The sequence below is a fragment of the Aeromonas crassostreae genome (assembly GCF_054052445.1).
Window position 1 is genome coordinate 1 of the sequence record NZ_JBSTYM010000009.1, and the last position, 54,137, is coordinate 54,137.

At 64.7% G+C, this 54,137-nt stretch carries 57 protein-coding genes and 5 tRNA genes (1 of these 62 running past the window's edge); 34 read left to right on the forward strand and 28 right to left on the reverse strand.

From position 1 onward, the window contains the following. Positions 1 to 129: 129 nt before the first annotated feature. The 4 genes from ACW5W4_RS08780 to ACW5W4_RS08795 all read right to left on the reverse strand — a co-directional run bounded on the left by ACW5W4_RS08780 (position 130) and on the right by ACW5W4_RS08795 (position 3,715). Positions 130 to 855 (reverse strand): hypothetical protein, encoded by a 726-nt coding sequence (locus ACW5W4_RS08780; RefSeq protein WP_456689121.1) that lies wholly within the window; start codon positions 853 to 855, stop codon positions 130 to 132. A 76-nt stretch (positions 856 to 931) separates the two neighbouring features. Continuing rightward, the gene (locus ACW5W4_RS08785; RefSeq protein ID WP_456689122.1) at positions 932 to 2,569 is read right to left on the reverse strand and encodes an ATP-dependent endonuclease; all 1,638 of its coding nucleotides are present in this window, start codon (positions 2,567 to 2,569) and stop codon (positions 932 to 934) included. Between the two features lie 79 nt (positions 2,570 to 2,648). After that, complete coding sequence (locus tag ACW5W4_RS08790) at positions 2,649 to 2,771, reverse strand: hypothetical protein (RefSeq protein WP_456689123.1); 123 nt, start codon at positions 2,769 to 2,771, stop codon at positions 2,649 to 2,651. A gap of 62 nt (positions 2,772 to 2,833) precedes the next feature. Beyond that, positions 2,834 to 3,715 (reverse strand): helix-turn-helix domain-containing protein, encoded by an 882-nt coding sequence (locus ACW5W4_RS08795; RefSeq protein ID WP_456689124.1) that lies wholly within the window; start codon positions 3,713 to 3,715, stop codon positions 2,834 to 2,836. 233 nt (positions 3,716 to 3,948) lie between these two features. Between ACW5W4_RS08795 and ACW5W4_RS08800 the strand changes: the two genes are divergently transcribed. Together ACW5W4_RS08800 and ACW5W4_RS08805 are read left to right on the forward strand one after the other, a co-directional pair. After that, positions 3,949 to 4,839 (forward strand): DMT family transporter, encoded by an 891-nt coding sequence (locus ACW5W4_RS08800; protein ID WP_456689216.1) that lies wholly within the window; start codon positions 3,949 to 3,951, stop codon positions 4,837 to 4,839. 66 nt (positions 4,840 to 4,905) lie between these two features. Next, on the forward strand, positions 4,906 to 5,754 hold the full coding sequence (locus tag ACW5W4_RS08805) for a LysR family transcriptional regulator (RefSeq protein ID WP_456689125.1): 849 nt from the start codon (positions 4,906 to 4,908) through the stop codon (positions 5,752 to 5,754). A 157-nt stretch (positions 5,755 to 5,911) separates the two neighbouring features. On the opposite strand, the gene ACW5W4_RS08810 is transcribed toward ACW5W4_RS08805, so the two are convergent. Beyond that, a complete protein-coding gene (locus ACW5W4_RS08810) occupies positions 5,912 to 6,691 on the reverse strand; it encodes a TSUP family transporter (RefSeq protein WP_408795649.1) in 780 nt (259 codons plus the stop codon). A 189-nt stretch (positions 6,692 to 6,880) separates the two neighbouring features. Next, a complete protein-coding gene (locus ACW5W4_RS08815; RefSeq protein ID WP_456689126.1) occupies positions 6,881 to 7,675 on the reverse strand; it encodes a tRNA-uridine aminocarboxypropyltransferase in 795 nt (264 codons plus the stop codon). Between the two features lie 141 nt (positions 7,676 to 7,816). Here ACW5W4_RS08815 and ACW5W4_RS08820 point away from each other — a divergent pair, with 141 nt between their 5' ends. Continuing rightward, positions 7,817 to 8,251 (forward strand): VOC family protein, encoded by a 435-nt coding sequence (locus tag ACW5W4_RS08820; RefSeq protein WP_456689127.1) that lies wholly within the window; start codon positions 7,817 to 7,819, stop codon positions 8,249 to 8,251. A gap of 175 nt (positions 8,252 to 8,426) precedes the next feature. Here ACW5W4_RS08820 and ACW5W4_RS08825 read toward each other — a convergent pair whose 3' ends face one another. Then, complete coding sequence (locus ACW5W4_RS08825; RefSeq protein ID WP_427263433.1) at positions 8,427 to 9,413, reverse strand: D-alanine--D-alanine ligase; 987 nt, start codon at positions 9,411 to 9,413, stop codon at positions 8,427 to 8,429. A 187-nt stretch (positions 9,414 to 9,600) separates the two neighbouring features. After that, on the reverse strand, positions 9,601 to 10,209 hold the full coding sequence (locus ACW5W4_RS08830) for a 2OG-Fe(II) oxygenase (RefSeq protein ID WP_427263434.1): 609 nt from the start codon (positions 10,207 to 10,209) through the stop codon (positions 9,601 to 9,603). 213 nt (positions 10,210 to 10,422) lie between these two features. Between ACW5W4_RS08830 and ACW5W4_RS08835 the strand changes: the two genes are divergently transcribed. Further along, positions 10,423 to 10,899, forward strand: coding sequence for a glutathione peroxidase (locus ACW5W4_RS08835; RefSeq protein WP_456689128.1), 477 nt, complete (start codon positions 10,423 to 10,425; stop codon positions 10,897 to 10,899). Positions 10,900 to 11,153: 254 nt separating this feature from the next. Then, positions 11,154 to 12,548: a DEAD/DEAH box helicase gene (locus ACW5W4_RS08840; RefSeq protein ID WP_456689129.1), complete on the forward strand. Its 1,395-nt coding sequence runs from the start codon at positions 11,154 to 11,156 to the stop codon at positions 12,546 to 12,548. Positions 12,549 to 12,624: 76 nt separating this feature from the next. Here ACW5W4_RS08840 and ACW5W4_RS08845 read toward each other — a convergent pair whose 3' ends face one another. From ACW5W4_RS08845 to ACW5W4_RS08860, 4 genes are all read right to left on the reverse strand, one after another. Next, positions 12,625 to 13,062, reverse strand: coding sequence for an acetyltransferase (locus ACW5W4_RS08845; RefSeq protein ID WP_456689130.1), 438 nt, complete (start codon positions 13,060 to 13,062; stop codon positions 12,625 to 12,627). 58 nt (positions 13,063 to 13,120) lie between these two features. Continuing rightward, on the reverse strand, positions 13,121 to 13,582 hold the full coding sequence (locus ACW5W4_RS08850; protein ID WP_456689131.1) for an N-acetyltransferase family protein: 462 nt from the start codon (positions 13,580 to 13,582) through the stop codon (positions 13,121 to 13,123). A gap of 34 nt (positions 13,583 to 13,616) precedes the next feature. Beyond that, a complete protein-coding gene (locus ACW5W4_RS08855) occupies positions 13,617 to 13,949 on the reverse strand; it encodes a YnfA family protein (protein ID WP_408795630.1) in 333 nt (110 codons plus the stop codon). A 146-nt stretch (positions 13,950 to 14,095) separates the two neighbouring features. Beyond that, positions 14,096 to 14,941: a DUF5718 family protein gene (locus ACW5W4_RS08860; RefSeq protein WP_456689132.1), complete on the reverse strand. Its 846-nt coding sequence runs from the start codon at positions 14,939 to 14,941 to the stop codon at positions 14,096 to 14,098. Between the two features lie 320 nt (positions 14,942 to 15,261). Here ACW5W4_RS08860 and ACW5W4_RS08865 point away from each other — a divergent pair, with 320 nt between their 5' ends. From ACW5W4_RS08865 to ACW5W4_RS08875, 3 genes are all read left to right on the forward strand, one after another. Beyond that, positions 15,262 to 15,660, forward strand: coding sequence for an NUDIX hydrolase (locus ACW5W4_RS08865; RefSeq protein ID WP_427263358.1), 399 nt, complete (start codon positions 15,262 to 15,264; stop codon positions 15,658 to 15,660). 160 nt (positions 15,661 to 15,820) lie between these two features. Then, positions 15,821 to 16,363: an N-acetyltransferase family protein gene (locus ACW5W4_RS08870; RefSeq protein ID WP_456689217.1), complete on the forward strand. Its 543-nt coding sequence runs from the start codon at positions 15,821 to 15,823 to the stop codon at positions 16,361 to 16,363. A gap of 89 nt (positions 16,364 to 16,452) precedes the next feature. Beyond that, positions 16,453 to 16,791: an antibiotic biosynthesis monooxygenase family protein gene (locus tag ACW5W4_RS08875; RefSeq protein WP_456689133.1), complete on the forward strand. Its 339-nt coding sequence runs from the start codon at positions 16,453 to 16,455 to the stop codon at positions 16,789 to 16,791. Positions 16,792 to 16,854: 63 nt separating this feature from the next. Here the strand turns inward: ACW5W4_RS08875 and pdxY are convergent, their stop codons facing one another. Then, positions 16,855 to 17,718 (reverse strand): pyridoxal kinase PdxY, encoded by an 864-nt coding sequence (gene pdxY / locus ACW5W4_RS08880; protein WP_456689134.1) that lies wholly within the window; start codon positions 17,716 to 17,718, stop codon positions 16,855 to 16,857. Between the two features lie 185 nt (positions 17,719 to 17,903). Between pdxY and ACW5W4_RS08885 the strand changes: the two genes are divergently transcribed. From ACW5W4_RS08885 to ACW5W4_RS08895, 3 genes are all read left to right on the forward strand, one after another. Beyond that, positions 17,904 to 18,224: an HI1450 family dsDNA-mimic protein gene (locus tag ACW5W4_RS08885; protein WP_456689135.1), complete on the forward strand. Its 321-nt coding sequence runs from the start codon at positions 17,904 to 17,906 to the stop codon at positions 18,222 to 18,224. Between the two features lie 42 nt (positions 18,225 to 18,266). Beyond that, entirely contained in the window at positions 18,267 to 18,950 is a 684-nt protein-coding gene (mtgA, locus tag ACW5W4_RS08890; RefSeq protein ID WP_427263361.1) for a monofunctional biosynthetic peptidoglycan transglycosylase, read from the forward strand. Between the two features lie 337 nt (positions 18,951 to 19,287). Further along, positions 19,288 to 19,611, forward strand: coding sequence for an HI1450 family dsDNA-mimic protein (locus tag ACW5W4_RS08895; protein WP_456689136.1), 324 nt, complete (start codon positions 19,288 to 19,290; stop codon positions 19,609 to 19,611). Positions 19,612 to 19,711: 100 nt separating this feature from the next. Here ACW5W4_RS08895 and ACW5W4_RS08900 read toward each other — a convergent pair whose 3' ends face one another. Together ACW5W4_RS08900 and ACW5W4_RS08905 are read right to left on the reverse strand one after the other, a co-directional pair. After that, a complete protein-coding gene (locus ACW5W4_RS08900; RefSeq protein ID WP_456689137.1) occupies positions 19,712 to 20,119 on the reverse strand; it encodes a DUF1289 domain-containing protein in 408 nt (135 codons plus the stop codon). A gap of 1 nt (position 20,120) precedes the next feature. Continuing rightward, entirely contained in the window at positions 20,121 to 20,999 is an 879-nt protein-coding gene (locus ACW5W4_RS08905; RefSeq protein WP_456689138.1) for a CvfB family protein, read from the reverse strand. 319 nt (positions 21,000 to 21,318) lie between these two features. On the opposite strand from ACW5W4_RS08905, the gene ACW5W4_RS08910 reads away from it, so the two are divergent. The 4 genes from ACW5W4_RS08910 to ACW5W4_RS08925 all read left to right on the forward strand — a co-directional run bounded on the left by ACW5W4_RS08910 (position 21,319) and on the right by ACW5W4_RS08925 (position 23,833). Then, entirely contained in the window at positions 21,319 to 22,536 is a 1,218-nt protein-coding gene (locus tag ACW5W4_RS08910; protein WP_456689139.1) for a UPF0149 family protein, read from the forward strand. A gap of 235 nt (positions 22,537 to 22,771) precedes the next feature. Then, positions 22,772 to 23,242, forward strand: a complete 471-nt coding sequence (locus ACW5W4_RS08915) for a MarR family winged helix-turn-helix transcriptional regulator (protein ID WP_041998563.1) — start codon at positions 22,772 to 22,774, stop codon at positions 23,240 to 23,242. Next, the gene (locus ACW5W4_RS08920; RefSeq protein WP_456689140.1) at positions 23,239 to 23,427 is read left to right on the forward strand and encodes a DUF4250 domain-containing protein; all 189 of its coding nucleotides are present in this window, start codon (positions 23,239 to 23,241) and stop codon (positions 23,425 to 23,427) included. The genes ACW5W4_RS08915 and ACW5W4_RS08920 overlap by 4 nt, the downstream gene beginning before the upstream one ends. A gap of 229 nt (positions 23,428 to 23,656) precedes the next feature. Further along, entirely contained in the window at positions 23,657 to 23,833 is a 177-nt protein-coding gene (locus tag ACW5W4_RS08925) for a hypothetical protein (RefSeq protein WP_084205461.1), read from the forward strand. A gap of 99 nt (positions 23,834 to 23,932) precedes the next feature. Here the strand turns inward: ACW5W4_RS08925 and ACW5W4_RS08930 are convergent, their stop codons facing one another. Next, positions 23,933 to 24,520 (reverse strand): FMN-dependent NADH-azoreductase, encoded by a 588-nt coding sequence (locus tag ACW5W4_RS08930; RefSeq protein WP_456689141.1) that lies wholly within the window; start codon positions 24,518 to 24,520, stop codon positions 23,933 to 23,935. A gap of 226 nt (positions 24,521 to 24,746) precedes the next feature. On the opposite strand from ACW5W4_RS08930, the gene ACW5W4_RS08935 reads away from it, so the two are divergent. From ACW5W4_RS08935 to ACW5W4_RS08950, 4 genes are all read left to right on the forward strand, one after another. Continuing rightward, complete coding sequence (locus ACW5W4_RS08935; RefSeq protein WP_456689142.1) at positions 24,747 to 25,637, forward strand: DMT family transporter; 891 nt, start codon at positions 24,747 to 24,749, stop codon at positions 25,635 to 25,637. Positions 25,638 to 25,710: 73 nt separating this feature from the next. Further along, a complete protein-coding gene (gene purT, locus ACW5W4_RS08940) occupies positions 25,711 to 26,889 on the forward strand; it encodes a formate-dependent phosphoribosylglycinamide formyltransferase (protein WP_456689143.1) in 1,179 nt (392 codons plus the stop codon). A 128-nt stretch (positions 26,890 to 27,017) separates the two neighbouring features. Then, entirely contained in the window at positions 27,018 to 27,677 is a 660-nt protein-coding gene (gene hxpB / locus ACW5W4_RS08945; RefSeq protein ID WP_456689144.1) for a hexitol phosphatase HxpB, read from the forward strand. A gap of 238 nt (positions 27,678 to 27,915) precedes the next feature. Further along, positions 27,916 to 28,119, forward strand: coding sequence for a CPXCG motif-containing cysteine-rich protein (locus tag ACW5W4_RS08950; protein WP_041998580.1), 204 nt, complete (start codon positions 27,916 to 27,918; stop codon positions 28,117 to 28,119). 79 nt (positions 28,120 to 28,198) lie between these two features. On the opposite strand, the gene ACW5W4_RS08955 is transcribed toward ACW5W4_RS08950, so the two are convergent. Next, positions 28,199 to 28,489 (reverse strand): YciI family protein, encoded by a 291-nt coding sequence (locus tag ACW5W4_RS08955; RefSeq protein WP_456689145.1) that lies wholly within the window; start codon positions 28,487 to 28,489, stop codon positions 28,199 to 28,201. 100 nt (positions 28,490 to 28,589) lie between these two features. After that, on the reverse strand, positions 28,590 to 29,201 hold the full coding sequence (ribE2, locus tag ACW5W4_RS08960) for a riboflavin synthase E2 (protein ID WP_456689146.1): 612 nt from the start codon (positions 29,199 to 29,201) through the stop codon (positions 28,590 to 28,592). Between the two features lie 136 nt (positions 29,202 to 29,337). On the opposite strand from ribE2, the gene ACW5W4_RS08965 reads away from it, so the two are divergent. The 8 genes from ACW5W4_RS08965 (at position 29,338) to ACW5W4_RS09000 (ending at position 32,851) form a co-directional block, all read left to right on the forward strand. Continuing rightward, the gene (locus tag ACW5W4_RS08965; protein ID WP_408795596.1) at positions 29,338 to 29,556 is read left to right on the forward strand and encodes a YaeP family protein; all 219 of its coding nucleotides are present in this window, start codon (positions 29,338 to 29,340) and stop codon (positions 29,554 to 29,556) included. A 153-nt stretch (positions 29,557 to 29,709) separates the two neighbouring features. Further along, a complete protein-coding gene (locus ACW5W4_RS08970; RefSeq protein WP_456689147.1) occupies positions 29,710 to 31,059 on the forward strand; it encodes an MATE family efflux transporter in 1,350 nt (449 codons plus the stop codon). A 55-nt stretch (positions 31,060 to 31,114) separates the two neighbouring features. Next, positions 31,115 to 32,158, forward strand: a complete 1,044-nt coding sequence (locus ACW5W4_RS08975; RefSeq protein WP_456689148.1) for a DUF3080 family protein — start codon at positions 31,115 to 31,117, stop codon at positions 32,156 to 32,158. 241 nt (positions 32,159 to 32,399) lie between these two features. After that, positions 32,400 to 32,476: transfer RNA gene (locus ACW5W4_RS08980), tRNA-Val, on the forward strand. 16 nt (positions 32,477 to 32,492) lie between these two features. Continuing rightward, positions 32,493 to 32,569 (forward strand) — tRNA-Val (locus ACW5W4_RS08985). A 16-nt stretch (positions 32,570 to 32,585) separates the two neighbouring features. Further along, positions 32,586 to 32,662 (forward strand) — tRNA-Val (locus ACW5W4_RS08990). Positions 32,663 to 32,683: 21 nt separating this feature from the next. Continuing rightward, positions 32,684 to 32,760, forward strand: a tRNA-Val gene (locus ACW5W4_RS08995). A gap of 14 nt (positions 32,761 to 32,774) precedes the next feature. Next, positions 32,775 to 32,851: transfer RNA gene (locus ACW5W4_RS09000), tRNA-Val, on the forward strand. A 410-nt stretch (positions 32,852 to 33,261) separates the two neighbouring features. Here ACW5W4_RS09000 and ACW5W4_RS09005 read toward each other — a convergent pair. The 3 genes from ACW5W4_RS09005 to ACW5W4_RS09015 form a co-directional block, all read right to left on the reverse strand. Next, complete coding sequence (locus ACW5W4_RS09005) at positions 33,262 to 34,164, reverse strand: nuclease-related domain-containing protein (protein WP_456689149.1); 903 nt, start codon at positions 34,162 to 34,164, stop codon at positions 33,262 to 33,264. Between the two features lie 83 nt (positions 34,165 to 34,247). Continuing rightward, positions 34,248 to 35,024, reverse strand: a complete 777-nt coding sequence (locus ACW5W4_RS09010; RefSeq protein ID WP_456689150.1) for a DUF429 domain-containing protein — start codon at positions 35,022 to 35,024, stop codon at positions 34,248 to 34,250. Between the two features lie 108 nt (positions 35,025 to 35,132). Then, positions 35,133 to 35,696, reverse strand: a complete 564-nt coding sequence (locus tag ACW5W4_RS09015) for a VC2662 family protein (protein WP_456689151.1) — start codon at positions 35,694 to 35,696, stop codon at positions 35,133 to 35,135. A 299-nt stretch (positions 35,697 to 35,995) separates the two neighbouring features. On the opposite strand from ACW5W4_RS09015, the gene ACW5W4_RS09020 reads away from it, so the two are divergent. The 4 genes from ACW5W4_RS09020 (at position 35,996) to ybcJ (ending at position 39,030) form a co-directional block, all read left to right on the forward strand. Then, complete coding sequence (locus tag ACW5W4_RS09020) at positions 35,996 to 36,346, forward strand: phasin family protein (RefSeq protein WP_456689152.1); 351 nt, start codon at positions 35,996 to 35,998, stop codon at positions 36,344 to 36,346. Between the two features lie 92 nt (positions 36,347 to 36,438). Continuing rightward, positions 36,439 to 38,223: a class I poly(R)-hydroxyalkanoic acid synthase gene (locus ACW5W4_RS09025; protein ID WP_456689153.1), complete on the forward strand. Its 1,785-nt coding sequence runs from the start codon at positions 36,439 to 36,441 to the stop codon at positions 38,221 to 38,223. After that, a complete protein-coding gene (locus ACW5W4_RS09030; protein ID WP_456689154.1) occupies positions 38,220 to 38,624 on the forward strand; it encodes a MaoC family dehydratase in 405 nt (134 codons plus the stop codon). Before ACW5W4_RS09025 ends, ACW5W4_RS09030 begins: the two co-directional genes overlap by 4 nt. A 172-nt stretch (positions 38,625 to 38,796) precedes the next feature. Beyond that, the gene (gene ybcJ / locus ACW5W4_RS09035; protein ID WP_010674882.1) at positions 38,797 to 39,030 is read left to right on the forward strand and encodes a ribosome-associated protein YbcJ; all 234 of its coding nucleotides are present in this window, start codon (positions 38,797 to 38,799) and stop codon (positions 39,028 to 39,030) included. A 129-nt stretch (positions 39,031 to 39,159) separates the two neighbouring features. On the opposite strand, the gene ACW5W4_RS09040 is transcribed toward ybcJ, so the two are convergent. From ACW5W4_RS09040 to ACW5W4_RS09055, 4 genes are all read right to left on the reverse strand, one after another. Continuing rightward, positions 39,160 to 39,633 carry a DUF4442 domain-containing protein gene (locus ACW5W4_RS09040; protein WP_456689155.1) on the reverse strand — a complete coding sequence of 158 codons (474 nt, stop codon included), beginning with the start codon at positions 39,631 to 39,633 and terminating at the stop codon, positions 39,160 to 39,162. Between the two features lie 284 nt (positions 39,634 to 39,917). Continuing rightward, on the reverse strand, positions 39,918 to 41,669 hold the full coding sequence (locus tag ACW5W4_RS09045; RefSeq protein WP_456689156.1) for an ABC transporter transmembrane domain-containing protein: 1,752 nt from the start codon (positions 41,667 to 41,669) through the stop codon (positions 39,918 to 39,920). Positions 41,670 to 41,831: 162 nt separating this feature from the next. Continuing rightward, positions 41,832 to 43,568 carry an ABC transporter transmembrane domain-containing protein gene (locus tag ACW5W4_RS09050; RefSeq protein ID WP_456689157.1) on the reverse strand — a complete coding sequence of 579 codons (1,737 nt, stop codon included), beginning with the start codon at positions 43,566 to 43,568 and terminating at the stop codon, positions 41,832 to 41,834. A 207-nt stretch (positions 43,569 to 43,775) separates the two neighbouring features. Further along, complete coding sequence (locus ACW5W4_RS09055; RefSeq protein WP_456689158.1) at positions 43,776 to 46,565, reverse strand: response regulator; 2,790 nt, start codon at positions 46,563 to 46,565, stop codon at positions 43,776 to 43,778. 133 nt (positions 46,566 to 46,698) lie between these two features. On the opposite strand from ACW5W4_RS09055, the gene trxC reads away from it, so the two are divergent. Both trxC and ACW5W4_RS09065 read left to right on the forward strand, forming a co-directional pair. Beyond that, positions 46,699 to 47,136 carry a thioredoxin TrxC gene (gene trxC, locus ACW5W4_RS09060; protein WP_456689159.1) on the forward strand — a complete coding sequence of 146 codons (438 nt, stop codon included), beginning with the start codon at positions 46,699 to 46,701 and terminating at the stop codon, positions 47,134 to 47,136. A 153-nt stretch (positions 47,137 to 47,289) separates the two neighbouring features. Then, complete coding sequence (locus ACW5W4_RS09065; RefSeq protein WP_456689160.1) at positions 47,290 to 48,690, forward strand: SLC13 family permease; 1,401 nt, start codon at positions 47,290 to 47,292, stop codon at positions 48,688 to 48,690. A 443-nt stretch (positions 48,691 to 49,133) separates the two neighbouring features. Here ACW5W4_RS09065 and ACW5W4_RS09070 read toward each other — a convergent pair whose 3' ends face one another. Together ACW5W4_RS09070 and ACW5W4_RS09075 are read right to left on the reverse strand one after the other, a co-directional pair. Continuing rightward, complete coding sequence (locus ACW5W4_RS09070) at positions 49,134 to 51,608, reverse strand: glycogen/starch/alpha-glucan phosphorylase (protein WP_456689161.1); 2,475 nt, start codon at positions 51,606 to 51,608, stop codon at positions 49,134 to 49,136. Between the two features lie 408 nt (positions 51,609 to 52,016). Then, on the reverse strand, positions 52,017 to 52,217 hold the full coding sequence (locus ACW5W4_RS09075) for a DUF4250 domain-containing protein (protein ID WP_427262689.1): 201 nt from the start codon (positions 52,215 to 52,217) through the stop codon (positions 52,017 to 52,019). A gap of 232 nt (positions 52,218 to 52,449) precedes the next feature. On the opposite strand from ACW5W4_RS09075, the gene ACW5W4_RS09080 reads away from it, so the two are divergent. Next, entirely contained in the window at positions 52,450 to 52,926 is a 477-nt protein-coding gene (locus ACW5W4_RS09080) for a cell division inhibitor (RefSeq protein ID WP_456689162.1), read from the forward strand. Between the two features lie 371 nt (positions 52,927 to 53,297). Here ACW5W4_RS09080 and ACW5W4_RS09085 read toward each other — a convergent pair whose 3' ends face one another. Continuing rightward, a protein-coding gene (locus ACW5W4_RS09085; protein WP_427262687.1) for a fumarate hydratase crosses the window boundary here: on the reverse strand, positions 53,298 to 54,137 show its 3' portion. Its footprint extends 687 nt past the window's final position; 840 of the gene's 1,527 nt are visible here — the last part of the coding sequence; its start codon lies beyond the right edge, outside the window; the stop codon is at positions 53,298 to 53,300.

A 54,137-nucleotide genomic window follows, 5' to 3' on the forward strand; every position in this document is an offset into this window, starting at 1 on the left:
ACGCATAAAAAATCCGAAACCAAATCAACAGGTTTCGGATTTTTACACATCAGGAGGATCGGTCAATGGATCCTTAACTGATCGGCATTACCCACAGGGCCCTTCTTTGTACGCGATGAGGCTGCCGACTCACAGCACCAGTCGTTGCAGCGCCCCCGTGGCCGCGATCTCGGCGATCAGCAGGCCGCACAGGGTGACCGAGAGCACCACGGGCGCCGTCTCCTGTTGACGATAGAGGGGGCTGAACCAGAGCAGCAGGGCAGCGATCAGCAAACCGGCCTGGGTCAGGATCCAGGGCAGGAGATCTGCCAGCACGGCCTCGCTTGGCGAGTGCACCAGCATCAAGGCGGCAAACCAGAGCAGGCTGGCCATGGCCGCCCCCAGTCCCGCCATGGGCAACAGGGTATTGAACGCCTGCAACCGATGGCGGGCGCGCAGCAGCATCAGGTGGGCGAAGGCGGCGCCCAGCAGCACCATTTGCAGCAGGCCGCTCACCCAACCGGTGCGCGTCAGCAAACTCACCCCATAGAGAGCCAGGGGCAAGGCCGGCAGCCAGAGCCAGTGACCCGGGATGGCGCGTTTGCCCTCCAGCCGCGATTGCAGCAGGGAGACACCGATGCCGAGCACCAGGGCGGCGGCGCCGAGCCAGATCTGCCACTGGGGCGCCTTGGCCTCCACCGCCAGCATGACGGAGAGCCCGGTGATGACCCAGACCGAGAAGCTCTGCTGGGTGATGCGCGAGCGCTGACCCGGGCAGAGATCGCCACGCCAGAGCACCAGGGCCAGCCAGGCCAGGGCGCCGAGGCCCATCAGGCCGCTCAGGGGATAGAGCCATAGGGGTAGTTGGGAAAACATGCACGCCTCCTGTGATAAAGGCGCCGAGTATACCCGTCCCGGGATCCAAACGCCTAGCCCTGCCCCGGTGGCCGGCTCAGCCCTGCCCGCGCGCCTGGGCGACCACCCGCTTGAACATCTGGCGGATCACCAGGGGAATGTGCTCGCGCCCCAGCCGCTCCGCCTCCTCCACCACGGCCAGCGCCATGCCGGGCTTGCTGCGGTGATGGATAGCCTTGTTGATGATGCGACTGGCGCTCAGGGACGAGCGCCCCCCCACCCCGGCCTCGCGCCGGTACACGGCCTCGAAACCGTTGCGATAGAGGTAATGCTCGATGTCGGCGGCGGGCAGCTGGGTCAGCCGCTCCTGCTCGCGCTCCCCCTTGAGCAGGGAGCGGGCTGAGCTCGCGTACTTGGCGCCGGCCTCGTCGCCATCGGTGAGCAGATGCCACTCTATGCCAAAGTCCCGCGCCACCTTGATGAGGGGGGCATGACCGCACTGGGCGAACTCTATGATGCGCACCCCCTCGGCCCGCAGGCTGTAGCCGCAGATCTGGGCCAGCTCCGAGAGCAGCCAGATCTCCGTCTCCCCCTCCACCAGCAGCCAGCAGCGGGCGAACAGCGACATGGGGCGGTTGATGCGCACATGAAAGGCTATCTTGCGCAGATCCTCGCTGCTGTAACGCTCCCCGCCGAGCTGATGGCAGAGGATGTCCTGCTGGCGGCGCACCAGGCGACGCACCTGATTGAGGGGCAGGGAGGAAAGCAGATCCCCCGAGTTGGTGGTGAGCAGCTTCTGGCCCGGCAACTGCTCGAGCAGGCCCCAGGCCAGGGAGAGCATGGTGGGATGGAGCCGGCTCTCCGGATCCTCCAGTATCATGATGGGCCTGGCCCCCTGCTCCAGCTCCCGGTTGCCGCGGGCGTTGAGCAGGGCCCCGGCCATGCCGGCCATGGCCAGTTGCAGCGCCCGGTTGTCGGCGCCGCGCAGCAGGCTCTGCAGGTTGCCGGGATTGCGCAGCGTCATGGGCCGGTTGATGATCTCCCGCTGGCTGCGCGGCTTGTACTTGATGGGGGCCAGGGCCTTGAAGTAGTGATCCGTGAGCTGGCGCACGGCGCTGAGGGCTTCCTTGAGCTCCTCCTCGCCGATGCGCTGGGGCTCGTCCCCCAGCTTGGTCATCAGCTCGTCGAGGCGATGCTCGCTCAGCTCCTGCCAGGGCACCGCCTCCTGGCCGGTGCGGGCGCTGCGGGCATCCCGCAGCCGAAACACCGGGTTCATGGTGATGAGCAGGCTCACCAGGGGCTCGCTCGCCACCCCCTCCAGCACCTTGCCGATGCCGTCGAGAAAATCGTGACGGCTCTGCACAGTGCCATCCTCTTGCAGCTCGGCGCTGGCGCGGTAGTGGATGCGGTGAAACTTGTCCTTGTGGCCGATCCAGACCGGGGCCAGCCGGGCCAGGCGCTGGGAGCGCAGGCACATCTCCGGCCTGTGCTCGCTGAAGGTGAGCACCAGTTGCAGGCTGCTGGCGGGGGCCAGCTCGGGATCTTCCGGTCGGTGAAAATCATCGACGCCAAACTGATAGGGCTCCGCCTCCTGGCCCAGCAGGCACCAGAGCGCCCGCAGCAGGCTCGACTTGCCCCAGGCGTTCTCGCCGATGAGCACAGTGGTGTTGTCCAGGCTGAGGGAGAGGCGATTGATACCGCGAAAGCCTTTTATCTCAATACGTTCCAGAAACATAGTGCCCCATGACAGCAGTAAACGACTGAGGTCATAGTGGCAAAATTGACGCCAACTTCCTATGGCGGGCGGGCAGATTTCAGCGGGAACTGTGAGGCACTGCGGGTTCGGGGGCACTGGGGACGGGGACAAACCAGCGGGGGGCGTTCCAGTGACTGAACCAGAGGTGGCGGCTGCGGGCCTGACGTTTGTTTTGTTTCAAGGGAGCTCCTTGGCTTGGGGTGACGAGGTGAAATGCGCCCGTCGCGAGCGGGCGCATCCTCACTATCCCTGCCCCTCATGACAGCCCGATGACAGCCGGCTGCGCCACTGTCCCGGGCTCAGCCCGAACTGGCCGCGAAAGCGGTTGCCAAGGTGCGCCGCCGACGAGAAGCCGCACTGGCTCGCCGCCTCTCCCAGGGTGGCCCCGGCCGCCAGCAGCGCCTTGGCCCGGCGCAGCCTCAGCCCCAGCAGGTAGCGGTGGGGGGAGGTGCCCAGGGTCTGGCTGAACATGCGGCTGAAGTGAAACTCGCTCAGGCTGGCCTCGGCCGCCAGCTCCCCCAGCAGCACAGGCTCGGCGAGGCGGGCGACCATATAGTCATGGACTCGGCGGGCTACCGCCGGCGCCAGTCCCCCCTTGGGCAGCACCAGGGTGGGGGCCTCCCGGGTGTGGCGGGCGAAGGTGTGCAGCAGCAGGGCGTTGCACAGCTCCCCCAAGGCCAGCCGGTTGGCCTCCTCCTGCCAGTCGAGGCGGGCCAGCCGGTTGGCCAGGGTCATCAGCACGGCGTCGTCGATGAAGGTCTTGTCGTCGAGGGCGAGGTGGCGCCCCTCCCTGTCGCACCCCTCCTCGGCGATGCGCGTCAGGTGAGCCGGGCTGAAGTAGAGGTGGAAGAAGCGAAACTCCTCGCGCACCAGCCACTCCGAACCGTGATGATCCGGCATCAGGCAGATCTTGCCCGCCCCGCCGTGGCCGCCGGGGCCGTCGAGGCGCTCGGTCTGCTCGCCCCCCTCCAGGTAGACACTCAGGGTGTGGTGGCCTGGCCTGTGATAGCGAGTCTGATCGAAACAGTTGCGCCAGCTCGCCAGCCCGAGCCCGGGTTCGAGCCAGCGGCTCGCCTCCAGCCGCGCCCCCGTGCTCACCAGTGCCTCGAATACCCCTGCCGTCATCTCGCCTCCTCCATCTTGCTTCTCCCTTGCCGGGCGGCGATCCGCGCCGCCCTTGTCCGGCAGACCCAGTCTACCCCCGGCCTGGGCCAGATGGCAGCAACCGCGCCGCCCCCAGGCAAAAAAACCGCAAGATCCTGTAACCCCGGGGGCGAGGGAGGCGGTCATGCTAGGACCATCGGGTGGCGAGTCGCTCCCGAGCACCCGCTTCTCTTTGTCGCTTCGAGGAACACATGATGAATCTGACGCTCTACCTCGCCACCGTGCTCATCTGGGGCAGCACCTGGATCGCCATCGCCTGGCAGCTCGGCCCCGTCCCCATCGAGGTCTCGGTGCTCTACCGCTTCGCCCTGGCGGCGCTGGCGCTGTTCGCCCTGCTCACGGTGAGCGGCAAGTTTCCCCGCCTGCCAAAGCAGGGCCAGGGCTATGCCGCCCTGCTGGGGGCCCTGCTCTTTTCCACCAACTTCCTCTGTTTCTATCATGCCACCCAATATATCCCGAGCGGCCTCTCGGCCGTGGTGTTCGCCTGCGCCAGCATCTTCAACGGCCTCAATCTCTGGCTGTTCGAGGGGCAAAAGCCGAGCCGCCAATGGTTGCACGGCTCCCTGATGGGGCTGGTCGGCACCCTACTGCTGTTCTGGCCCTCCCTGGCCTCGAGCGAGCTGGGGGCCCAGGCCTGGAAGGGGCTCGCCTTGGCCTGCGCCGGTACCCTCTGCTTCTCCCTCGGCAACCTGGTCTCGGCCCGGGGCCAGCGCCGCGGCTTCACCGTGTTGCAGATGGTGCCCTGGGGCATGGTGTACGGGGTCGTGCTGCTGCTGGGCTGGGTGCAGCTGCTGGGGCAGGATCTGGTGTGGCCCCGAGACGGTCGCTACTGGGGCGCCCTCCTCTATCTGGCGCTGTTTGGTTCCGTCATCGCCTTCACCGCCTATCTGACCCTGGTGGGACGCATAGGGGCCAGCAAGGCGGCCTATGCCACCGTGCTCTTCCCCCTGGTGGCCCTGGGGCTCTCCACCCTGTTCGAGGGATTTGTCTGGCAGCCCGTCTCCATGGTCGGCATGGCGGTCTGCCTGCTGGGCAACCTGGTGATCTTCGGCCTTCCCAAACGTCCTCGGCCACAAGCGGCCTGAGGCCCTTGCCTCCCGCGCCGCGAGTCCCTAAGGTGGGGGCCACGGATCCGCAAGAGGCACCACATCATGTTACTGGAAGGGCTGGATACCCTGTTTCTGCTGGCGAGCGAGGGCACCATGGGCAAGGTGGCCAGCCGCCTTTATATCAGTCAGTCGGCGGTGAGCAAGCGCATCCATCAGCTGGAGCTGCGCCTTGGCAAGAAGCTAATCGAACCCGATGGTCGCCAGACGCGGCTCACCCCCCAGGCCCACGAGTTGCTGGCGCGCCTCGGCCCCACCCTGGCCGAGATGAAGGGGCTGCTGGCGGACAGCCAGACCCTGACCGATGCCCATCCCCTGCCCATCGCCTGCTCGGAGACACTGCTGGCGGGCTATCTGGCCCCCTTCATGGCCGCCTATCTGCGCCAGGATCCCTACCTGCAGATCTCCACCCACCACACCCCGGTGATCCTGGCCCGGGTGCGGGCCGGCGAGGCCCTGCTCGGCATCTGCGCCGGACGCCTGCCCCCGCGCCCCGGCCAGTGCGCCGAGCTGCTGCGGGACGAACCCTTCTATCTGGTGGGGGATGAGACGCCGGCCGGGCCCGGGGCCAGCCTGCTCACCATGGATCTGGAGAACCCGGTCAACCGCTACCTGGTCGCGCCCCTGGCCGAACTCGGCCTGACGCCCCGCATGCAGCTCGACTCCTACCTGGCCCTGATCGAGCTGGCCAAGGCGGGCATGGGGCCGGTGATGCTGCCCCAGGGGCTGCTGGCCCTGGTCGGCGAGCAGGGCCGGCGGGCCCGGCCCCTGCCCGGCATCAGCCGCCCGCTTCACCTCATCTATCGCCCCAGCAGCCTGAAGCGGGAGCGGGCCACCAGGCTGGTTCAGGCCCTGCTGTATCACTTCGCCGCATTGGCTCCGCCCAGCCCATGAGCCGCCCGCTTCACCTCATCTATCGCCCCAGCAGCCTGAAGCGGGAGCGGGCCACCCGGCTGGTGCAGGCCCTGCTTTATCACTTCGCCGCATTGGCACCATGAGTCGGCTGCTGGCCGACCCAGGATAGGGGACGGGTCGAGGGGCCGCGTCTCCCTCAGGGCAGCCAGGCAAACAGCTCGGGATACTGGCTCCACACCAGCTTGGCGGACATCAGCAGGGAGACGCTCACCAGCAGGGGCTTGATCAGCTTGACCCCCTTGGCCAGCACCAGCCGGGAGCCGACCCGGGCGCCGATGAACTGGCCCAGGGCCATGGCCAGGCCGACGCTCCACACCACCTTGCCGCCGAGGGCAAAGAACAGCAGCGAGGCGATGTTGGAGGTGAAGTTGAGCAGCTTGGTGTGGGCCGTGGCCCGCGCCATGCCAAACCCGGCCAGGGCGACGAAGCCGATGGCGAAAAACGAACCCGTACCGGGGCCGAAGAAGCCGTCATAGAAACCGACCCCGCCCCCCACCAGCAGGGCGAAAGGCAGGGGAGAGAGCCTGCGCTGGCTCTCGGCATCGCTCACCCTGGGGGAGAAGTAGAAGTAGCAGGCGAACGCCATCAGCAGGAAGGGGAGCAGCCGCTCCAGGATGGCGGCGTCTATGGTCTGTACCGCCAGGGAGCCAAGCGCCGCGCCGATGAAGGTGCAGATCACCGCGGGCCAGATGATGGGCCACTCGATGAGCCCGCGACGGGCGTAGAACCAGGTGGCGGAGAAGGAGCCGAAACTGCTCTGCAACTTGTTGGTGCCGAGCACCAGGGCGGGGGGCATGCCGGTGGCCAGCAGGGCCGGCACCGTCAGCAGGCCGCCGCCACCGGCGATGGCGTCGATGAAACCGGCGATCAGGGCGACGCCGAACAGCAGGATCAGGGTGGTGAGCTCAAACTCCATTTATACCTCGGACAGACAGGACAGTGCGGTGCCCCCGCCCCCCGGAGGGGAAGGCAGGAGCCGGATGCGCCTATCCTAAGGGGGAGTCACTCATTCGCATAACGAAACAATGGCAGCCAATCAATTCCTGATTTTCATCATTCCCTTTTCTACCATGGTCGGCCTCGCCATGGGTCACCCCGGCAGTCATCAGCCTGTCTGCGCCGACGGCTCCGCCTGGGTTGATTCCTCCTTTTCATCATTTCCCACGCCACGGCAGAGGAAGGGGAGCAGCGCCCCTTGCAGGGCGGCATCCTCCTCCCCCGGCCAGCGGTTGACTCGCCCGGCCATGTAACGGCTGCTGAACAGGTTGAACCAGAGCTGCAGCCCCAGACCAGCCCGGGCCTCCCCCGCCACCTCCAGTACGCAGGCCGCCACCTCGGCGGTGCAGAGCTGATGCTCCCTGGGGGCCACCCGCATGCCGTAGGTGGAGAGGCTCTCGGGGCGCACCGCCAGCACCGGCAGGCCATCGAGATAAGGGCTCTTGTTGAACATCTTGCGCGCCTCGGGCCAGGTGCCATCCAGCAGGATGAAGAGGGGCTTCCGGCCACTGGCCGGGCTCACCCGCTCGGTCAGGCGCGCCGGCTCCTTCTCGCAGGCGGGAAACACCACATAGGGCTGCCAGGCGGGATCGGCCAGGAGCGCCAGCAACTCGGGATGGGGCTGGGTGCGGGACCAGAGATAGGCCCAGGTGTTGCGGGGCAGCACGTCGGCGATGAGGCGCCCGGTGTTGGAGGGTTTCATGGGCTCGCTGTCATACATCAGCAGGCAGAACCCCGCCTCGGCCTTGAGCTCGGGGCGCCAGTCACAGGCGCACCAGTCCCGGCGCAGCTGGCAGGCCTCGCAGCGGGGCACGCTGCCGCCCCGGGCGAGGAAGGGGCGAGTGGAGACGCTCTTGCGCCACACCCGTAGGCGATTGACGGCGTGATCGGGGATTGGCTTCATGGGGACTCGGGACGGTTGGGCGCATTGGGGGCAGAGATTGTAGCGAGGGGGGCGCGAGGCGGCAAGGGCTCCCACCCGGAGTGCGCTCTCTATACTCAGGGACGCGGCCGCCCCCCGGCGGTCCCAGCACAGGAGCAGAAGATGACGGAACAACGCAATGAGGAGGCCAGGGCCCACGCCCTGGCCGAAGGATCCACCTTTACCTGGCATGAGCTCTACGTGGCCGACGGCGAGGCCGGCGTGCGCTTCTACGGCGAAGTGCTTGGCTGGGAGAGCCAGACCATGGAGATGGAAGGGGGCAGTTACCCCATGCTGGTGGCCAATGGCCGCCCCGTCGCCGGGGTGCAATCCACCCGGGGCAACCCCCAGATAGCGGACGTGCCGCCCCACTGGGCCATCTATGTCGCCGTGGATGACGTGGATGCCAGGCTGGCCAGGGTGACGGAGCACGGCGGCAGCATAGTGGTGCCCGCCATGGATATCCCCACCGTCGGGCGCATGGCGCTCATCGCCGACCCGCAGGGAGCGCACCTCTGGCTGTTCACTCCCTCTCCCGGGGAGTGCCAGCAAGCCTGAGGGCCGTGACGGCAGCGCTACATTGGCGCTCATCGCCAACCCGCAGGGAGCCCACCTCTGGCTGTTCACTCCCTTTCCCGGGGAGTGCCAGCAAGCCTGAGGGCAATGACGACACCGCAACAACAACAGAGGGGCCCTTGGGCCCCTCGCTTGTTGCTATACCTTGTCGGTGCCCTCAGACGGGGCGCAGATTCTGCTCGAGGAAGGTCGCGAAGCTGTGACCGTGATGGGCCAGCAGTTTCGGGAACATGGAGATGGAGGTCATACCGGGGAAGGTATTGATCTCGTTGAGCAATATCTCTCCCTCTTCGGTCAGGAAGAAGTCGATGCGCGACAGATGGGTCAGTTTGAGCTGACGGAACGCCTTGAGGGAGTAAGCCTGGATGGCGTCGGCCTGGGCCTGGGTCAGCCCTTCGGCACGCAGCGCAGTCTCGGTGTGGCTGGCCGCGCTGTATTTTTCCTCATAGGTGTAGAACTTGTCCTGGGGCACGCAGATCTCCCCGGGATAGGTGGCCACCAGCTCGTCACCGTACTGGTAGACCGCCACTTCCAGCTCGCGGGGCCTGACCGCCTTTTCGATCAATACCTGCTCGGAGTAACCGAAGGCATCCTTGATCCCCTGTACCAGCTCGGCCTCGTTGCTGGCGGCATAGCAGCCCACGGATGACCCTTGCGAGGCCGCCTTGATAAACACCTTGCCCCACTTGGCCAGTGCGGCTTTCGCATCGGCGAGCGCCTCATCCCCCTGCTCGGTCAAAAACAGATAGGGGGTGTTGGGGATGCCGATGGCACTGAGCCACAGCTTGGTGCTGATCTTGTTGAAGCAGATCTTGCTCGCCTCGGCATCGCAGCCGAGATAAGGCAGGCCCGCCAGCTCGAGGAAGGATTGCAGATCGCCGGTCTCACCCGGATAGCCGTGGATGCAGGGCACCACGTAATCCACCGGCCGGGCCACGCTGTCAAAGGAGAGCAGCTTGTCCAGCCCCAGCTTGCACTCGCGGCCGTCGGCCGAGAGCCAGCGATCGGCAAACATCTCGACCCGGGTCACCTCGACCCCGGGCAGCAACCCGAGTTGTTGTTCGAGGAAATTGGCACTGCGCAGAGAGACTTCGTGCTCGGCGCCACCGCCGCCGCACAGCAGCAAGACATGCATCTTCTTCATTGATTGGGATCCCTTGGGAGAAGCGGCCCCGTCATCCTCGGTGGCGAACAGGAAACCAGCCACCGGACGTAAGCCAAGTGCGGCCAGTGTAGCAAGGGGGATCCCGCCTTGTCAGCTGATGGCAGGCCCCTTCCCCCACGGGGGCCCGAAAAAAGGGCCCCTGTGACAGATCTTTGCACAAGGGGCCTCAGCGCGGGGGATCGACCCGGCCCAGGCCGGTGCCATTGACCCGAAACCAGCCGGCGATGCTGTAACGCTCCTCCCGGGCAGGCAGCACCTCGTGGGGAAACTCCTCCGACAGAAACAAGACCAGGCGTCCCCCCAGCGGCGAGACATCCATCAGGTGCTGCTCGCCGTCGTCATAGACCCGCAGCAGGCCGCCGTCGGCGGGCTGCCAGCCCTGGTTGAGGTAGAACACAGAGGTGAGGCGACGGTTGGATCGCCCGGCGAAGGCATCCCTGTGGGTGGCGTAAAAGTCCCCGGGCAGGTAGCGGGCAAAATGGGCCTCATAGTCGAACAGCCCCAGCATCAGCAGGCGATTGGCGGCAACGCGCAGGGACTCCATGCGCGCCAGATAGTCCGCCACCGGGGCCCCCAGCTCGGCATCGAGCCAATGGATCTGATCCCGGCGAATGTCGGCATTGCCCTGATGCAGCCCCTCACGACCGATCCCGGCCGGTTGCCATGCCGCCGGCAGGCAGGCCCGCAGGGCCGTCACCTCATCGGGAGAGAGAAAATCATCCACTATCGCCCAGCCCCGGGCGTAGATGGCATCCATGACGGCATTGTGATCCAAGGCAGTGGCTCGAAAAGGGGTGGTGGCGCTTTTTATCTGCTTTCAGCAGGGCCCACAAACCGGATTGCAACTCGATACGAGCCCCAGCATCGATATTGCAGCGGCCTCCCCTTGCCCTGCCCTGCCGACTCGGCTAGCGTTGCCTCAAGGCCCTGCCGTTCATCGCCTGTCCCTTGTCACTCATCATCCATGACCCATCAAGAGCGAACCTCCATGACCCTGACCACACTGCGCCTCACCCGCCTCGACGGCACCGAGTACCCCAACACCCTGCTGCAAGACAGGGTCATCCTGGTGGTCAACATCGCCAGCCGCTGCGGCTTTACCCCCCAATACACCGGCCTTGAGGCGCTTCATCGCGAGTTTGGTGAACAGGGACTGGTGATCCTGGGCTTCCCCTGCAACCAGTTTGGCGCCCAGGAGCCCGGGGATGCGGACGAGATCGCCCGCTTCTGCTCCCTGGACTACCCGGTCAGCTTCCCCATCATGGCCAAGTGCGAGGTCAACGGCCCCCAGGCCCACCCCCTCTACCGCTGGCTCAAGGCCGAGCAGCCGGGCTTGCTCGGCTCCGAAGCCATCAAGTGGAACTTCACCAAGTTTCTCATCAACCGTGAGGGAAAGGTGGTGGCCCGCTATGCCCCCCAGACCCGGCCCCAGGCCCTGGCCGCCGACATACAGGCCCTGCTCTGAGCCCCGCCTCTTCCCCTGCCGCGGCGCCTGTGGCCCCCTTGAGAACCGGGCGCCGTGATGGCGGCTGCCCTTGGCCGTGATTTCTGCTATATTGTGCGCCCACACAGACCCGTGGCCCCAGGCCCAGGCCCTTTGTGTTTCTCGGTGGCTCATCTCACGGCGTCACCGTCATTGCCGTTTCTTCGGGGTGGATGGCGCGCCGCGCCGATCGCACCCCTTGAGCCAAGGCTCAATGCCAGGAGTTTCTCTCGAACATGTCATTCAATGAACTGGGTCTGTCACCGCACATACTGCGGGCCGTCAAGGAGCTGGGTTACGAACAGCCCACCCCCATCCAGCAGCAAGCCATCCCGGCCATCCTGGCCGGTCAGGACGTGCTGGGCGGCGCCCAGACAGGCACAGGCAAAACGGCCGGTTTCACCCTGCCCATGTTGCACCGTCTGCTGGCCAACCATGGCCGTGGCGGCCGTCGCCAGGTGCGCGCCCTGGTGCTGACCCCGACCCGGGAGCTGGCCGCCCAGGTGGGCGAGAGCATCATCAAGTACGCCCACCACCTGCCGTTTCGCACCCTGATCGCCTACGGTGGCGTCAGCATCAAGCCCAACGTCGAGGCCATCAAGCTCGGGGTCGACATCCTGGTCGCCACCCCGGGCCGCCTGCTGGATCTCTTGACCCAGCGGGTACTGACCCTGACCGAGCTGGAAGTGCTGGTGCTGGATGAAGCGGATCGCATGCTCGACATGGGGTTCATCCACGACATTCGCCGCATCATGAAGGCGCTGCCGGACAGCCGCCAGACCCTGCTCTTCTCCGCCACCTTCTCAAATGACATCAAGGCGCTGGCGGACGATCTGCTCAGGGAGCCTACCCTGATCGAGGTGGACCCCAGCAACACCGCCGCCGATCAGGTGACCCAGCGCATCATCCAGGTCGATCGGGAACGCCGCCGCGAGCTGCTCTCCCACATGATCGGCCGTGGCAACTGGCAGCGAGTGCTGGTGTTCGTGCGCACCAAGCAGATCGCCGACCGCCTCGCCCAGCAGATGGAAAAAGATGGCCTCAACACCGTGGCCATCCACGGCGACAAGAGCCAGGGTGCCCGCAACCGGGCGCTGGCGGACTTTCGTGAGGGCAAGGTGCGGGTGCTGGTGGCGACCGACATCGCCGCTCGCGGCCTGGACATCGATCAGCTGCCCCACGTGATCAACTTCGAACTGCCCCAGCTGGCGGAGGATTACATCCACCGCATCGGCCGCACCGGCCGCGCCGGTCGTGGCGGCGAGGCCATCTCCCTGGTGAGCCAGGACGAGCTGGGCCAGCTCAAGGATATCGAGGCCCTGATCGGCCAATCCCTCACCGTGGAGATCCTGGACGGGTACGAGCCGAGCGGCAAGCCAAGCCGCCAGACCCTGCCCGGCAGCAAGCCGGTGCAAAACCCGCCCCGGGCCCGCGGCCATGCCAACGCCAAGCACAATGCCAAGTCGACAAAAGGCAAGGCGGGGGCAGGCAAGCCCAGGGGGGACGGTGCCAAGAAAGCGGCGCCGGCGCGCCAGAAAGAGCGGGGCGGCGAAGATGCCGGTCTCACCCCCATGCGCCGCCTGCCCAAGGCCCAGCGGGACGACTATCAGGACAACTCCAACGAGGAGTGAGGCAGATAGCGGCCGACCCGACACAAAAAACCGCCCACTTCATTCACGAGGGCGGTTTTTTTACTCTCTGGCGCCCTTACTCGGCGGCCAGGGCCATGTGCAGCAGGGGATAGGGCTTGCCCTGGCCATCCAGGGAGGAGCGCCCCGTCACAACAAACCCCAGGTGCTGATAGAAGCCGACAGCCTGGTCATTCTGCTCGTTGACGTCCACCCGGGTCGCCCCCAGGCACTGGATGGCATGCGCCACCAGCTGGCGGCCGACCCCGCCCCCTCTCGCCTCGGGGGCGATGAACAGCATCTCGATGTTGCCCTCAGCCACCCCGATAAAGCCGACGATAACGCCATCCTGCCTGGCGCAATAGAGGCGCACGGCATCGAAATAGTGTTCGAGGATAAGAGGCCTCAGGGTGGTGATGTCTTCCTCTGGCAGGAAGTGATGGGTGGCGCGCACCGAGGCCTCCCAGAGGGCGATCAGGACCGGGTGATCCCCTGTTTGCGCCTGTTCAATTTTCATGAGTGTTCACTCTATCTGTAGCAAAGGGGCAAATGCTAAGCCTCAGGGCAGGACATCATCAAGGTGTTGCCCTGGCTTCGGCCTGCTTGATGACGAACCCCTTCTCGATGCCGGCCTTGAAACCCAGCTTCTCGTACAGGCGGTGGGCCCCTTCCCGTCCCTCCCCCGACAACAGCATCACCTTGTAGCAGTTCAGCTCCCAGGCCAGGGCCAGCGCCCGCTCGAGCACCTGCTGGCTCAGGCCCTGGCGCCGAAACCCAGAGGCCGTCACCACGTGCTCTATGATGGCGAAGGGCCTGCCGCCGTTGGTCAGGGTCGGGATCACCGCGAGGTGGCAGGTGGCGGCGAGCTCACCCGCCACCTCGGCCACCAGGAGTCGTACTCCGTGCTCGGCCAGCAGTCGCCTCAGCGCCGCTCTCGCCACCGACGGCGCCAGCACGGGATCATTGGGCCTGAGCTCCCCATAAAGACGGAGCAGGCCCGCCAGATCCTCTTCCTTGCACTCTCTGATCACCACCATGGCGACCCTCCTGATCTTCTGCGCCCCTCTCGCCCTATGCAGATCTGGGGGCAAACATGATGATGGCCATGCCGAGCAAGGCCACCCCGGAACCGACCCAGTCCCACAGGGTGGGTCTGATGCCATCCACCGCCCAGAGCCAGAGGATGGCGACGAAGACATAGACGCCGCCATAGGCGGCGTAGACACGGCCGGCGGCGGTGGGATGCAGGGAGAGCAGCCAGGCAAAGAGGGCCAGACTCAGGCCCGCGGGCAGCAGCAACCAGGCGCTGCGCCCCTGGGTCAGCCACAGATAGGGCAGATAGCAGCCGACGATCTCGGCCAGCGCGGTGATAAGGAACAGCCCGATCGTTTTGAGCTCCGGCATCATGGCCTCTTCAAACCCTGTGACAAAGGCTGAATGGTAAAACAACTCATTGGCTTATGTCAGCACGGGCTTATGTCAGCACGCATGCCCCATGGGAGGAGGAAGAGAGGACAAGCCTTCCCCCGCGGGCGCAGGGGAAGGGGGCGTCAGCGGACCCTGACCGCCTGGAGCAGGGCCGAGACATCCGGGCCGAAGGTGCGGGCGCCAATGGCCGCGCGGATCTCCGCTTCGCCGTAGCGGCTGGCGGGGTAGAGCACCACGCAGGCGGTGTCGCCTGGTTCCAGGAAGTGAGTCTCGCCGAAGGGGGTGTAGCGAGTGGCGCCAATGCTGATGAGGGCGTGGGCCGGGCGCCCCGCCTGGGCCAGCAGCCCCTGGATATGCTCGGCCGGGCCCTCATCCTGCTGATGGTTGAACTTGTCGATGGCCCAGTCGAGCAGTTGCTGATGGAAGTAGCTGTAATCCACCGCCGCGCTGTCGATGCCATAGGGGTGCAGCTCGCCGCCGCGTTCCAGATAGCAGGCGATGCGGTAGTCGTCGAGCTCGCATCCGGCGCCAAAGTGGGTCAGGGGCAGCAGGCTCGCGGCCAACCCCTTGCTCTCTTCGCCCCAGTTCTTCTTCTCGCTGATCTTTTTGGCGTTGGGGCGGCGGATGGAGCAGTCGTTGTAGGCGCCGAACGCCTTGGGGTGGATGGCCACCACCTGTTCCCCCGCATATTCCAGCTCGCACCAGAGCGCCACTTCCGGCTCGATCTGCACCTTCTCGTCACCGCTCACCGCCGCCTCTGGCAGGAAGATGGCGTCGCCGCTCAGGGGAAAGACCCCGAGCTGGCCGGGATGATCCGGCACATAGAAGGGGAACAGCGCCTTGGGGGCGACCTTGTCCGCCACCTGGACGGCGACAAAGTCCGCCGCCTCCCCCGCCTGCTCCAGGTGGCCGGCAAAGTTGCCCGCCACCCCGAGTCCGATAAATGTGCTCTGTGCTGTGACTCGCATCTCTCTTCATCCTCTCTTGTCGCGCCCGGGAAGCTCGCGCCCAGACACCGGGCGACTACCGCTAAAGTGGCAGGAATTAAACCACAGCCGCCGGGCCCCGCCCAGTGCGAAGGCCCCATCCTGTGCGCCAGGGCGAACTTTTGGGCGCCATCTGACGGTGCCCGGCGCCAAGGCGCCCCATGCCCGGAAACACTCTGTTTCCAGCCGGGCCCCTCCTTCCCCTTGGGCCGGTGTGCCAACTTTGTTAGGCTGCCCGCCATCCCCTGCCCCCCGGCGGGCAGACGCCCTGCCCGGGCATCATGACTCAAGAGGAGAAGACCATGACTCAGATAGACAAGCTCGCCTGGTTGGCGATCCGGGATCGCCGCCTGTTGTGCGTGCGCTCCCACGGCAAGACGCTCTTCTACATTCCGGGCGGCAAGCGCGATCCCGGCGAGAGCGATCAGGGGGCGCTGCTGCGGGAGATCAGCGAGGAGCTGACCGTGCGCCTCGCCCCCGCCACCCTGCGCCTGGCGGGGGACTTCGAGGCCCAGGCCGATGGCAAGCAGGCGGGCGTCAGGGTGCGGCTGCGCTGCTTCTTTGGCGAGGGAGAGGGCACGCCGACCCCGGCCGCCGAGATTGCCGAGCTGGCCTGGTTGGGGAGCCAGGACAAGGAACGTCTCTCCGCCCCCGCCCTGTTGGTGGTGAACTGGCTGCACGAGCAGGATCTGATCGACTGACCTTGGCCACCAACTCGGGAATAGGGCGCGCCTCCCTCGACAAGGGGAAGAGTGGCTTGTTATAACAGGTGTTTTCCCGACGCGGCGCGCCATTGCGCGCCCCCAGCAACCGCCACTGCCAAGGAGTGCATGGATGCCTGCCACCCCCTCAACCAGGACGATGCCAACCCAGGATAGCCCCGCCCCCTGGCGCTGCGTGCCCCTGACCACCCTGGCCGGATACGAGCCCGCCCTGGTCCGGCTGCTGCAGGAGGTGGTCGCCGATGGCGCCTCCATCGGCTTTCTGCCGCCCCTGTCCGAGCAAGCAGCCAGGGCCTATTGGCAAGGGGTCGAGCAGGACCTGCAGGGTGGGCGCCGGCTCTGGCTGGCCCTGGCAGCGCCCGAGCAGGGGGGCGCCGTGCTCGGCACAGTGCAGCTCTCCCTGTGTGGCAAGGCCAACGGCCGCCACAGGGCCGAGGTGGAGAAGCTCATGGTCTCCCCCACGGCACGGGGGCTGGGGATAGGCCGCGCCCTGATGGCCGTCATGGAACAAGGGGCCCGGGCTGCCGGGCGCACCCTGCTGGTGCTCGACACCCGGGTCGGCGACGTCGCCTCCCACCTCTACCGCCAGCTGGGCTACCTGGCGGCGGGGCAGATCCCGGGTTTTGCCATCAATGACGATGGCAGCCTGGCGGCGACCCAGTTTTTCTACAAGCCGCTCTGACGCACCAGGCCAGCCCAGCGGCTGGCCTGGTTTATTGACGCATGCACAGCTCAAATGATCCCAACCTCCCGAGAGGACAAGGAGCCATCATGATATTGGAAGTCGCCCCGCTCACCGTCATCCCGGGCCAGGAGGCCGAATTCGAGGCCGCCTTCGCCAAGGCCAGCGCCCTCATCGGCGCCATGCCGGGCTATCTGGGCCATCAATTGCAAGTTTGCATGGAGCAGGAGAACCAGTATCTGCTGCTGGTGCAGTGGCAGTGCCTGGAGGATCACACCCAGGGATTTCGCACCTCGCCCCAGTACCAGGAGTGGAAGGCGCTGCTCCATCACTTCTACCACCCCTTCCCCACCGTGCTGCATTATCGGGGGGTCATGGCCCAGGCACCGGGCCAGCCGCTGTGCCATCCGGGGGGCGCGCCTCGATAGTCGGGGCCACCGCCCCCAGCAAGAGGGCTCCCCATGGGGAGCCCTCTGCATCGATAGGCAGGCTCACCCCAGGCGCTCGGCCCGGTGGACTATCCGGGGATCGGTGAAGGCCTCCTGGGCCGCGACCAGCTGCAACTCGTAGGCATCCGTCTGCCAGGTGTGGCGCAGCACCGCATCCACCGCGGCATTGGTGCGCTCCAAAGCGGCCACCCCGTCAAACCCCGCCTGCAGGTTGGCCAGCATCAGGGCACTGATGAGATCCCCCACTCCCACCGGCTGGCGGGCAAACTCGTAGAGCGGCCGGGCGATGAGATAATCCCCCTCGGGGGTGGCCAGCAGCATCTCGAAGCGGCCTGGATCCCTGGCGGCGCGGCCTAGGTGCTTGACCAGCACCATCTTGACGCCGCGCTCCAGCAACTGATGGGCGGCGGCGCGGGTCTGGGCCAGGGTCGTCAGCTGGGCGCCGCACAGGGTCTCCAGCTCCAGCAGGTTGGGGGCCAGGATGTCGGCCACCGGCAGCGCCTGCTCGGTGAGGAAGCGGGTCACGCCGGGGGCAACGATGCACCCCTTCTCCGGGTGGCCCATGACGGGGTCGCAAAAATAGATGGCCGCCGGGTTGGCCGCCTTGACGGCCGCCACCACCGCCAGGATCTCGCTCCCCTGCTCGGCCGAGCCCAGGTAGCCGCTCAGCACCGCGTCGCAGCGCCCCAGCACCTCTATGTCCTGCAGCCCCTGGCAGAGGGCCTGGATATGGCCGGCGGGCATCGCCATCCCCTGCCACCCCGCCGCGTACTGGGTGTGGTTGGAGAACTGCACCGTGTTGACGGGCCACACCTCCATGCCGAGACGGCGCATGGGGAAGACGGCGGCGCTGTTGCCGGCGCAGCCAAATACCACGTGGGACTGGATAGAGAGAATTCGCTTCATGGCAAGACTCGAAGAGAGAGGAAGAGGGCGCAATATAACGGATGCAGGGTGCCTGCGGCCAGGGTCTGCGTGTCTGCGAGGCTGCCGCCCTTATCGCTGGCCGACTATTTATGAGGGCCCGACTCTGTGGTTTAATGTCGCCGCGCCCCCTGGGCGCCCCCTTACCGTCATCAATCGGAACGCTTATGTCCACACAGCAACACAGTGTTGAAACCCTGCTCAATACCGCCCTCGAACTCTTCATGGAGCTCGCCTCCGACAACCTGCCCGAGCACGAGATAGCCCTGTTCAATCAGGCGTTCAACGAGCGCGGCCTGCTGGCCGAGGCCGAGCCTGGCGACGACTGGGACGGGGATGTGGGCTTCGAGGTGACGGACGCCGACTACGCCGAGATCTGGGTGGGTCTGGAGGACAGCGAGCAGGAGGTCGAGCACCTGTTCGCCCGCATGCTGATCGCCCGCGCCGTGGACGAGAAGTTCTGCCACATCGAATGGCTGCCCGACTGAGCCTCGTATGAAACTCCCCCTGTCCCCTGACGCGAGCGTCCCATGCTGAGCTGGCTGTGGCGCATCCTGCTCGGCGCCCTGCTGCTGTCGGTGGCCCTGGTGGCCCTGCTGGGGTGGGTCAATCCCCCCACCTGGAGCTGGCGCATCCAGCGCGCCATCTCGCCACCGGCCCCCATCAAGCAGGTGGTGCACCAATGGGTCAGCCTGGACGCCATCTCCCCCCAGCTGCAGCTGGCGGTGGTGGCGGCCGAGGATCAGCACTTTCCCGATCACAACGGCTTCGACATGGCCGCCATCAGCGCGGCCTGGCAGCATAACGAGCAAGGGGGACGGGTGCGCGGCGCCAGCACCCTCAGCCAGCAGACCGCCAAGAACCTCTTCATGTGGGACGATCGCAGCTTCGTGCGCAAGGGGCTGGAGGCCTGGTTCACCCTGCTGATGGAGCTGGGCTGGGACAAGGCCCGTATCCTGGAGGTCTATCTCAACATCGTCGAGTTCGGCCCCGGCATCTATGGCGCCGAGGCCGCCGCCAGGCACTACTTCGGCAAGCCTGCCATACGCCTCACCCGCTATGAGGCCTCCCTGCTGGCGGCGGCGCTGCCCAACCCCTGGCGCTATCGGGTCTCGCCCCCCTCCCCCTATGTGGCCAAGCGGGCGGCCTGGATCCGTCGCCAGATGAGCCAGCTCGGTCAGATCACCCTGAACCGGGTTCAGGAGGCGAACTGACCGCCTGCGGGGTCGGCTGCGCCGGCCCCAGATGGCCACCCACCGTTTCGCGGTGCAGGGGCAGATAGTGCCACCACCAGGTCTCTCGCCGCCGTCGGACACGCAACCGCTGACTTCGTCTCTTCATCATGCCGCTCCCGAGGGACACACGCCCCGGCTATTACCATAGCGCCAGGGCGAAGTGGCAACCAGCGACCCGGTGGCATCCACCAGCTCGCCGCATCATCACGACGCCCCTGCCGATGTGGCGGTCCGCTCATCAGCACGGCCCCGGCGCACTCGCCGCCAGCGCCATTCCTTGTTACAGTAGCGGGTCTCAAGCATCTGGAGTGATCTCATGGAACAACGTACCCCGGATCAGCTGGTCGAATGGGCCTATGATCAGTTTCTCGAACAGGCGGCCGACATGCTGGCCCCCGAACAGATCGTCGACATTACCCTGGAGTTCGAAAAGCGCGGCGCCGTCGAGGCCACACTGCCCAATGCCGACTGGTCCCGCGAGCTGGGGGTGCCGGTGGATCTGGAGCGCTGGGCCGAGGTGTGGATAGGCCTGCTCGATCACCAGGAGGAGTTCGAGGTGATCTACGCCAGCTATCTGCTGCCCCGCCAGCAGGGCGAGCATGAGGTGCATGTGCGCTGGTTTCGCCACGAGCAGGCCTGATCTCCTCCCGGGTTGACGAAGCGGCCCGGGAGCAAAAAAAAGGGCGCCGAAAGGAGCCCTTTTTGAGTTCTTGGGGCGTCACCCGCCCCTGTTGCCAGGCTCAGCCGGCGTCCCTGGCCTCGATGGCCCGGATCAGGCAGGCCCGGCACCAGCAGGCCGGGGCGTCGCTCATGGCCAGTGCGGGCAACTGGCTGCACCAGCAGTCGCCTATCCCCTGGCCCGCCGACAGGGCGCAATAGGCGGCCTCCCCGCACCCCGGGCACAGGTGGGTGCTCGCGGGCAGGTCCGCCTCCCAGGATGCCGCTTGCGCGCCTGTTCCCTGCGCCTCTGGCACCACCCTCACCACCCCCAGGGTCTGGCCTGTCGACCGGGTCGCCAGGGTGGCCATGATGGCCAGTTGCTGCGCCTGGGTCAGGCTGGACCAGCTCGCTATCTCAGCGAGGGTGCGGCCACAGCCGAGGCAGCTGTCCCCCTCCAGCTTGCAGCGTCCCACACAGGGGCTGGCCATCTCAGTCCTGCTCGCCTCGGGGAGCGGACTCCCCGCTCTGGGCCCCGCCGACCAACCGGATGCAGTTGGGTTCTATCTCGATCAGCCCCTGCTTGTAGAGGCCGCCGATCGCCTTCTTGAAGGTGCCCTTGCTCATGGCCAGCAGCTTGTAGATGAGCTCGGGTTCGCTCTTGTCCCCCAGGGCCAGTTCGCCGCCCTGCTTGCGCAGTCGCGCCAGTATGGTGGTGCCGGCGTCGTCCATCCGCTCGGTGATCCCCGGCTTTTGCAGGGTCAGATCCAGCTTGCCGTCGTCGCGCACCTGCTTGACCCAGGCGGTCTGGGGCCGGCCCGTCATCACCCGGCCGAATACCTCGTTCTTGAACAGCATGCCGGGGTAGCGATCGTTGACCACCACCTTGATGCCAAGGGGGGTGTGTTCGCCGGGCAGGGCCGTCACCTGATCACCGACCTGGAAGGGGGGCCGCTCCTGAGAGAGGAAGCGTTCGATGCGGCTGGTACCCACCATGCGCCCCTCGTTGTCGAGCATCAGGTAGACCAGGTAGACATGACCCACCTGCATCGGCTTGTTCTGCTCCTGGGTCGGCACGAACAGGTCTTTCTTCATGCCCCAGTCGAGGAAGGCACCGATCCTGTTGGCATTGACCACCTTGAGACCGGCCAGCTGGCCCACCATGGCAAACGGCTTGTCGGTGGTGATCACCGGCTCGCAGTCGGCATCCAGATAGAGGAAGACGGCCACCTCATCCCCCTCGGCCACCCCTTCCGGCAGTTGGCGCTTGGGCAGCAGCAACTCGCCATACTCGTCCCCGGCGGCGAGCCAGGCGCCCCTCTCTTCGAGTTCGATCACGGTGAGGGTGTTCATCTTGCCAATCTGTATCATGGTGCTCTCTTGTCTCTCGTGTTCACGGACAGTCTGTCCCCGGACCGCGTCCGGCTGGGGGCGCATCTTACCGCAAAGGGCCCCCCCCGGCCTAGTCTCTTGCGGCGCCAGGGCGCCTTTCTTGCCTCGCCGGCGACACCCTCCAGGTTCCCGGGGTCGTCATGAGTATCGCCGCCAGATTGCCGAACATGGCGACCGTTAGCCTGGCACTTGCTGCATTTCCCCCTCTTTTTGGTTAGACTGCGCCGCTATTTTCACTCGCAACCGGCCCCAGGCGCGCAGCCCAGCGGGCCCTTTCGCCATCGTCAGAGGAGCCGTGATGAACCCAGCCAACCGCACCCGCCAACTCAATCTCTGGTTGCAGCAACACAGTGGCGAGGCGCTCAGCTACCCGGCCCTGCACGGCTTCCTCTGCGCCAGGCTGGTGGGGCCGGATGACCCCGACTGGCGGCAGGCTCCCCTGGCCGGCCTGCTGTCCCGGGATCCCGCGCTTGACGAGCGCAGCGCACAGGCGCTGCACCACCTGATCGCCGAACTGGAAGCCCAGGCCGACGAGGCCCGGCTGGCCCTGCCGAGCCAGTGCCGTCTCCCGAACGAGCAACCCGAGCAGGTGTTCGACATTCACCACCCCCTGGGCCAGTGGAGCCACGGTTTCAGCCTGGGACTGGCCTGCTGGCCCAAGCCGAAGGATTTGAACGATCCCCTTACCCAGCGCCGCCTGCGCCTGGCCGCCGAGCTCTGCCTGTTTCGGGACTTGCCCCTGGCGCGCATACTGCATCAGGCGTCGGCGAGCGAGCTGCCCTTCTTCGATTTTTGCAAGCGCCAGCGCCAGCAGATGAAGGGGGCGCTCAATGACCTGCTGCGGATCGAGGGCTGGACGCCGCCCGGGGAGGCGCCCCAAGAGCAGGAGAGCGAGCAGGCCGCCCGCTGGCGGGGCTGGTTCGAGCAGGCCAACGCCAGTCGCAGCCCGGGGGAGCGGCTGGTCTGGTTCGAGCGCATCATCCAGGATGCCGAGCCGCTGTTCGATGCCCCCTTCTGGCAAGGGCTGGATGGCCATGGCTGGAGCGCCGGCGAGGCCCGTCCCCTGCTCGCGGCCAGGGCGGGGCGCGCCGATGCCCTGTTCGAGCTGGGACAACTGCCCCAGGCCCGCCGCGAGTACGAGGCGCTGCTCACCCTGTGCCGCCAGGATGAGCCGGGTTGCCGCTATCCCCTGGCCAGCCTCTACGCCATCTGCCGGGAGTGGGATGCCCTCGAGGCGCTCCTCGCCCGCTTCGACGAAGCCTCCTGCGCCCTGCTCTACAGCCGCGCCCTGCTGCAATTTGTCCGCCAGGGGGCTGAAGAGGCCGGGCCGGCCCTCGCGGCGGCCCTGGCCTGCAATGCCCATGTCCCGGCCTACCTGCTCGGCCAGCGCAAGCTGCCAAGGCAGGCCCCCGACTACTGGCAGAGCGGCAGCCGGGGCGAGGCCGCCAGCTATGCCCTGCAGGGGCGCGCCGCCTGGCTCGCCGAGGGGGCCCTGCTCTGGCTGCGCAAGCGCTGACGAGCCTGGTGGCGCAAGGGATGAATGGCGATACCCGCCATGGTCGGGAGAGGGAGCTAACCTGACAGAGGAAGATCCCCGTTTGAGACGCTCACTCGGGAGGCGGGCCTGCGCAGTCGTGCGCCAGTGCACATTTTTCGGGCCCTTGTTCAGACAAAGCGTCTTGAGTTACGTATCATCAGAGCAAAGTATCAAGAGAAACTGCATCCGATGCAGGACAACAGCAGGAGTTCATATGCAAAAACTCATCGGTCTGCTTGCGCACTACCCCCCCTATCAGCTGGTGCACGCCGCCGAGATGGTGCGGGAGACCTTCGAGCAGTTCTATCAGGCCCGCTATCAGCTGACCGTGCCCCAATGGCGCCTGATGATGGTGCTGGGGCCCAACTACCCCATCAGCCAGAAGGAGCTGGTGGAGGCGAGCGGCATGGACAAGGTGCGCATCTCCCGGGAGATCCATCGTCTCAGCGAGAAAGGCATACTCCAGGCCCAGAGCAGTGAGCAGGACAAGCGGGTCAGCCTGGTCTCCCTCACCGAGCAGGGCGAGGCCCTGTTCGCCCAGCTCAAGAGCGAGGCGAGCAGCTGGCAGCATACCCTGACCGACTATCTGCCAAGCGAGGCGCGCCAAAGCATACGCCAGCATCTGCAGAGCGTGAGCGAAGCCATGGAGCAGCTGCACAAACTCGACCAGGAGCAACAACCATGAATCTGCAACGCTTCGACACCATGGATGTCAACATGCTGCTGAGCCTGGTCAACATGCAGCTGCGGGATCACTACCATGATCTGGACGATCTCTGCCGGGCCCAAGAGATCGACAGGGGCGCCCTCGAGGCCCGCCTGGCCAGCGGCGATTTTCACTATCAGCCCCAGCAGAGGCAGTTCCGCTGACAACGCCCCTTGCTCGCGCGCGCGCGCCAGCCCGCCCCGAAGGGCGATCGGGATCACAGCCCTGAACAGGCGCGGATCCTGGCGCGAAAAAACTGCTAGGATGAAGCGTCTCGTGGGCAGGCCTATTGGAGGCCATGCCCGACCCGGCGCCATGCGGCTCGATGCACGGAAGCATCAAACTGTCATCTGCGGCGATTAACCTCACCCCTGTCCCACAAGGAGGTACCCCATGATCCCGACCCGACAGGCCAGCCTGATCACCCTTTGCGCCCTGCTGATGATCAGCCTGTTTACCCCCATACTCCCCGACAGCACGGAGCAGTGGCTCAGCCTGCTGCTCATCGGCTCCCTGGCCGTGGTGCTCCTGCTGGTGGTGGGAGGCTGCCGCCGCTTCATCCTGGAGTAGCCCGCGGCCAGCCCGCCCCGTTCAGACGTCCACACCATGCAGACAAAAAAACGCAGCCAGAAGGCTGCGTTTTCGTCATGGGAGCGGTGCGCTGGCGGCTCAGTAAGCCAGGGCCTCGAGCTGGGATTTGGCCGCTTCGATCCCCTTGGCCTGGGCATCCGGACCCATGCCCATCCCCTCGGCGTAGATGAAGTCCACCTCCTTGATGCCGATGAAGCCGAGCACGGTGCGCATGTAGGGGGTCACCAGATCGGTGGGGTTGCCCAGATGCAGGCCGCCACGGGGGCTGACCACCAGGGCGCGGGTGCTGTCCACCAGACCGACCGGGCCGGTCTCGGTGTAGCGGAAGGTGACGCCGGCGCGGGCAATCAGGTCGATCCAGTTCTTCAGCTGGGTCGGGATGTTGAAGTTGTACATGGGGGCCGCGATGATCACCAGATCGCTCCCCTTGAGCTCGGCGATCAGTTCGTCGGACTGGGCCAGCACAGCCAGCTGACGCTCATTGAGGTTCTCGCCGCCGCGCAGGCCCATGGCCAGCTCGCCGTCCAGCACCGGCAGGTTCAGGGTCGCCAGGTCACGTACCGTGACGCTGTCCCCCTGACGCTCGGCCAGGTAGCCGTCGATCAGGGCGTTGGATTGGGAATATTGACCCAGGATGCTGGACTTCAGAACGAGGATATTGGCCATGGTACACTCCATTTGCTTGTTAGTTGAACAGCTGGGCTGTCGATGGAGGTCACTATAAACACTGCGTTTGAGGCCTGATAGCGAAAATAGATGCTCAAGTTGTTCAAATATTTTGATGTTTGGCTCTCTGCTCGCCAACCAAGGGAGTCATCAAAGACCTGATCCTTGGCAGAACAAACGATTGCCGTTATGATCCGCCGCACTTTTTGTTCGTGATCCGGATCCCATGACCTCCTCCCGCAGGCACTCCCCCTTTGCCGGCGCCGTCTGGATGATGGTGGCAGGCCTCTGCTTCGCCGCCGTCAACAGCCTGAGCCAGTATGTCAGCTTCAAGCTCGGCCTCCCCTCGACCCAGGTCGCCTTTCACCAATATCTGATCGCCCTGGTCTGCCTGCTGCCCTGGCTCCTTCGCCACGGCCTGCGCCAGTCACTGATGACGAACCAGCTGCGGCTGCACCTGCTGCGGGTCGCCCTGGCGGTGGTCGGCATCCAGTTCTGGCTCTGGGCCCTGGCGGTGCCCGTCCCCATCTGGCAGGGGATAGCGCTCTTGATGACCTCCCCCCTGTTTGCCACCCTGGGGTCGGCCCTGCTGCTCAAGGAGCAGGTGAGCCGGGCGCGCATCCTGGCCACCCTGACGGGGTTTGTCGGCGCCATGCTGATCCTGGCCCCCTGGACCGATGATTTCAGCTGGGCCTCCCTGCTGCCAGTGGCGGCCGCCCTGTTCTGGGCAGGCTACTCCCTGCTGGTGCGCTATCAGGCGGCGAGCGAGTCGTCCCACACCATAGTGGTCTACCTGCTCATCTTCAGCACCCCCTTCAACGCCATGCTGGCCCTGCCCGAATGGCAGTGGCCAAGCGAAACCCAGTGGCTGCTGGTGGCCGCCTCCGGCGTGCTGTCGGCCCTGGCCCAGATGTCCATCGCCCGCGCCTACAGCGTGGCGGAGGCCTCCTTCGTGCAACCTTTCGATTTTGCCAAGCTGCCCATGAACGTGCTGGCCGGCTGGCTGGTATTTGGCTGGGCGCCTCCCGGCCGATTGTGGCTGGGAGCCGCCATCATCATCGGCGCCATCACCCTGCTCACTCATCTTGAGCAGCGCGCCCACCAACCCGCTTCCTGAGGTACGCCATGCGTGCCTCTTTTTTTGCTCACCCGGATCAGCCCTGCTGACCACCGACCTCAGGAGAGATCAGATGTTTGGAACCGCCACCCGCCCCGCTGCCACCCGTGCCCTGCTGCTGGGCTCAGGCGAACTCGGCAAGGAAGTCGCCATCGAGCTGCAGCGGCTCGGTATCGAGGTGATCGCCGCCGACCGCTACCCCCATGCCCCCGCCATGCAGGTGGCCCACCAGGCCCGCGTGCTGGACATGCTCGATGGCGCCGCCCTGCGCGCCCTGGTGGCCGAGGTCAAACCCGACCTCATCATCCCCGAGATTGAGGCCATCGCCACCGACACCCTGGCAGAGCTTGAGCAGGAAGGGGTCAGGGTGGTGCCCAATGCCCGCGCCACCCAGCTCACCATGAACCGCGAAGGGATCCGTCGCCTCGCCGCCGAAACCCTGGGGCTGCCCACCTCTACCTACCGCTTCGCCCAGAGCAAGGAGGAGTTTGTCGCCGCCGTCGAGGCCATCGGCCTGCCCTGCGTGGTCAAACCCGTGATGAGCTCGTCGGGCAAGGGGCAGAGCCTGCTGCGCGACCTCGCCAAACTGGATGAGAGCTGGACCTATGCCCAGGAGGGGGGCCGCGCCGGTCGTGGCAAGGTGATCGTCGAAGGCTTCGTCCCCTTCGAGTACGAGATCACCCTGCTCACGGTGCGCGCCGTGGACGGCATCCACTTCTGCCAGCCTATCGGCCATCGCCAGGAGGATGGCGACTACCGCGAATCCTGGCAGCCCCAGGCCATGAGCGAGCTGGCCCTGGCCCGCGCCAAGGAGGTGGCGGCCAAGGTGGTCGAGGCCCTCGGTGGCCATGGCCTGTTCGGTGTGGAGCTCTTCATCCGGGGCGACGAGGTGTGGTTCAGCGAAGTCTCCCCCCGCCCCCACGACACCGGCATGGTGACCCTGATCTCCCAGGATCTCTCCGAGTTCGCCCTGCACGTGCGCGCCATCCTGGGTCTGCCGGTCGGCACCATCACCCAGTACGGCCCGAGCGCCTCTGCCGTGGTGCTGCGCGATGGCCACAGCCAGGATATCCGCTATCAGGGGATTGGCGAGGCGCTGGCCCTGGTGCCGGGTGCCCAGTTGCGCCTCTTTGGCAAGCCCGAGATCGCCGGTCGCCGTCGCCTCGGGGTCGCCCTGGCCCGCGGGCAGGATTGCCAGGAAGCCGTGGAGCAGGCCAAGACGGTCGCCGCCCGGGTCGAGGTACTCTTCTAGGCAATCCGCTTTAGCACGCGAAAACAAACGTTTATCCGCGTGATCCGGCGCAAGGGGCAGGTGACTGCCCCTTTTACATTGAGGCGCCGGCCTTATAATCCCCCCTTCACCTATGTCAGGAGTACAAGATGTTAACTGCCGTGATCTTCGATATGGATGGTGTTCTGATCGACTCGGAACCCTTCTGGCAACGGGCCCAGATGGCCGTCTTCGCAGAGCTGGGCCACTTCCACACTGAGGAAGATTGCAACTCCACCATAGGGGTGCGCATCGATCAGCTGGTGGCACACTGGTATCGCCTGCGTCCCTGGAGCGGTCCCAGCCAGCAAGAGGTGGTACAGCGCATCCTGGATCAGGTGATAGCCCTCATCCTGCAAGAGGGTCAGGCCAAGGCCGGGGTGCTGGAGGCCCTCGACCTCATCGAGGCCCGTGGCCTCAAGATTGGCCTGGCCACCTCCTCCCCCTTCACCATGGTCGAAGCGGTGCTCGGCAAGCTCGGCATCCAGGATCGCTTCATGGCGGTCCACTCCGCCGAGGTGGAGCGCTTTGGCAAGCCCCACCCGGATGTCTATATCCACGCCGCCGAGAAGCTGGGGGTCGAGCCTGTGCACTGTCTCGCCATCGAGGACAGCTTCACCGGCCTGCTGGCGGCCAAGGCGGCCTCCATGCAGGCGCTGATCGTGCCGGATCCGGCCCTGGTCGGCGATCCCCGTCTCGCCATCGCCGATCACCAGCTGCGTTCGCTCGCCAACCTGGATGCGGACATGCTGGCCGGCTGGGTCAAATAACAAGCAGGCGCGGATCCTTCCCATGCGCCCGGCCCTGGTGGGCGTTGCGCACCTCGCCATCGCCGACCATAGGTGCGCTCGCCGAAAGAGCCTGCCCACAGGTCACGCCCTGATGCGAGTCCCGACCCCCTTGTCTGCCCATACTCTGCGCAAAGGTGCGCTGGCTCCCGGTATGGTGACGCCACACTGGCTAGACTCTGGGATATGGCCATGCACCCTTGGCCTTCGGGAGGTCACCATGATCGACTACATCAGCAAGCGAATCGTCTGCCCCCACTGCGGCCACCACACCCGGGTCGAGCTGGATGCCAGCCAGGGGGATCAGGAGTTTTACGAGGACTGCATGGCCTGTTGCAACCCCATCCACCTGCGCCTGCACCGGGACGAGGTGCGCGACTGCCTGCAACTCTTCGTGGATGCCGACGACGAGCAGATGTTCTGAATCGCCCTGTCCAGACACAGAGCAAAAACAAGCGGGACCCAGTGGGTCCCGCTTGTTTTGGTGCCATCGTCAGCTTGGGTCAGCCCTCCCTCAAGCAGGCCCCATCCGCCGACGTCATGGTCGGAACAAACTCCACCACCTGATAATCGGCCGCCCCTGCCTGCTGGAAGGGATCCTCTGCCAGCACCGCCTCCAGGGCGTCACGGCTCACGCCCTGCGCCAGTATGACGCCCCCGACCCGGGGTACCCGACGCCCGGACGCCAGAAAATGGCCTGCGGCATACTGCCGCTCCAGCCACGCGATGTGGGCAGGGATCAGGGCGTCAATCTCCGCCAGCGGTTTCACATAGGTCAATGTCACGACAAACATGGGCAAGTCTCCAAGGCTCAAAGGCGGTGTCTCTTCCACAAGAGGGCGCTTCTCCTTGATGCCGCCCTCCTCTTCGTACCGGGGGGCGGCGCTCAGGTGGTTACTGGCGCGCCGCCAGCACCCGCTCCACGGTGTCGACGATGGCCTGGGTCTGGGGATCGATCTCGATGTTGGTCTGCCAGCCCGCCTTGACCCAGCCCAGGTTGGTGCGGGCCAGGGTCTCGGGGATCAGGTTGACGCAAAACTCGTTGCCACGCACCTCGCCCACGGTGAGGCTGATGCCGTCGATGCCGATGTAGCCCTTGGTCAGCACGTATTTCATGAGCTCAGGAGCGAGGCGATACCACACCTGGCGGTTGTTGGGGGTGTCGATGACCGAGATGACCTCGGCCGTGCCCATGATGTGGCCGGACATGGCGTGACCGCCAATCTCGTCGCCAAAGCGGGCGGCCCGCTCCACGTTGACCTTGTCCCCGACCGCAAGCGCGCCGAGGTTGGTCAGGCGCAGGGTCTCCTGCATCAGATCGAAGCTGACCAGATCCCCCTCCACCCGGGTGACGGTGAGGCAGCAGCCGTTGTGGGCCACGGAGGCGCCAAGCGCCAGCCCCTCGCCCCAGGCCGGGCTCGGCATGCGGATCACATGGGTGCGAAAGTTGGGCAGATCTTCGATGGCCACCAGTTCGGCGGTCCCCTGTACTATGCCGGTGAACATGTCTCGTCTCCACGCTGTTACAAAATTGTCGGCAGGTTAACCCCCACCATCGACCAAGACAAGCATGCTGGCTGACAAGGGGGGCCCCGATCGTTATAGTGACCCCATTCCATCCTGGCTTAACGAGGAAACAAAAATGCAGGTATATCAATGCTGTGAAGCCATTCGCATCGCCTACAACCAGATTGGCTCCGGGGAGCAGGGCTATGTGCCCCAGGCCATCGCCGCCAGCATAAGGGCCCTCGATGCGGTGGCCCGGGACGAGCGGGTACCCAGCGAGCTGCGCGAGCAGGCCGCCTACGCCGCCGCCAATCTCTTGATCAGCGACCACGAGGACAGCGAGATCAGGGGATAAGCAACCCCATTGGGGGGCAAGTCGCACGCTATCATTTCGTTTGTCTGGCCATTGCGGCTAGAATGACTCCCTCGGTGCCCCGTTCTGGTGCACCGATCTTCTCTATTATCCATGTCATCATGCCAACCCTGGCTGTTCCCACCGGAGGTGTCAGTGCAACGTTATTGGACCGAGGCGAGGCAACTCATTCGTCTTGCCAGCCCTATCCTGGTGGCGCAAGTCGCACAGATCGCGATGAACTTCGTCGATACCGTGATGGCCGGTCAGGTCAGCGCGGTCGATCTCGCCGCCGTGTCGGTCGCTTCCAGCTTCTGGCTGCCGGTGATCCTGCTGGTACAGGGGATCATCATGGCGCTCACCCCCATCGTCTCCCAGCTCAACGGGGCCCGCAAACGGGACCAGGTGCGCCCGGCGGTGCACCAGGGCTTCTGGCTGGCGCTGATGGTGACCCCCATCGCCATGGGAGCCCTCTATGTCAGCCCGCTGGCGCTGCAGTTCATGGACGTGGATCCGGTGATGGCGGACAAGACCGCCGGCTACCTGCATGCCATCCTGTGGGGCCTGCCCGCCTTCGTGCTGTTCCAGGTGCTGCGCAACTTCAGCGAGGGGCTCTCCCACACCATGCCCACCATGGTGATTGGCTTCGTGGGGCTGGCGGTCAATATCCCGGCGAACTACATCTTCATCCATGGCCACTTCGGCATGCCCAAGCTCGGTGGCGTCGGCTGCGGCGTGGCCACCGCCATCGTGCTCTGGGCCATGCTGCTGGCGATGATCCTCTATGTGAAGGTCTCCACCCACTTCAAGGAGATCAGGCTGTTCAGCCAGCTTGCCCGCCCCAACGGCAGCCGGATCTGGCGCCTGTTTCGCCTGGGGTTTCCCATCGCCATGGCCATCTTCTGCGAGGTGACCCTGTTTACCGTGGTGGCCCTGATGCTGGCGCCGTTTGGGGCAGAAACGGTGGCGAGCCACCAGATAGCCCTGAACTTCTCCAGCCTGGTATTCATGCTGCCGCTGTCCATTGGTGTCGGCGTGACCATACGTGTCGGCCACAGCATTGGGGAAGGCTTGCCTGATCACGCCAGGGTCGCGGCCCGCACCGGCCTGATGCTGGGCATCGCGGTCGCCGCGGGCACCGCCGCCCTGACCGTGCTGCTGCGCGAGCAGATCGCCGCCATCTACACCGATGATCTCCAGGTGATCACCCTCGCGGCCATCTTGCTGTTCTTTGCCGCCATCTACCAGATCTCCGATTCGGTGCAGGTGGTGGCCGCCGCCGCCCTGCGCGGCTACAAGGACACCCAGGCCATCTTCTACATCACCATCGTCGCCTACTGGGGGCTGGGGCTGCCAAGCGGCATGATCCTGGGATTGACCGACTGGATTGTGCCCCGCATGGGGCCCCAGGGCTTCTGGATCGGCTTCATCGTCGGCCTGACCGGCGCCGCCCTGATGCTGGGTGCCAGACTCAGGGTGATCTACGGCCGCTTCGCCACCCGCTGAGGGGGCGGGCGATCCATTGACCCGGGCGCAGGCAGCGCCAGCAAGGAGAGCGCGGATGGCAGACAGAGGGGCTGCCCTGGCCATGGTGCTGGCGACCACCCTGCTCGCCGGCTGCGAGCCCGGGCCCCAGTCGCAGTTTGATACCTATCAGACCCGGGTGGGGGCCCCGCGGGGGGGCCCCCCCCCCCCCCCCGCCGCCGTGCCCGTCACCCCCATCCCCTTCCCGCCCCAGCGGGACCTGCAACTGGCGATCCCGGACCTGCGGGTCGGTCTGCTCGACATGCTGACCCTCAACCGCTGCGGCCTCGGCGCCCTGGTGGCCAAGCGCAACAGCCCCCTGGGCCGCAGCGCCGACCACTTCAGCCGCCTCGATTACGAGTGGCAGCTGATCCAGCGGCTCGATGCCTGCCACAGCGAAGACCCGCAGACCCGACTCTGGCTCGCGGATCTTGCCCGGCAAAAGCGCGCCGTGCTCAGGGCCAGGTTCTGGAATGCCCTGGTGAGCAGCCAGGAGCTGCGCCGCGCCCTCTCCCCCCGCCCGGCGCCCCTGGCGCCTGATGCCAGCCTGGTCGAGACCCGGCAGGCCCTGCTCACCCTGCTGCAGTGGCGAGACGGGGTGCTGGCGGCCGAGGCGCCGCGGTCGAGCAAGGCGCTGCCATCCCTGCCGCCCCTGACCCCGGCCCTGGAGAGCCTCTACCGGGATCGGGGGCTGGCGCGCCTGCTCTACTCCCTCGAGCTCGCCACGGCCCGCCTCAATCAGAGCGCGCAACAGATAGAACAAGCCAGCCTGGATGACGCCTGCCCGGCCACAGACCCGAACCGGGTGGCGCGGCTGCGCGGCGCCCTTGGCCACTACTATGGCGGGGCGATCCAGCCCTGGCTCACCGGGCTGGATCGCCAGTTTCGCGCCACCGCCCCCCTGCTTGAGCGCCTGTTGACCCCATTGACCCCCCAACCCGCCCTCTCCCCCTGGCGCCAGCGCTATGGTCTGGGCCTGCAGAGCCAGGCCTGGCTGGCATTTCGCGCCGCCAGCCTGCGCCACGCCCATGGCTGGCAGCGGATCCTGGCCGCCTGCGCCGCCCGCCAGTCAGCCCCCTGACGGCCAGGGTCACAGAGCAGCTTTTGAGCCGTCACGCCTGCAAAATCAACAGGCTGCGCAAGAACTGGGCAAACAGTCTCCTTTGTGCATGTCCCTTGTTGACAGCCTTGGGGGCCATGGGTAGTATGCCGACCACGTCAGCAGTGCTGGCGTGGTGAAGTGGGTTTGTCGCTCGGTTGGTCAGAGCATGACCTTGGCATGGTGAAGATTGTGTCGTCGGTTCGAATTCAATTCATCGAGTGGGTTTATAGCTCAGTTGGTTAGAGCACTACCTTGACATGGTAGGGGTCGTTGGTTCGAATCCAATTAAACCCACCACTTTCTGATATGCGATGCGTCCTTAGCTCAGCTGGTTAGAGCACCACCTTGACATGGTGGGGGTCGGTGGTTCGAATCCACTAGGACGCACCATCAGCACACAGTTTTCGCGTCCTTAGCTCAGCTGGTTAGAGCACCACCTTGACATGGTGGGGGTCGGTGGTTCGAATCCACTAGGACGCACCATATTGCTGCGACAGCAGCCGTGGGTTTATAGCTCAGTTGGTTAGAGCACTACCTTGACATGGTAGGGGTCGTTGGTTCGAATCCAATTAAACCCACCACATTTTGAAAAGATGCGTCCTTAGCTCAGCTGGTTAGAGCACCACCTTGACATGGTGGGGGTCGGTGGTTCGAATCCACTAGGACGCACCATCTTCTTCCGGATCCCGCCTCGTGCGGGATTTTTGTTTTGCACTCCCCTCTTCCGATCCCCTTGGCTTGCCACAGCGACGCCCTTGATACCCCGTGATGGTCGCAACATCACGCACCTCACCGCTGCCAAGCGGACGCTCTCGTCCTAGCGGTCTGTGGCGCCGCTAGCTGCCCCGTGCGTCACGCCTGGCTTGCCAGTGCGCCGTTTCACCGCGGCCACCGGGTGTGGCATTGTTGTTGGCCATTCTTGTTTGATGGCATATCTACATGGTTTTGACCCTGTGCTGATGAACCAAGACCCGGGCAAACCGCTGACTAAGGCGCATGTCGAGGCAGCGAATGAGCCACGGGTGGTGAAGAGCGCGCCCTGCTCACGGAAAATGACCGACCCCCGGCGGCTGAATTGAGGGCTAAAGCGGGCCTTGCATGCTGCGTTGGGCGATCTGATAGCTGAGCGCATTGATCTGCTCTTGCGAGAACTGCAAGACGCCCAGCCTCGGCAAGGTGGTGGCCAACTGCTTGTGATTGATGACAGGAAAGGGCGGCTGGGATTGCAGCTTGATGTACCAGCCAGGGAATACCAGCACAGGAGTAACTGGAATGGCCGCACCGACCGCCTTGCTCAGCCATTGATGCACCCAGCAGGCTTGGCGCTCGGCCTGGATCAGTGGCTCGGTTTCATACCAGGATGGAAACTGCAATCGCCCATCCCGAAACACTATTTCGTGATTCTTGCCACGCTGTCTGGCATCCCTCAGCCACTTGTGGCGCCCCTTGGTTTCGATGGCGAATACACCGTTGGCGCCCACCACCAGATGGTCAATATTGAAGCCTTCGCCCTGGATGTCATGAAAGACCTGGTAACCCTGCCCCTGCAAACGCAGCAACTCGGCGGCGGTTGCCAGTTCGGCGACATAACCGAGCCGATAGCGATTCAGCTGCTGCAAATTTTTCCAGGCTTTCAGACAACAGCTGAGCAGACAAAGCAAGATCGCCAGCAGGATAAAATAAGGGGGCGTCTCTCTGGTCAACAACGCCTTGGCCCCCACACCGGCAAACGGCGCCGTGGTGATCAACACCGCCAGCAGCAGATAGCCGATCACATCCATCTGTCGATCTGATATCTGCAGCTGCAAGCCATAGCCCGGCAGCCGTAACAGGGCATCTCGATCGATGGGGAGCTTGACCGTCCGATCTCGGCGCTTCAACCAGAGCCAGAGAGTGGCGACAATGCCCCCCATCCCCAATAGCGGTAACACCAGGATCCAGACCCCATCGATAATTCCCTCCAGCAACCCCTGTATCACTGTCATGATGCCATCCTGCAGATCGTTTGAGTCTATCCAGCTTAGCCAGAAATCCTCAGCCAGTAGCAAGGGGCGGTCGGGTTAGCCGGTCAGGGCGCGAAGTGGTAGATCCAGCCCTCGTCCCGGGGGAAGTCGGCCGGAGGGGCCTGCAGGGGAGGCAGGGCGCCGACCGCCCCGTCGGCGGCATATTGCAGCGCCATCAGGGCGCACAGGGCGGCATCGTAGGGATCCGTGCCCGGTTGCAGATCGGCAGGCAGCAGGGCCCCGATGGCGGGGCGGGCGCTCGTTCCCCTGCCCCCCTGCTTGGCGAGGGCCGGATAGACCTCCAGCAAGGCCCGTGCGGCGGCCGGGGCCTGCTGGGGCACCCGCACCAGAGGGGCCAGGGCCGCCCCCATCACCAGCGCCAGGCTGGCGTTGTTGCCGAGCCTGTCGAAGCTCGCCGAGAGCGGCTTCTTGCCATAACGCCCATGGAGCCAGCGTTCGCAGTCGCGATAGGCGTAGGGGTTGTCTATCTCCCGCTCGGGCACGGGCACCGCCTCCCCCTGCCCCGCCAGCAGGGCGCAGAAGGCGCGGGGAAAGGCGAGAGGCGCATCGATGCCGATGGCGAGGCGAGGATGCGCCAGCAGGGCGTCGCAGCGCCCCTTCTCCTTGAGCAGGGGCATCAGCAGGGCGTAACGATCCGGCGCCGCCCGCGAGCTCAGTCGAAACAGGGGCGAGACCCCGAGCCAGTGTACCCCCTGCTCCCCCCGGCGCCAGGCCACCAGCGCCACCGCCTGGGCATTGCCCTGCCAGCCCCGCACGTCCCAGCCGATGCCGATGGCATCCCACTCCCCCCAGGCAGATCCTGCCCCCTTGTCGTGACGCATGTTCGCCTCTTTCTGCTCACCCGGCCGGCGCCGGGTGATTTGCCAAATGGATCGAGGACACAGGGTAAAGCAAGGGGGCGCCCTCCATAAAGGGCTGGCGGCCCTGGGTCAGAAGGATTTCTTGAAGTTGATGAGGGGCAGTATGGGGAAGATGCCGTTCTCGGCGTAGTTGGCCAGGCCTATCTGCAGGCCATCCAGGTGCTTGGTGGCATTGATGAAGCCCAGCTGGAAGGTGGTGCGCTCGGCATAGTTGACGAAGCCGACGTTGGCCAGGGCATTGCCCCGGGCGATGTTGACCGCCCCCCAGTTGAGCCCCTGTACGTTGTTGGTCAGGTTGACGAAACCCAGGTTCACCCCCCTGTCCTGGCCGTCGTGCCAGTTGACGGCGTTGATGGCAACCCCTTGGAACTGGTCACGCACCCGGCCCGCGCCAAAGAAGATCCCCAGCTGCAGGCCGGTGAAGCTGTTGACGTCCGACAGGGCGAACACCGGCAGATCTATCCCCTTGACCGAGGCGGTACGCCCGTAGAGCAGGGAGGCGCGCGCCCCCTCCACCTGCTGGGAGGCGGGCAGGTTGACCCCGGGCAGGGAGATCTGGACAGGGGTGCTGGCGTGGGCGGCACCGGCCAGGGCCAGCGCGCTGCAACCGAGCAGCAGGGCGAGAGGTTTCATCGGGGGACTCCTTGAACGGTCTGTGAGGATCCAGCCTACCAGTGCGCGGATCGGGAGACGAGGGCACCCAGAGTCCGGTGCGTCACCTACCGTCCCTCTCGGCCCTCCGGCCTCTTCCCCGGCGGAAAAATTCAAACAGAAATTAACATTTATGTCATTTACACCAAACCGCATTTGGTTGCAGAATGCTCAAACGCGCGTTTGAACATTGCCGATGACACGCGTACAGGGATGACTAGCGGTACCCGACAAAGAGCCCAGGCTCGCAACCACACAGTTCCGCCAACATGGAGACGCATATGAACATGGATATCCTCAAGAGCTTTACCGAGCAGATGCAAGGCTTCGCCGCCCCCCTCACCCGCTACAACCAGCTGCTGGCCAGCAATATCGAGCAGCTGACCCGGTTGCAGCTGGCCTCCGCCAACGCTTACGCCGAACTGGGCCTCAACCAGTTGCAGGCCGTCGGCAAGGTGCAGGATGCCCAGAGCCTGGCGGCCCTCGGCACTGTGCAGCTGGAGAGCGCCAGCCAGCTCTCCCGCCAGATGCTGGACGACATCCAGCAACTCAGCGCCCTCGGCCAGCAGTTCAAGGAAGAGCTGGACACCCTGGCCGCAGAGGCCGTCAAGAAGAGCACGGGCAAGGCCTGATCACCCCTGGCTGCCCGCTCGGGCAGCCACATCTCCCCACGACTCGACGGAGCGGGCGAACGTCCGCCCCGGGTGTGGGTGAAGGAGAACACATGAGCCAACCATCTTACGGCCCGCTGTTCGAGGCCCTGGCCCACTACAACGACAAGCTGCTGGCCATGGCCAAGGCCCAAACCGAGCGCACCGCCCAGGCGCTGCTGCAGACCAATCTGGACGATCTGGGCCAGGTGCTGGAGCAAGGCAGCCAGCAACCCTGGCAACTGATCCAGTCTCAGATGAACTGGTGGCAGGATCAGCTCAAGCTGATGCAGCACACCCTGCTCAAGAGCGCAGGCCAGCCGAGCGAACCCGTGATAGTCCCGGAGCGCGGCGATCGCCGCTTCAAGGCCGAGGCCTGGAACGAGCAACCCATCTATGACTACCTCAAGCAGTCCTATCTGCTCACCGCGCGGCACCTGCTGGCCTCGGTGGATGCCCTGGACGGCGTCCCCCAGAAGAGTCGGGAGCGGCTGCGTTTCTTTACCCGCCAGTACGTCAACGCCATGGCCCCCAGCAACTTCCTGGCCACCAACCCTGAGCTGCTCAAGCTGACCCTGGAGTCCGATGGCCAGAACCTGGTGCGGGGGCTGGCGCTGCTGGCCGAGGATCTGGAGCGCAGCGCCGATCAGCTCAACATCCGCCTGACCGACGAGTCCGCCTTCGAGCTCGGCCGGGATCTGGCGACCACCCCGGGCCGGGTGGTGCAGCGCACCGAGCTCTTTGAGCTCATCCAGTACAGCCCGAGCACGGAGACGGTGGCCAAGACACCGGTACTGATCGTGCCCCCCTTCATCAACAAGTACTACATCATGGACATGCGGCCCCAGAACTCCCTGGTGGCCTGGCTGGTCGCCCAGGGCCAGACGGTGTTCATGATCTCCTGGCGCAACCCTGGGGTAGAGCAGGCCGACATCGATCTCGACGACTACGTGGTGGACGGCGTCATCGCCGCCCTGGACGGCGTGGAGGCGGCCACCGGCGAGCGGGAGGTGCACGGCATCGGCTACTGCATCGGCGGCACCGCATTGTCACTCGCCATGGGCTGGCTGGCGGCGCGGCGCCAGAAGCAGCGGCTGCGCAGCGCCACCCTGTTCACCACCCTGCTGGACTTCTCCCAGCCCGGGGAGCTTGGCATCTTCATCCACGAGCCCATCATAGCGGCGCTCGAGGCGCAAAATGAGGCCAAGGGCATCATGGACGGGCGCCAGCTGGCGGTCTCCTTCAGCCTGCTGCGGGAGAACAGCCTCTACTGGAACTACTACATCGACAGCTACCTCAAGGGCCAGAGCCCGGTGGCCTTCGATCTGCTGCACTGGAACAGCGACAGCACCAATGTGGCGGGCAAGACCCACAACAGCCTGCTGCGCCGCCTCTACCTGGAGAACCAGCTGGTGAAGGGGGAGCTCAAGATCCGCCACACCCGCATCGATCTGGCCAAGGTGAAGACCCCTGTGCTGCTGGTGTCGGCGGTGGACGATCATATCGCCCTCTGGCAGGGCACCTGGCAGGGCATGACGCTGTTTGGCGGCGAGCGGCGCTTCCTGCTGGCGGAATCGGGCCACATCGCCGGCATCATCAACCCGCCGGGGGCCAACAAGTACGGCTTCTGGCAAAACGGGGCCGCGGCCGAGAGCCCGGAGAGCTGGCTGGCGGGGGCGACCCACCAGAGCGGCTCCTGGTGGCCCGAGATGATGGGCTTTATCCAGAGCCGTGACGAGGGGGCTGAACCTGTCCCCGCGCGGGTCCCGGAGCAGGGGCTGGCCCCCGCCCCCGGCCACTACGTCAAGGCGCGGCTCAATCCGGTGTTTGCCCGCGCCACAGAGGAGGAACCGGCATGAGCATGCAGTCTCTGGAAATGGGCCAGAAGGCCCGTCTGACCAAGCGGTTCGGCGCGGCGGAGGTCGAGGCGTTCGCCGCCCTCTCGGAGGACTTCAACCCCCTGCACCTGGATCCGGCCTTCGCCGCCACCACGGCGTTCGAGCGCCCCATCGTCCACGGCATGTTGCTGGCCAGCCTGTTTTCCGGGCTGCTGGGGCAACAGTTGCCCGGGAAAGGGAGCATCTACCTGGGCCAGAGCCTCAGCTTCAAGCTGCCGGTGTTCGTCGGGGACGAGGTGACGGCGGAGGTGGAGGTGATTGCCCTGCGAGATGACAAACCCATCGCCACCCTGGCCACCCGCATCTTCACCCAAGGCGGCGCCCTCGCCGTGACGGGGGAGGCGGTGGTCAAGCTGCCCTGAGGGAAGGAGGCGCACAATCACAATCAGCCCGGCCCCTGCCGGGCTGATGTTTTCCCCGCTCCTCTCGCCCCTTTTTCGGAGCAATTGGGCCCAGGCCCTTTCCCTGCCCCGGCTAACTGCCTAAAATGGCCGCCCTGCCGTGTAGGCATTCATCCAGCTAGAGGATTTCCCCATGGAGACGTTTCTGCTCGAAGGTCACCCCTTCGTTGCCTTGTGTGACCTGATCAAGCATCAGGGTTGGGCCGATTGTGGCGGCGCCGCCAAGGCGCTGGTCGCCGAGGGTCTGGTGGAGGTGGACGGTCAGGTCGAGACCCGCAAACGCTGCAAGATAGTGGCCGAGCAGGTGGTCAACTTCAACGGCATGAAGGTGGTGGTGAAGGAAGGCGTCAGCCCCGAGATTCTCTGATCCCGCGGTCTGCCCCCGCAAACGCTACCCAGCACAGTCGCCGGGCAGGTGGTCCAGGGCATCAAGGCCGTAGTGAAGGAAGGGTTCATGGCCGAGATCCACCGATCCCGGCCAACCCGCTGTGACGGGTCAGCTGGCCTTGATCGACAGGGTCAGCACGAAGCGCGCCATGGCCTCATCGCCGTTGAGCGACGGGCAGGTGGCCACCACCTGGATGGGGCGGTTGATACGCTGCCCGCTCGCCAGGGACTCGTCGATCATGGCGTCGATAAGCTCCCCGGCCTCGCAATCGAACTGCACGTCCCCCTCGGGGCGCTTCAAAAACTCCCCCTGCACATCCTTGAAGGCAAAATGCACCTTCTTGCGCCGCGCCCGCCCCTTCTCCATCACCAGCAGGCCCCCCACCAGATCGGCGCCGGTGGCCAGCGCCCCGAAGTACATGCTGCCCAGGTGGTTGCGGGTGCGCCAGCCGAGGGGAATGCGGATGCGCAGCGCCTTGGCATTCATCTGCTCGATGACGGGGGCGCAGAAGCCGATGACGGGGATATAGCGCCAGGCGAAGAGGCGCAGGCCGAGGTTGGCCTTGAGACGTTGCAGGTCCATTGCTCACTGATCCGATGAGTTGATGTAACCAGCATGTTGCCAGCGTGTACTTTCAGATACAAGGCGTGATGTCGCCCTTTTACCCAGGAGCTCACCCCCCTTCATCCTGCCTCCTTGCACCCCGCCCCTGGCCATCCCCCGACCCGCCGGGCGTCCACGCCCATGACGCCGGCTAGCCCAGTGGCAGCCCAAGCTGGAGGCGCGCAGCAAGGCCACGGCCTGACGGCGCATCCTCCATAACGAAAACAGTCGGCCCAGGCCGACTGTTTTGTTATCTGGCAGGCTCAGGCCCGCTTCTCCTCCAACCAGGCCCCCTGGCTCTGCATCTCGAACAGCTGGGCGTAGTGGCCCTGCCGGGCCATCAGGTCCTGATGAGAACCCCGCTCGATCACCTGGCCGCGCGAAAGCAGCAGGATCTCGTCCGCATCGACGATGGTGGAGAGGCGGTGGGCGATGGCGATGGTGGTGCGGCCGCGGCGCGCCGCCGCGAGCGCCTGGGAGAGGGCCAGCTCGGTCTGGGAGTCCACGCTCGCGGTCGCCTCGTCCAGGATGAGGATGCGGGGATCCCCCACCAAGGCGCGGGCAAAGGAGAGCAGCTGGCGCTGACCAGCGGAGAGGTTCTTGCCCCCCTCCTCCATCAGAGTAGCCAGGCCATCGGGCAGGGAGCGCACAAACTGGGCCAGCTGCACCTCCTCCAGGGCCTGCCAGAGCCGGGCGTCCATGATGCCCTCGCGCCCCAGGCGCAAGTTGTCCGCCAGGGTCCCGACGAAGATGAAGGGATCCTGCTGCACCAGGCCGATGCTGCGGCGCACCGCACTCAGGGAGAGGGTCGAGAGGGGGTGCTCATCGAATCGTATCTCGCCGCCATCGATGGGATAGAACCCCATCAGCAGGCTGATGATGGTGGACTTGCCGCTGCCGGTGTGGCCCACCAGGGCCAGCATCTGGCCGGGGGCCACCTCAAAGCTCACCCCTTGCAGCACCGGCTGCTCCCCGTCGTAGGAGAAGTTCACCCCCTGAAAGCTGACCCGGCCGGCCGGCAGGGCGCTGGCGCCCCGGGTGCTCTCGCGCGCCTCGTCTTGCAGGGTGAACACCCGCTCCCCCGCCACCATGGCCTGCTGCAACTGGTTGAGCTGGTTGGTCATCTCGATGAGGGGCTCTATCATGCGCCCCAGGTAGCTGATGAAGGCGTAGAGCACCCCCACCTGGATGGCGCCCCCCGTGCTCAGCCCCTCGTGGGCAAACAGGGCCAGCAGGCCGATGAGCACCATCATGTAGAAGAGATCGATGAGGGGGCGCAGCAGTATGCCGTTGATCTTGAGGCTCTTGAGCCGCGCACCCCAGTGCTGCTGGTTCACCTCGGCGAAGGCGTTGGCGAAGCGCACCTCCTGCACCATGGCCTGGATGACAGGCATCCCCTGCAGGGACTCGTTGAGCCGGCTGTTGATGTCCGAGAGCAGGCTGCGGGTCTCCCGCACCACGGGCACGCTCAACTTCTGGTAGAGCCACATCACGGCGCCCACCGCCGGGATCAGGGCAGCGCACACCAGCATCAGTCGCACATCCAGCAGCGCCATGGAGATGAGGATGCCGCACAAGAGCACCAGCTTTTGCACCAGGAGCCCTATCACCTGGACATAGAGGTTCATGATCGCCTCGGTGTCGTTGGTGATGCGGGAGATGAGGGATCCCGAGCGATGCTGGTCGAAATAGCGGGCGGGCAGCCGGATGGCGGTGGCAAACACCTGCTCGCGCAGGCGCTGCACCACCCCCTGGGCGATGCGGTTGAAGCGCAGGGATTGCAGGTAAAAACCGGCGGCAGAGAGTACCTGCAGCCCCAGATAACCCGCCGCCAGGGCGGCAATCACCGGCCAGTCCAGGTGGCGCGGCGCCAGATAGTCATCGATGAACAGCTTGATGAGCAAGGGCCCGGCCACCTCGGCCCCTGTGGCCAGCAGCAGGCAGACCCCGGCCTGCACCAGCCAGACCGGGTAGTCGGCACAATAGACCAGCAATCGTTTGATAGTCGGGTTCACAGGATTACCTCACTGCCTGTATCACTGAGAGACAAGGCGCGCAGCAGGCCACCCCATAACCGTTTGATAGTCGGGTTCACAGGCTCTCCTCCATGTCTTGTTCCAGCCGCTGGCCCTGTGGCTCGGGGACACAAAGGATGCAACACCTCTTCATCACTGGGCTCACAGGCTCTCCTCCACGTCTTGCTCGAGTCGCTGGTAGCGCACCATGTCCGCATACCAGCCCTGGTGGGCCATCAAGGTCTGATGACTACCCCGCTCCGCGATCCGCCCCTGGGCCAGCACCAGGATCTCGTCCGCCTGCTCTACCGCCGTCATGCGGTGGCTCACCAGGATCAGGGTCCGTCTGTGCCCCTTGAGCGCCTGCAGTATCTGCTGCTCGGTGTGGGCATCCACGGCGGAGAGGGCATCGTCGAGCACCAGTATGGGGGCACCCAGCAGCAGGGCCCGGGCGATGGCGAGCCGCTGTTTCTGACCGCCGGAGAGGGTCACCCCCTTCTCCCCCACCTCGGTCTGGTAGCCCTTGGCAAAGCGCACTATGTCGTCGTGGACGCAGGCGATGCGCGCCACCCGCTCTATCTCCTGCTGACTCGCCTCTGGGCAGCCCAGGGCGATGTTGGCGGCGATGGTGGTGGAAAACAGAAACGGCTCCTGGGGCACGTAGGCGAACTGGCGCCTGAGATCCCCGAGGGCCAGGATCTCGATGGCCTGCTCCCCCATCCAGATGCGCCCCGTCCCCGGATTGGCCAGGCGCATCAGCAGCTTGAGCAGGCTGCTCTTGCCGGCGCCGGTGCGCCCCACTATGCCGAGCATGGCCCCCTGGGACAGGGTGAAGTCGATGTCCGCCAGCAGGGTGCGCCCCTGCTGGCCATAACCCAGCCCCTGCACCCGCAGCGGCAAGGGGGTGACGAAGGGGGCGGGACGCTCGGGCTCGCGGATCTCGCCGTGCTCGCCGAGCAGGTGCTCGATGCGCGAATAGGCGGCGCTGCCCCGCTCTATGATGTTGAACAACCAGGCGATGGCAAACATGGGCCAGATCAGCTGACCCAGATACATGGTGAAGCTGGTGAGCTGCCCCAGGGTCAGCTCATCTTTGAGCACCAGGGCGCTGCCGCCGGCCACCGCCAGGAAGTAGGAGCAGCCGATGCACAGATAGATGACGGGATCGAACTTGGCATCGATGCGCGCCACCGCCATGTTGCGCTCCCCCGCCTCCCGGGTCAGGGCGGCAAAGCCCTGATCTTCGAGGGACTCCACCGCATAGGACTTGAGCACCCGCACCCCGGAGAGGGCCTCCTGGGTCTTGTTGTTGAGGCGGGAGAAGGCCCCCTGAGCCGCCTTGAACGCCTTGTAGATCTGTTTGCCGAAGCGGTTCATGAAGTAGGCCATCACCGGCAGGGGCAGCAGGGAGAGCAGGGTCAGCTGCCAGGAGTACTGGCTGCACATGATGGTGAGCACCAGAGCCCCCACCATGATGGAGTCCACCAGGGTCAGTACCCCTTCCCCCGCCGTCATCTCCACCGCCTGGATGTCGTTGGTGGCGTGGGCCATCAGATCCCCGGTGCGATGGCGCTGGTAAAAGTCCGGGCTCATGCGGGTGAAGTGGGTGAACAGCCGGTTGCGCAGCACATAGGCGAGCCGGTAGGAGGCGCCAAACAGCATGACCCGCCAGACGTAGCGCAGCAGATAGATGGTGATGCCAAGAGCGAGCAGGCCGAGCAGATAGGTGGTCAGGCTGGCCTGATCGAGCCGGCCGCTGCCGATGCCATCGACCACCCAGCCCACGACTTTGGGCGGAATGGCCGTCAGCACGGCCACCACCGCCAGCAGGGAGATGGCGATGAGATAGCGCCGCCACTGCTCCTTGAAAAACCAACCCAGACGAAGAAATACGCTCACACAGGATCCTTGATGATGAAGGCGATGCCACAGGCAAGGGCCCGCGCAGCGGGCAGAAAGAGTGCCCGAACGGGCATGGTCACAGCGCCAGCATGATAGCGCGAAGTGGTGACCATGAGAATAATTGCTATTTGATCGCGTCCCGGCGGGCGCCTCCCGGCGAAAACAGGGAGGGGCCTGTCGGCCCCTCCCTGGCATTGGCTGCCGCTATGGCCGGGGCGATCGCCCCTCGTCCGCCTCCGGCGTCGCCCTGCCATCCCCCACCAGCAGGCAGTGAGACACCCGATCCCGGGTCTGGTTGAAGATGTGCTGCAAGCGGGTCAGATCCGATTCGCTCAACTCTTCTGCCTGATGCAGCCGCCACTCGAGCTCGGCTGCCATCATGTTGAGGCGCCGGGCCGAGAGGTTGGCCGAGACCCCCTTGAGGGTATGCAGCAGCCGTATCGCCACCTGCGGCTCCTGGCGGCGCAGGGCGCTGCGGATCTCCCACAGGTCATCCTTGTGCTCGGACATGAACAGCTTGAACAGGATCTGCAGCGCCTCCCTGTCCTGATCGAGTCGGTGCAGGGCGTCGGTCAGATCCAGCAGATCCATCGCCTCGGGGGGCTTGACCGTCACCTTCTGGCCAGTGGACACAGGTTTTACCCACTGCAGCAGGTTGTTGTAGAGATCCAGCTTGCTGACCGGCTTGGTCACATAGCCATTCATCCCCACCCCCAGGCAGCGCTCCCTGTCCCCCGGCATGGCGCTGGCGGTGAGGGCGATGATGGGCACGTCGTGTTTGTCGACCATCTTGCGGATCTGGCGGGTGGCATCCAGTCCGTCCAGCACCGGCATCTGCAAGTCCATCAGTATGATGTCAAACGGCTGCTCGGCGACCCGCTCCACCGCCTCCCGACCATTGGTGACCACGGTCACCTGCACGCCGACCCGTTTGAGGTACTCGAGGATGAGCTGCTGGTTGACCCTGTTGTCTTCGGCCAGCAGCACCCGGGTGCCCCGCAGCAAGTCGTGGAAATTCTGCTGATCCCCCTGGACCTCCGCCTGGCGCAGGTTCGCATCGAAGGAGCTGCCATTGAGCAGCTCATCCACCTTGGCCAGCAGGGCATTTTCCGTCATGGGCTTGGCGAGGAAGTGGTGCAGCCCCATGCTCTCCATGCGCACCTGCAGCCCCTCCTTCGCCCAGGCGCTGGTCATCAGGATGGGAATGAGCCGCCACTGGCTGTGCTGGCGCATCTCCAGCGCCAGATCCAGACCATCCTCCTGGCCCATGCGCCAGTCGAAGATGGCCAGCCTGAGGTTGATCCCCTCCTCCAGCAGCACCTCACGGGCGCGCGAGACGCTGTTGACCCCTATCACCCTGGCCCCGGATCGGCTCAGCATGTCGCCGATGAGCTCCAGCACCAGCTCGTTGTCGTCCATGACCAGGATGAGGGGCTGCTGCTCGAAGAAGACCCGCCGCCCGCTGACGCCATAGACCGCCTTGCTCATGGGGATCTCGAACTGGAACAGGGAGCCGACCCCGGGCTTGCTCTGCACCGATATCTTGCCCCCCATCAGCTCCACCAGCCGCTGGGAGATGTTGAGGCCGAGGCCGGAACCGCCATATTTGCGGGTATTGCCCGCCTCCAGCTGGGTGAACGGCTGGAACAGCTGGGCCAGCTTCTCCTCGGCGATGCCTATCCCTGTGTCCCGCACGCTGAATCGCACCCGCATGGGATCGGCACTGGCCAGGGTGATGACCACCTCCACCTCACCGCGCTCGGTGAACTTGATGGCATTGTTGACCAGATTGACCAGCACCTGGCCCAGACGCAGGGGATCCCCGCGCAGGAAGTCGGGCACGGCGGGGGACTTGTTGATGATCACCTCGACCTGCTTGCGCTCGGCCAGGTCGGCAAACATGCCCGCCAGGGAGTCTATCTGCTCCCCCAGATCGAAATCGATCTCCTCCAGGCTCAGCTTGCCGGACTCGACCTTGGTCAAGTCCAGGATGTCGTTGATGAGCAGCAGCAGGGTATCCGACGAGGACTTGATCTTGCCGAGGTAGTCCCGTTGCTGCTGGCTGAGGGGGGTCTGCAATGCCAGGGTGCTAAAGCCAATGATGGCGTTCATGGGGGTGCGGATCTCGTGGCTCATGTTGGCCAGGAAATCGCTCTTGGCCTGGGCCAGCAGGCCGGTCTCCCGGGAGAGCTCGCTCAGCCTCTGGTTGCGTCGCCACAGGGTCAGGGCCACCAGGGAGAAGCTGATCAGGGCGCCGGCCAGCACCAGCAGGAAGAAGCGGCTCTTGAGCTCGGATGCTTGCCGGATCTTGCTCTGCTTCCAGGCCACCAGGGCGTCGAGCTCGTGCATGTCGATCACCTGATTGCGCAGCCGATGGTAGCTGGCGACCTGGGCGCTCACGTCCTGGCTGAGCGCAATGAGGCTGCGCAGGGCCGGCACCTGTGCCACCGACCCGTGCAATTGCTGCAACAGCTGATCAACGGCCTGGCCGTCCGCCTGATCCCAGTTGCGTTTGAGGTAGTGCAGCCGCTGGGCCAGGGTGCGCACCTGCCCCACCAGCTCGGCGTCTGCCTGGCTGGCCTTCAATACCATACTCAACTGCTGCTGGAACGGTTTTTCTATGTATTCGAGCCCCATCTCCATGGAGGAGAGCCGCGTCAGATCCCGCAGATAGAGCGCGATATCGTGCAGCAGCGCCTGGGCATGGGGGTTGGCGGCGGAGTCCGGATCCTGGCGCACCTGGCGCACGAACCTGTCCAGATTGGCGGAGAGCTGCTCCAGACGCTGCTGCACCTGCTCGTCGTTGGCCTGCTCGCGCCCGAGCAGATAGACGGTATCGGTATTGACCCGGTTGAGGATGAGTTCGGCCGCCACACTGAGATCGAAGGCCCGTTGCTGCTGGCTGAGCAGGCGCCAGCAATAGCCGCTGAACAGCAGCAGTGTGACCATGACCAGACACAAGATCAGTCGGTTGGACCCTGTGTTATTATTCATCCCGTTTTCACTCTCATGTGTGACGTGCTCCCGCAAGGCCCAAGGTATCAAGGTGCGTCCATGTTAGCGTCAGCGTGCCCTGAAAGTGAAATGGATGTGATAAATCAACGCATAACCGATGAGAGAGCACCCTATGACCCTTATCACCACCCATTGTAGCCAGTGCCTGACCCGCAATCGGCTGCCCAGCGAGAAATTGCGGGCCGACGCCAAGTGTGGCCGTTGTGGCCATGCCCTGTTCGCCATCACCCCCATCGAGGGCGACACGGCCCATTTCGAGCGCCTGATCCAGTCCGATCTGCCGGTGGTGGTCGACTGCTGGGCCAGCTGGTGCGGCCCCTGCCAGCAGTTCGCCCCCATCTTTGCCGAGGTGGCCCGGGAACTCGAACCCGGCGTGCGCTTCGTCAAACTCGACACCGAGCAGCAGCCCGACATTGCGGCCCGCTATGGCATTCGCAGCATCCCGACCCTGCTGCTGTTTCGCCGGGGAGCCCTGATCGGCAGACAGGCTGGCGCCCTGCCAAAGAGCGTATTCAAACAATGGCTTGCGGAACAGACTGGCACCAAATGATGCTGCATTGTTCTTGAGGTGTTACTCAAATGTAACCGCAACGGGCCGCTCTGTGAGCCTTGCCAAAGTTTGGGGATCTGCCCCTGTTTGAAACAGCGCAACAGTCGTAACCTCGGCAACACAACAACAACCATAAATTAACCGAGGCGCCCTATGCAACGCACTGTCTCTCCCCTGGTCACACCCGATCCCTCCCCCAATCAACGCTGGTTCGATATCAAGTCCGGCATCGTCATCGGCAACGTGCTGCTGCTGTGTGCCATGCTCGCATGGCTCCCGTTCGATCCCATGGTCAACAAGGGACTCGGCATCCTGGTCTTCATCGCCATCCTCTGGTTGACCGAGGCGCTCCATGTCACCGTCACCGCCCTGCTCATCCCCCTGCTCGCCACCCTGCTCGGGGTGTTTGACATGGCCAAGTCCCTCACCGATTTCGCCAACCCCATCCTCTTCCTGTTCTTCGGTGGCTTTGCCCTGGCCGCCGCCCTCTCCAAGCAGGGACTGGACAGGCTGATGGCCGCCAGGGTGATGCAGCTGGCCCGAGGCCACCTCATCTGGGGCGCCATCCTGCTGTTCACCATTACCGCCGCCATGTCCATGTGGATCAGCAACACCGCCACCGCCGCCATGATGCTGCCCCTTGGCATCGGCCTGCTGGCCCAGCTCGACAGCCAGCGGGATCGCCGCACCTTCGTGTTCGTGCTGCTCGGCATCGCCTACAGCGCCAGCATCGGCGGCATAGGTACCCTGGTCGGCAGCCCCCCCAACGCCATCGCCGCCGCCCAGATGGGGATCAGCTTCACCGACTGGATGAAGTTCGGCATGCCAGTGGTGCTGATCCTGATGCCCTGCGGCATCGCCCTGCTCTACCTGGTCACCCGTCCGGACTTGAGCCACCGGGTCGAGAGCCAGCATGTCACCATCCACTGGACCCGGGATCGCAAGGCCACCCTGGCCATCTTCCTGGTCACCGTCGTGCTCTGGATAGGCTCCCAGCCCATCGCCAAGGCGCTGGGCGGCATTCCCCAGTTCGACAGCCTGATCGCCATCGGCGCCATCATCGCCATCGCCACCAGCCGGGTCGCCAGCTGGGATGACATCAACCAGAACACCGACTGGGGCGTGCTGATGCTGTTCGGGGGCGGTCTGACCTTAAGCGCCATCCTCAAGGCGACGGGTACCAGCGCCTTCCTGGCCGAGCACCTCTCCGCCGTGCTGGCCAATGCCAACCTCTTCATCATGCTGCTGGCGCTCGCCGCCTTCGTGGTATTCCTGACCGAACTGGTCTCCAACACCGCCACCGCCGCCCTGCTGATCCCGCTGTTTGCCGGGGTGGCCGAGGCCCTGGGGGTCTCTCCCGTGGTGATGTCGGTGCTGATCGCCATCGGCGCCTCCTGCGCCTTCATGCTGCCGGTCGCCACCCCGCCCAACGCCATCGTCTTCGCCAGCGGCCATATCCAGCAGCGGGAGATGATGCGCGCCGGCCTGGCCCTGAACCTGGTGTTCACCCTGCTGCTGGCCATCCTGGCCTTCTTCGTCGGCGACATCCTCTGAGTCGTCACGGATCCGGCCACCCAGGCCCCCGCCTCGCGGGGGCTTTTTTTTCGCGCGCAGCCAACCGCCTCAAGCCGGGATCCCGCGCCGGCAACCGCCGTCCTCACTCTCTGTGCCACCCAGGGCAAACTCCCCCTCAGGCCCGGGCCGCGCCTTGCCAGCGCCCCAGTCGCAAGCCCACCGCCAGGCCGCGCCAGCCCTCTCCTCCCGTAAGCCGATCGCCACTCACGACTCCTGGCGGCCTTTCGGTTGAATAGGGTTCCCTTTATGTACTCCCAACCAGGTTCCCACGCCTGGCCCGGCCCCCTCCAGGGCCTGGCTCAACCAGGCCACTGGCGCCATGACCCAAGGTTCCCTCGCCCGAGGGCCTCCCTGTTCGGCGGCCTGGGAGACAGGCACAAAAAAGCCCCCGGCATGCGGGGGCTTGCGGCCTATGGCGGTGATCAACCCACCTTGCAGCGTTCGAGCTTCCAGATCCGCTCGACATAGTCCTGGATGGAACGGTCCGAGTTGAACTTGCCCATGGTGGCCGAGTTGATGATCGCCTTCTTCGCCCACAGGGCCGGGTCGCGATACCAGGTGTCCACCAGCTTGTGCGCCTCGGAGTAGGACTCGAAGTCTGCCAGGGTCAGGTAAGGATCCCCCCCTTCCAGCAGGGAGCGCTTGATGGAGGAGAGTTCCCCCGGCTTGCCCGGCGTGAAGTAGTCGGTATCGAACCAGTCCAGCACCGCCTTGAGCTCGGAGTTGGCATAGTAGAAGTCATACGGGTTGTAACCGCGTGCCTTCAGGGACTTCACCTCGTCCACGTTGAGCCCGAAGATGGCGCAGTTCTCTGCCCCCGCCTCTTCGGCGATCTCGATGTTGGCCCCATCCAGGGTGCCGATGGTGATGGCACCGTTCAGCGCCAACTTCATGTTGCCGGTACCCGAGGCCTCGTAGCCTGCGGTAGAGATCTGCTCGGAGACATCTGCCGCCGGGATCAGTTTCTCCGCCAGGCTGACGCGGTAGTTCGGCATGAACACCACCTTCAGCTTGCCCTGGATGCGGGCGTCGTTGTTGACCCGCTCCGCCAGCTTGTTGATGGCGTAGATGATGTCCTTGGCCAGCTTGTAACCGGGCGCCGCCTTGGAGCCGAAGATGAACACCCGCGGGTGCATGTCATAGTCGGGGTTGGCCAGCAGGCGACGGTAGAGCGCCATGATGTGGATGAGGTTGAGCTGCTGGCGCTTGTACTCGTGCAGGCGCTTGATCTGGATGTCGAAGATGGCATTGGCATCCACGTCGATCCCGGTCTCGGCCTTGATCACCTTGACCAGCTTCTCCTTGTTGTGACGCTTGATGGTCATGAACTGCTGCTGGAATGCCTTGTCATCGGCAAATTTCACCACGCCGCGCAGCTTGTCCAGTTGCAGCGGCCACTCCTTGCCCACCACCTCGTTGTACAGATCGGCCAGCTCGGGGTTGCAGGCCAGCAGCCAGCGGCGGGGGGTGACCCCGTTGGTGACGTTGCACATCTTCTCGGGCCAGAGGGCGGCAAATTCCGGGAAGAGATCCTCTTTCACCAGCTTGGAGTGGATCTCGGCCACGCCGTTGACCCTGGAGGAGCCGATGACGCACAGGTTGCCCATGCGGACCTTGCGCACGTCCCCTTCTTCGATGATGGAGAGCTTGGCCTTGATGGCGTTGTCGCCCGGCCACTTGGGTTCCACCAGATCGCCGAGGAAGCGGGCATTGATCTCGTAAATGATCTCCAGATGACGGGGCAGCACCTTCTCGAACAGGCTGACATTCCACTTCTCCAGCGCCTCCGGCAGCAGGGTGTGGTTGGTGTAGGAGAAGACCTGATAGCAGATGGCCCAGGCGGCATCCCAGTGCAGGTCTTCTTCGTCCACCAGCACCCGCATCAGCTCGGGGATGGCCACGGTCGGGTGGGTATCGTTGAGCTGGATGGCGATCTGGGCGGCAAACTTGCCAAAATCGCTGCCATGGACCCGCTTGTAGCGGCGCATGATGTCCTTGATGGAGCAGGCGCAGAAGAAGTACTGCTGGATCAGGCGCAGCTCCTTGCCCGCGTCCGTCTCGTCGTTGGGATAGAGCACCTTGGAGATGGTCTCGGCCTGGGCTTTTTCCGCCTGGGAGTCGACATAGCCACCGGCGTTGAACACGTCCCAGTCGAAGAATTCGGAGGCGCGGGACTCCCACAGACGCAGTATGTTGACGGTGTGACCGCCAAAGCCCACCACAGGGATATCCCAGGGCACCCCTTTGATCTTGCGACCGGCATGCCACACCTTCTTCAGGGCGCCGCTCTCGCAGAACTGGGTCTCCACATAGCCATACAGGGGGATCTCCTGCACCGACTCGGGGCGGCAGATCTCCCAGGGGTTGCCATATTCGCGCCAGGAGTCCGGACGCTCGATCTGGCGACCATCCTGGATCTCCTGGCGAAACAGGCCGTGCTCATAGTGCAGGCCATACCCTACCGCCGGGTAGTTCAGGGTCGCCAGGGAGTCTATGAAGCAGGCCGCCAGGCGCCCCAGGCCACCGTTGCCGAGGGCCATGTCCGGCTCCTGCTCGCACAGATCGGTCAGCTCCAGGCCCAGCTCGGCCAGCGCCTCTTCGCACAAGGTATAGAGAGAGAGGTTGTGCAGGTTGTTGGAAGTCAGCCGCCCCATCAGGAATTCGGCCGAGAAGTAGTGGATAGCCCGGGTATCCTCGCTAAGGTGAGTCTGCTGGGTACGGGTCAGACGCTCGTACACCAGCTCATTGACGGCGGCGGCTGTCGCCTTCCACCAGGACTGGGGCGAGGCCTTCTGCTCACTGGTACCCAGAGTGGAGCGCAGATGACGCACTATGCTCGCCTTGAGTTGATCCTTATTCAGTTGCAGATCCAGCTCTGTCTTCTTCTTGCTAGCCATAACGCTGTTTCCTTCGTTACTTAAATAATTTATTTACCCGCCAGGGACCGATTTTTAGTTATCTGAGATATGTATTCCGGCGTTGACATACTAACGAATGATGCCGATATAAAAGTTAACTTACGTCACAGTTTAACGTATGAAAGTGACAGTTTAACAATGAAAACCCTTTCCTGTCACCAGAGATTAAAATCCATATAGATCAATAACTTTTCATTAATGGTGGTTATTTGAACCCTGTATTGAGCATGAGTATGGTTTCACGTTATCCCCAGCCAATGGATGGCTTGAAAATATCTGAAAATAAAACGAAAGGGTGAAATCGTTTTCAACTCACGACCACATCGACACAACAAAACAGCCGCCCATAGAGCGGCTGATTTTTAACATTTCCGATTCAAAGCAGACTCATAGCAACCTGGATTTAAACTGGTTGCTCGCACCGTCGTATTGATAACCAATCTGCTGCAGGCGGGTAGCAAGCTGATCCTCGCTCATGTCGTAGTAGGCGAGCAGCTCATCGAGATTGTCGCACTCCAACCTCAGCTTCTCGTTGACGATCCCCAACAAGATGTTGGCGTCCAATCGCTGCAAAGTCGTGGCATCCATGACATGGCTCCTCTGTTAAACCCTGTATAACCATGGCCCCCCTGCCGGGTTTTGTCCATTTATCGGACCATAAGCGTTCGAAGCCATGATAAAGAAACCAGAGAGGTATCAATGAGATGGCGTTTATCTTGGTTAGCTGCGTCACATTTTTGAGCAGAAACGACTTGTCGAATGCACTGGATGCAACTACTGTATACACATACAGCATGGTAATTCATACAGGAATCAGCAGATGAACCAGCCAATGAGCCGCCCCCTTGCCTCCCTGACCGCCGGGTTGACCCAACCCTGGCCGACTCGTCATCTGACACGCCGTCCGGGCGCATCCGCCATGACAGTGCGAGACGGGGCCCAGCTGCTGGGCGCCCTGGGGCAGATAAGCCAGGCGAAGCGAGGCTGGATCCTGCTGATTGCGCCCCCCGGTCTGCCGGTCGCCGCCCAGCTGCGGGCTCATGGCATAGATCCGGCCCACGTGCTGGTGGTCCACCGCCACAAGATCAAGAACTGGCAACGCACCCTGGAGCTGGCCCTCGACCGCAGCCGCTGCGCCGCCGTCGTCACCTGGCTGCCCGAGGCCATCAGCCTGGATACCGAGCGCCTGCTCCGACTGAGCCAGGGCAAGGAGATGCTGACCCACTACTTCCAGCGCGAGACGAGCCAGGGGCCAGCCGTGAACTATGGCAACCAGGACATCTACCTCAATCATTGAGCCTCATGCCGCCCGCGGCGAGCAGCCATGAGGATGACGAGGCATTTGACAGCCTTGAGACCTTGGATATCCCTGAGGGGGTTGAACGACCCAGGACGCCTGAGAGAGCCGAGCGGCTTGCGTGGTTGAGGGTTTGAGGGTTTGAGGGTCTGAAAGTTTGAAGGTTTGAAGGTTTGAAGGTTTGAAGGTTTGAAGGTTTGAAGGTTTGAAGGTTTGCCAGCCTGCTCCCCCTGCCCGCTGGTGCAAGGCGCTGATCTGGTCAAGGGCCGGCAACGCTGGGGGTCAGGTCAAATGAACACAAAGGCAAGAACAGAACGGCGGCCCGAGGGCCGCCGCTTGCCATGACAGGAGGCGAGCGCCCCCCTGCCGACTCAGGAGGAGAGCTTGCCGTCGAGCTCGGCAATCTTGGCGGACCAGATGGCCGGGCCCGTCTCGTGGATATTGTTGCCCTGGGAGTCCACCGCCACGGTCACCGGCATGTCTTCCACCTCGAACTCGTAGATGGCTTCCATGCCCAGATCGGCAAAGGCTACCACCCGCGACTTCTTGATCGCCTTGGCCACCAGGTAGGCGGCGCCCCCCACGGCCATCAGATAGACGGCCTGGTGCTGGCGGATGCTCTCGACGGTTTTCGGGCCGCGCTCTGACTTGCCTATCATGCCGATGAGGCCGGTTTCCCCCAGCATCATGTCGGTGAACTTGTCCATCCGGGTGGAGGTGGTGGGGCCGGCCGGACCGACCACCTCATCACGCACCGCATCGACCGGACCGACGTAATAGATGAAGCGGTTGGTGAAATCGACCCCTTCCGGCAGACCCTCGCCATTTTTCAGCATGTCGGCGATGCGCTTGTGGGCGGCGTCGCGACCGGTGAGGATCTTGCCCGAAAGCAGCACGGTATCGCCGCTCTTCCAGCTGGCAAGCTCGGCCTTGGTGATGCCATCGACATTGACCCGGCGCACATTGCCACCGGACTCGCGGGTGATCTCAGGCCAGTCTTCCAGCCTGGGCGGGGTCAGCTCGGCCGGGCCTGAGCCATCGAGCTCGAAGTGGACGTGGCGGGTGGCCGCGCAGTTGGGGATCATCACCACGGGTTTGGAGGCGGCGTGGGTAGGCGCCGATTTGACCTTCACGTCCAGCACTGTGGTGAGGCCGCCCAGACCCTGGGCACCGATCCCCAGCTTGTTGACCTGGTCATAGAGCGCGACCCG

Coding starts and splice junctions, on each gene's coding strand:
- ACW5W4_RS09075 (WP_427262689.1), bottom strand. CDS start 52,217: ATGGATGCCACGACTTTGCAGCGATTGGACGCCAACATCTTGTTGGGG.
- ACW5W4_RS08820 (WP_456689127.1), top strand. CDS start 7,817: ATGACGGAACAACGCAATGAGGAGGCCAGGGCCCACGCCCTGGCCGAA.
- ACW5W4_RS09080 (WP_456689162.1), top strand. CDS start 52,450: ATGAACCAGCCAATGAGCCGCCCCCTTGCCTCCCTGACCGCCGGGTTG.
- trxC (WP_456689159.1), top strand. CDS start 46,699: ATGACCCTTATCACCACCCATTGTAGCCAGTGCCTGACCCGCAATCGG.
- ACW5W4_RS09055 (WP_456689158.1), bottom strand. CDS start 46,565: ATGAATAATAACACAGGGTCCAACCGACTGATCTTGTGTCTGGTCATG.
- ACW5W4_RS09020 (WP_456689152.1), top strand. CDS start 35,996: ATGAACATGGATATCCTCAAGAGCTTTACCGAGCAGATGCAAGGCTTC.
- ACW5W4_RS08785 (WP_456689122.1), bottom strand. CDS start 2,569: ATGTTTCTGGAACGTATTGAGATAAAAGGCTTTCGCGGTATCAATCGC.
- ybcJ (WP_010674882.1), top strand. CDS start 38,797: ATGGAGACGTTTCTGCTCGAAGGTCACCCCTTCGTTGCCTTGTGTGAC.
- purT (WP_456689143.1), top strand. CDS start 25,711: ATGTTTGGAACCGCCACCCGCCCCGCTGCCACCCGTGCCCTGCTGCTG.
- ACW5W4_RS08955 (WP_456689145.1), bottom strand. CDS start 28,489: ATGTTTGTCGTGACATTGACCTATGTGAAACCGCTGGCGGAGATTGAC.
- ACW5W4_RS08780 (WP_456689121.1), bottom strand. CDS start 855: ATGTTTTCCCAACTACCCCTATGGCTCTATCCCCTGAGCGGCCTGATG.
- ACW5W4_RS08840 (WP_456689129.1), top strand. CDS start 11,154: ATGTCATTCAATGAACTGGGTCTGTCACCGCACATACTGCGGGCCGTC.
- ACW5W4_RS08855 (WP_408795630.1), bottom strand. CDS start 13,949: ATGCCGGAGCTCAAAACGATCGGGCTGTTCCTTATCACCGCGCTGGCC.
- ACW5W4_RS09025 (WP_456689153.1), top strand. CDS start 36,439: ATGAGCCAACCATCTTACGGCCCGCTGTTCGAGGCCCTGGCCCACTAC.
- ACW5W4_RS08935 (WP_456689142.1), top strand. CDS start 24,747: ATGACCTCCTCCCGCAGGCACTCCCCCTTTGCCGGCGCCGTCTGGATG.
- ACW5W4_RS08845 (WP_456689130.1), bottom strand. CDS start 13,062: ATGAAAATTGAACAGGCGCAAACAGGGGATCACCCGGTCCTGATCGCC.
- ACW5W4_RS09005 (WP_456689149.1), bottom strand. CDS start 34,164: ATGACAGTGATACAGGGGTTGCTGGAGGGAATTATCGATGGGGTCTGG.
- ACW5W4_RS08805 (WP_456689125.1), top strand. CDS start 4,906: ATGTTACTGGAAGGGCTGGATACCCTGTTTCTGCTGGCGAGCGAGGGC.
- ACW5W4_RS08835 (WP_456689128.1), top strand. CDS start 10,423: ATGACCCTGACCACACTGCGCCTCACCCGCCTCGACGGCACCGAGTAC.
- ACW5W4_RS08915 (WP_041998563.1), top strand. CDS start 22,772: ATGCAAAAACTCATCGGTCTGCTTGCGCACTACCCCCCCTATCAGCTG.
- ACW5W4_RS08810 (WP_408795649.1), bottom strand. CDS start 6,691: ATGGAGTTTGAGCTCACCACCCTGATCCTGCTGTTCGGCGTCGCCCTG.
- ACW5W4_RS08850 (WP_456689131.1), bottom strand. CDS start 13,582: ATGGTGGTGATCAGAGAGTGCAAGGAAGAGGATCTGGCGGGCCTGCTC.
- ACW5W4_RS08910 (WP_456689139.1), top strand. CDS start 21,319: ATGAACCCAGCCAACCGCACCCGCCAACTCAATCTCTGGTTGCAGCAA.
- mtgA (WP_427263361.1), top strand. CDS start 18,267: ATGCTGAGCTGGCTGTGGCGCATCCTGCTCGGCGCCCTGCTGCTGTCG.
- ACW5W4_RS08860 (WP_456689132.1), bottom strand. CDS start 14,941: ATGCGAGTCACAGCACAGAGCACATTTATCGGACTCGGGGTGGCGGGC.
- ACW5W4_RS08800 (WP_456689216.1), top strand. CDS start 3,949: ATGAATCTGACGCTCTACCTCGCCACCGTGCTCATCTGGGGCAGCACC.
- ACW5W4_RS08865 (WP_427263358.1), top strand. CDS start 15,262: ATGACTCAGATAGACAAGCTCGCCTGGTTGGCGATCCGGGATCGCCGC.
- pdxY (WP_456689134.1), bottom strand. CDS start 17,718: ATGAAGCGAATTCTCTCTATCCAGTCCCACGTGGTATTTGGCTGCGCC.
- ACW5W4_RS09070 (WP_456689161.1), bottom strand. CDS start 51,608: ATGGCTAGCAAGAAGAAGACAGAGCTGGATCTGCAACTGAATAAGGAT.
- hxpB (WP_456689144.1), top strand. CDS start 27,018: ATGTTAACTGCCGTGATCTTCGATATGGATGGTGTTCTGATCGACTCG.
- ACW5W4_RS09010 (WP_456689150.1), bottom strand. CDS start 35,024: ATGCGTCACGACAAGGGGGCAGGATCTGCCTGGGGGGAGTGGGATGCC.
- ACW5W4_RS09030 (WP_456689154.1), top strand. CDS start 38,220: ATGAGCATGCAGTCTCTGGAAATGGGCCAGAAGGCCCGTCTGACCAAG.
- ACW5W4_RS08885 (WP_456689135.1), top strand. CDS start 17,904: ATGTCCACACAGCAACACAGTGTTGAAACCCTGCTCAATACCGCCCTC.
- ACW5W4_RS08815 (WP_456689126.1), bottom strand. CDS start 7,675: ATGAAGCCAATCCCCGATCACGCCGTCAATCGCCTACGGGTGTGGCGC.
- ACW5W4_RS08795 (WP_456689124.1), bottom strand. CDS start 3,715: ATGACGGCAGGGGTATTCGAGGCACTGGTGAGCACGGGGGCGCGGCTG.
- ACW5W4_RS09040 (WP_456689155.1), bottom strand. CDS start 39,633: ATGGACCTGCAACGTCTCAAGGCCAACCTCGGCCTGCGCCTCTTCGCC.
- ACW5W4_RS08920 (WP_456689140.1), top strand. CDS start 23,239: ATGAATCTGCAACGCTTCGACACCATGGATGTCAACATGCTGCTGAGC.
- ACW5W4_RS08930 (WP_456689141.1), bottom strand. CDS start 24,520: ATGGCCAATATCCTCGTTCTGAAGTCCAGCATCCTGGGTCAATATTCC.
- ACW5W4_RS08895 (WP_456689136.1), top strand. CDS start 19,288: ATGGAACAACGTACCCCGGATCAGCTGGTCGAATGGGCCTATGATCAG.
- ACW5W4_RS08965 (WP_408795596.1), top strand. CDS start 29,338: ATGCAGGTATATCAATGCTGTGAAGCCATTCGCATCGCCTACAACCAG.
- ACW5W4_RS08975 (WP_456689148.1), top strand. CDS start 31,115: ATGGCAGACAGAGGGGCTGCCCTGGCCATGGTGCTGGCGACCACCCTG.
- ACW5W4_RS08875 (WP_456689133.1), top strand. CDS start 16,453: ATGATATTGGAAGTCGCCCCGCTCACCGTCATCCCGGGCCAGGAGGCC.
- ACW5W4_RS08870 (WP_456689217.1), top strand. CDS start 15,821: ATGCCAACCCAGGATAGCCCCGCCCCCTGGCGCTGCGTGCCCCTGACC.
- ACW5W4_RS08825 (WP_427263433.1), bottom strand. CDS start 9,413: ATGAAGAAGATGCATGTCTTGCTGCTGTGCGGCGGCGGTGGCGCCGAG.
- ACW5W4_RS08950 (WP_041998580.1), top strand. CDS start 27,916: ATGATCGACTACATCAGCAAGCGAATCGTCTGCCCCCACTGCGGCCAC.
- ACW5W4_RS09065 (WP_456689160.1), top strand. CDS start 47,290: ATGCAACGCACTGTCTCTCCCCTGGTCACACCCGATCCCTCCCCCAAT.
- ACW5W4_RS08925 (WP_084205461.1), top strand. CDS start 23,657: ATGATCCCGACCCGACAGGCCAGCCTGATCACCCTTTGCGCCCTGCTG.
- ACW5W4_RS08905 (WP_456689138.1), bottom strand. CDS start 20,999: ATGATACAGATTGGCAAGATGAACACCCTCACCGTGATCGAACTCGAA.
- ACW5W4_RS08900 (WP_456689137.1), bottom strand. CDS start 20,119: ATGGCCAGCCCCTGTGTGGGACGCTGCAAGCTGGAGGGGGACAGCTGC.
- ribE2 (WP_456689146.1), bottom strand. CDS start 29,201: ATGTTCACCGGCATAGTACAGGGGACCGCCGAACTGGTGGCCATCGAA.
- ACW5W4_RS09015 (WP_456689151.1), bottom strand. CDS start 35,696: ATGAAACCTCTCGCCCTGCTGCTCGGTTGCAGCGCGCTGGCCCTGGCC.